Annotated in this window: 44 protein-coding genes and 1 tRNA gene (1 of these 45 only partly in view); 11 read left to right on the forward strand and 34 right to left on the reverse strand. The window is 69.7% G+C overall.

The window, feature by feature from the left end; all coding sequences use genetic code 11:
* A protein-coding gene (locus AC5P1B_RS23135) for a cob(I)yrinic acid a,c-diamide adenosyltransferase (protein ID WP_493889342.1) crosses the window boundary here: on the forward strand, window positions 1-282 show its 3' end. It extends 306 nt beyond the left edge of the window; 282 of the gene's 588 nt are visible here — the last part of the coding sequence; its start codon lies beyond the left edge, outside the window; its stop codon occupies window positions 280-282.
* Window positions 283-546: 264 nt separating this feature from the next.
* Here AC5P1B_RS23135 and AC5P1B_RS23140 read toward each other — a convergent pair whose 3' ends face one another.
* Window positions 547-1155, reverse strand: a complete 609-nt coding sequence (locus AC5P1B_RS23140) for a hypothetical protein (RefSeq protein WP_493889343.1) — start codon at window positions 1153-1155, stop codon at window positions 547-549.
* A gap of 274 nt (window positions 1156-1429) precedes the next feature.
* On the opposite strand from AC5P1B_RS23140, the gene AC5P1B_RS23145 reads away from it, so the two are divergent.
* The 3 genes from AC5P1B_RS23145 to AC5P1B_RS23155 all read left to right on the forward strand — a co-directional run bounded on the left by AC5P1B_RS23145 (window position 1430) and on the right by AC5P1B_RS23155 (window position 5457).
* Complete coding sequence (locus AC5P1B_RS23145; protein WP_493889345.1) at window positions 1430-2632, forward strand: sensor histidine kinase; 1203 nt, start codon at window positions 1430-1432, stop codon at window positions 2630-2632.
* Complete coding sequence (locus AC5P1B_RS23150; RefSeq protein WP_493889347.1) at window positions 2629-3366, forward strand: response regulator; 738 nt, start codon at window positions 2629-2631, stop codon at window positions 3364-3366. Before AC5P1B_RS23145 ends, AC5P1B_RS23150 begins: the two co-directional genes overlap by 4 nt.
* Before the next feature lie 243 nt (window positions 3367-3609).
* Complete coding sequence (locus AC5P1B_RS23155; RefSeq protein WP_493889349.1) at window positions 3610-5457, forward strand: glycoside hydrolase family 18 chitinase; 1848 nt, start codon at window positions 3610-3612, stop codon at window positions 5455-5457.
* A gap of 378 nt (window positions 5458-5835) precedes the next feature.
* Here AC5P1B_RS23155 and AC5P1B_RS23160 read toward each other — a convergent pair whose 3' ends face one another.
* The 25 genes from AC5P1B_RS23160 to AC5P1B_RS23280 all read right to left on the reverse strand — a co-directional run bounded on the left by AC5P1B_RS23160 (window position 5836) and on the right by AC5P1B_RS23280 (window position 33243).
* Window positions 5836-6321 (reverse strand): DUF2550 domain-containing protein, encoded by a 486-nt coding sequence (locus AC5P1B_RS23160; protein WP_493889351.1) that lies wholly within the window; start codon window positions 6319-6321, stop codon window positions 5836-5838.
* Between the two features lie 118 nt (window positions 6322-6439).
* Window positions 6440-6817, reverse strand: coding sequence for a F0F1 ATP synthase subunit epsilon (locus AC5P1B_RS23165; RefSeq protein ID WP_493889352.1), 378 nt, complete (start codon window positions 6815-6817; stop codon window positions 6440-6442).
* Between the two features lie 110 nt (window positions 6818-6927).
* Window positions 6928-8382 (reverse strand): F0F1 ATP synthase subunit beta, encoded by a 1455-nt coding sequence (atpD, locus tag AC5P1B_RS23170; protein ID WP_493889354.1) that lies wholly within the window; start codon window positions 8380-8382, stop codon window positions 6928-6930.
* Window positions 8383-8385: 3 nt separating this feature from the next.
* Entirely contained in the window at window positions 8386-9312 is a 927-nt protein-coding gene (locus AC5P1B_RS23175; protein WP_493889356.1) for a F0F1 ATP synthase subunit gamma, read from the reverse strand.
* Window positions 9313-9314: 2 nt separating this feature from the next.
* Window positions 9315-10886, reverse strand: coding sequence for a F0F1 ATP synthase subunit alpha (atpA, locus tag AC5P1B_RS23180; RefSeq protein WP_493889358.1), 1572 nt, complete (start codon window positions 10884-10886; stop codon window positions 9315-9317).
* A gap of 120 nt (window positions 10887-11006) precedes the next feature.
* Window positions 11007-11831, reverse strand: coding sequence for a F0F1 ATP synthase subunit delta (locus AC5P1B_RS23185; RefSeq protein WP_493889359.1), 825 nt, complete (start codon window positions 11829-11831; stop codon window positions 11007-11009).
* Window positions 11828-12379: a F0F1 ATP synthase subunit B gene (locus AC5P1B_RS23190; protein ID WP_493889361.1), complete on the reverse strand. Its 552-nt coding sequence runs from the start codon at window positions 12377-12379 to the stop codon at window positions 11828-11830. Before AC5P1B_RS23190 ends, AC5P1B_RS23185 begins: the two co-directional genes overlap by 4 nt.
* A 41-nt stretch (window positions 12380-12420) precedes the next feature.
* On the reverse strand, window positions 12421-12672 hold the full coding sequence (locus AC5P1B_RS23195; RefSeq protein WP_493889363.1) for an ATP synthase subunit c family protein: 252 nt from the start codon (window positions 12670-12672) through the stop codon (window positions 12421-12423).
* Between the two features lie 78 nt (window positions 12673-12750).
* Window positions 12751-13560 carry a F0F1 ATP synthase subunit A gene (gene atpB / locus AC5P1B_RS23200; RefSeq protein WP_493889365.1) on the reverse strand — a complete coding sequence of 270 codons (810 nt, stop codon included), beginning with the start codon at window positions 13558-13560 and terminating at the stop codon, window positions 12751-12753.
* A gap of 267 nt (window positions 13561-13827) precedes the next feature.
* Window positions 13828-14265 (reverse strand): Cg1360 family ATP-synthase-associated protein, encoded by a 438-nt coding sequence (locus AC5P1B_RS23205; RefSeq protein ID WP_493889367.1) that lies wholly within the window; start codon window positions 14263-14265, stop codon window positions 13828-13830.
* Window positions 14266-14552: 287 nt separating this feature from the next.
* Complete coding sequence (locus tag AC5P1B_RS23210) at window positions 14553-15911, reverse strand: MraY family glycosyltransferase (RefSeq protein WP_493889368.1); 1359 nt, start codon at window positions 15909-15911, stop codon at window positions 14553-14555.
* A 137-nt stretch (window positions 15912-16048) separates the two neighbouring features.
* The gene (gene glyA, locus AC5P1B_RS23215) at window positions 16049-17317 is read right to left on the reverse strand and encodes a serine hydroxymethyltransferase (RefSeq protein WP_493889370.1); all 1269 of its coding nucleotides are present in this window, start codon (window positions 17315-17317) and stop codon (window positions 16049-16051) included.
* A 235-nt stretch (window positions 17318-17552) separates the two neighbouring features.
* Window positions 17553-18227 carry an arsenate reductase/protein-tyrosine-phosphatase family protein gene (locus AC5P1B_RS23220; RefSeq protein WP_493889371.1) on the reverse strand — a complete coding sequence of 225 codons (675 nt, stop codon included), beginning with the start codon at window positions 18225-18227 and terminating at the stop codon, window positions 17553-17555.
* Window positions 18224-18871 carry an L-threonylcarbamoyladenylate synthase gene (locus tag AC5P1B_RS23225; protein ID WP_493889372.1) on the reverse strand — a complete coding sequence of 216 codons (648 nt, stop codon included), beginning with the start codon at window positions 18869-18871 and terminating at the stop codon, window positions 18224-18226. Before AC5P1B_RS23225 ends, AC5P1B_RS23220 begins: the two co-directional genes overlap by 4 nt.
* 83 nt (window positions 18872-18954) lie before the next feature.
* Entirely contained in the window at window positions 18955-19836 is an 882-nt protein-coding gene (gene prmC / locus AC5P1B_RS23230) for a peptide chain release factor N(5)-glutamine methyltransferase (RefSeq protein WP_493889373.1), read from the reverse strand.
* A gap of 8 nt (window positions 19837-19844) precedes the next feature.
* A complete protein-coding gene (prfA, locus tag AC5P1B_RS23235) occupies window positions 19845-20924 on the reverse strand; it encodes a peptide chain release factor 1 (protein ID WP_493889375.1) in 1080 nt (359 codons plus the stop codon).
* Window positions 20925-21075: 151 nt separating this feature from the next.
* Window positions 21076-21297 (reverse strand): 50S ribosomal protein L31, encoded by a 222-nt coding sequence (gene rpmE / locus AC5P1B_RS23240; RefSeq protein WP_493889376.1) that lies wholly within the window; start codon window positions 21295-21297, stop codon window positions 21076-21078.
* A gap of 441 nt (window positions 21298-21738) precedes the next feature.
* The gene (locus tag AC5P1B_RS23245) at window positions 21739-22854 is read right to left on the reverse strand and encodes an LCP family protein (RefSeq protein ID WP_493889377.1); all 1116 of its coding nucleotides are present in this window, start codon (window positions 22852-22854) and stop codon (window positions 21739-21741) included.
* Window positions 22855-23366: 512 nt separating this feature from the next.
* Entirely contained in the window at window positions 23367-25502 is a 2136-nt protein-coding gene (gene rho / locus AC5P1B_RS23250) for a transcription termination factor Rho (protein ID WP_493889379.1), read from the reverse strand.
* 405 nt (window positions 25503-25907) lie between these two features.
* Window positions 25908-26822 (reverse strand): homoserine kinase, encoded by a 915-nt coding sequence (thrB, locus tag AC5P1B_RS23255; RefSeq protein ID WP_493889381.1) that lies wholly within the window; start codon window positions 26820-26822, stop codon window positions 25908-25910.
* 393 nt (window positions 26823-27215) lie between these two features.
* Entirely contained in the window at window positions 27216-28313 is a 1098-nt protein-coding gene (thrC, locus tag AC5P1B_RS23260; RefSeq protein WP_493889383.1) for a threonine synthase, read from the reverse strand.
* Between the two features lie 8 nt (window positions 28314-28321).
* Window positions 28322-29614, reverse strand: coding sequence for a homoserine dehydrogenase (locus AC5P1B_RS23265; protein WP_493889385.1), 1293 nt, complete (start codon window positions 29612-29614; stop codon window positions 28322-28324).
* A gap of 354 nt (window positions 29615-29968) precedes the next feature.
* Entirely contained in the window at window positions 29969-31360 is a 1392-nt protein-coding gene (gene lysA, locus AC5P1B_RS23270) for a diaminopimelate decarboxylase (RefSeq protein WP_493889387.1), read from the reverse strand.
* A 24-nt stretch (window positions 31361-31384) separates the two neighbouring features.
* The gene (gene nrtL, locus AC5P1B_RS23275; RefSeq protein ID WP_493889389.1) at window positions 31385-32545 is read right to left on the reverse strand and encodes an ArgS-related anticodon-binding protein NrtL; all 1161 of its coding nucleotides are present in this window, start codon (window positions 32543-32545) and stop codon (window positions 31385-31387) included.
* Window positions 32546-32772: 227 nt separating this feature from the next.
* Window positions 32773-33243: a response regulator gene (locus AC5P1B_RS23280; RefSeq protein ID WP_493889391.1), complete on the reverse strand. Its 471-nt coding sequence runs from the start codon at window positions 33241-33243 to the stop codon at window positions 32773-32775.
* Between the two features lie 402 nt (window positions 33244-33645).
* On the opposite strand from AC5P1B_RS23280, the gene AC5P1B_RS23285 reads away from it, so the two are divergent.
* Both AC5P1B_RS23285 and AC5P1B_RS23290 read left to right on the forward strand, forming a co-directional pair.
* Window positions 33646-33717 (forward strand) — tRNA-Arg (locus AC5P1B_RS23285).
* 501 nt (window positions 33718-34218) lie between these two features.
* A complete protein-coding gene (locus AC5P1B_RS23290; protein WP_493889392.1) occupies window positions 34219-34719 on the forward strand; it encodes a very short patch repair endonuclease in 501 nt (166 codons plus the stop codon).
* Between the two features lie 40 nt (window positions 34720-34759).
* Here the strand turns inward: AC5P1B_RS23290 and AC5P1B_RS23295 are convergent, their stop codons facing one another.
* The 3 genes from AC5P1B_RS23295 to AC5P1B_RS23305 are packed head-to-tail and all read right to left on the reverse strand — an operon-like array spanning window position 34760 to window position 38854.
* A complete protein-coding gene (locus AC5P1B_RS23295) occupies window positions 34760-35617 on the reverse strand; it encodes a protein NO VEIN domain-containing protein (RefSeq protein WP_493889394.1) in 858 nt (285 codons plus the stop codon).
* Window positions 35601-37445, reverse strand: coding sequence for a DEAD/DEAH box helicase (locus AC5P1B_RS23300; RefSeq protein WP_493889395.1), 1845 nt, complete (start codon window positions 37443-37445; stop codon window positions 35601-35603). The genes AC5P1B_RS23295 and AC5P1B_RS23300 overlap by 17 nt, the downstream gene beginning before the upstream one ends.
* A complete protein-coding gene (locus AC5P1B_RS23305) occupies window positions 37445-38854 on the reverse strand; it encodes a transcriptional regulator (protein WP_493889396.1) in 1410 nt (469 codons plus the stop codon). The genes AC5P1B_RS23300 and AC5P1B_RS23305 overlap by 1 nt, the downstream gene beginning before the upstream one ends.
* Before the next feature lie 121 nt (window positions 38855-38975).
* Here AC5P1B_RS23305 and AC5P1B_RS23310 point away from each other — a divergent pair, with 121 nt between their 5' ends.
* The 3 genes from AC5P1B_RS23310 to AC5P1B_RS23320 all read left to right on the forward strand — a co-directional run bounded on the left by AC5P1B_RS23310 (window position 38976) and on the right by AC5P1B_RS23320 (window position 42445).
* Window positions 38976-39659, forward strand: a complete 684-nt coding sequence (locus tag AC5P1B_RS23310) for a KpnI family restriction enzyme N-terminal domain-containing protein (protein WP_493889397.1) — start codon at window positions 38976-38978, stop codon at window positions 39657-39659.
* 239 nt (window positions 39660-39898) lie between these two features.
* On the forward strand, window positions 39899-41239 hold the full coding sequence (locus AC5P1B_RS23315) for a DNA cytosine methyltransferase (RefSeq protein WP_493889399.1): 1341 nt from the start codon (window positions 39899-39901) through the stop codon (window positions 41237-41239).
* Between the two features lie 801 nt (window positions 41240-42040).
* Window positions 42041-42445 (forward strand): hypothetical protein, encoded by a 405-nt coding sequence (locus tag AC5P1B_RS23320; protein ID WP_493889400.1) that lies wholly within the window; start codon window positions 42041-42043, stop codon window positions 42443-42445.
* A 203-nt stretch (window positions 42446-42648) separates the two neighbouring features.
* On the opposite strand, the gene AC5P1B_RS23325 is transcribed toward AC5P1B_RS23320, so the two are convergent.
* Window positions 42649-43524, reverse strand: coding sequence for a nuclease-related domain-containing protein (locus AC5P1B_RS23325; protein WP_493889401.1), 876 nt, complete (start codon window positions 43522-43524; stop codon window positions 42649-42651).
* Window positions 43525-43752: 228 nt separating this feature from the next.
* Entirely contained in the window at window positions 43753-44412 is a 660-nt protein-coding gene (locus AC5P1B_RS23330) for an excalibur calcium-binding domain-containing protein (protein WP_493889402.1), read from the reverse strand.
* Window positions 44413-44586: 174 nt separating this feature from the next.
* On the opposite strand from AC5P1B_RS23330, the gene AC5P1B_RS23335 reads away from it, so the two are divergent.
* The gene (locus AC5P1B_RS23335; protein ID WP_493889403.1) at window positions 44587-45816 is read left to right on the forward strand and encodes a serine hydrolase domain-containing protein; all 1230 of its coding nucleotides are present in this window, start codon (window positions 44587-44589) and stop codon (window positions 45814-45816) included.
* 301 nt (window positions 45817-46117) lie between these two features.
* On the opposite strand, the gene AC5P1B_RS23340 is transcribed toward AC5P1B_RS23335, so the two are convergent.
* Window positions 46118-46774: a TetR family transcriptional regulator gene (locus tag AC5P1B_RS23340; RefSeq protein ID WP_493889404.1), complete on the reverse strand. Its 657-nt coding sequence runs from the start codon at window positions 46772-46774 to the stop codon at window positions 46118-46120.
* 163 nt (window positions 46775-46937) lie between these two features.
* On the opposite strand from AC5P1B_RS23340, the gene AC5P1B_RS23345 reads away from it, so the two are divergent.
* Window positions 46938-49184 carry an MMPL family transporter gene (locus AC5P1B_RS23345; RefSeq protein WP_493889405.1) on the forward strand — a complete coding sequence of 749 codons (2247 nt, stop codon included), beginning with the start codon at window positions 46938-46940 and terminating at the stop codon, window positions 49182-49184.
* Window positions 49185-49377: 193 nt separating this feature from the next.
* Here AC5P1B_RS23345 and AC5P1B_RS23350 read toward each other — a convergent pair whose 3' ends face one another.
* Both AC5P1B_RS23350 and AC5P1B_RS23355 read right to left on the reverse strand, forming a co-directional pair.
* Window positions 49378-49593 (reverse strand): DUF5988 family protein, encoded by a 216-nt coding sequence (locus AC5P1B_RS23350; protein ID WP_493889406.1) that lies wholly within the window; start codon window positions 49591-49593, stop codon window positions 49378-49380.
* Window positions 49594-49788: 195 nt separating this feature from the next.
* Window positions 49789-55082: SDR family NAD(P)-dependent oxidoreductase (locus AC5P1B_RS23355; protein ID WP_493889408.1), on the reverse strand; the 5294-nt coding region annotated here is incomplete at its 5' end.

A 55082-nucleotide genomic window follows, 5' to 3' on the forward strand; every position in this document is an offset into this window, starting at 1 on the left:
TGCGACCACTATCTGGAGCAGCTGGACAAGCTCCGGAGCTTCATCCTGCCGGGCGGCACGCCGGGCGCGGCGCTGCTGCACCAGGCGTGCACCATCGTCCGCCGCGCCGAGCGCTCCACCTGGGCCGCGCTGGAGGCACACGGCTCCAGCGAGGCGGACGGCTCCATGAACGCCCTCACGGCGACGTATCTCAACCGGCTCTCCGACCTGCTGTTCATCCTCGCCAGGGTGGCCAACAAGGAGACCGGCGACGTGCTCTGGGTGCCGGGCGGCGAACGCTGACCAGCAGCCCCACGGTCACCACCACGTTCACGGCGCGGGTCTGACAGGGTCTGACGGGGGACGCGGTCGGGAGAGACCGAGAACCGGGCGCCACGGCGCCAGGCCGGGGAGCCAGGGGGTGACACCCCGGCCCCCTGGTCCGCCAGGGGTTTCCGGCGGAGGTGCCCCGGCAGGGGCGCGGGGAACCGCGCGACCAGCCACGACACACCCGCAGCCCGCGACGCACGGACAGGGACTCCCCCGGCGCGACCCGCCGGTCCCGGCCTAACGCGGCGGCGCCTCCACGTCGTGCCGCTCATGCGCCACGACCTCGTCCCGCTCCCGCGCGCTTTCCGCTCCCGCAGGGGCCTTTTTCGGCCAGATCGTGGCCGCGACGGCGATGGCCAGCGAGATGCCGGTGACCAAGCCCAGCGACGAGAACCAGTCCCGCAGCGCCGCTGTCCGGTCCGCGTCGCCGACGTACCAGATGGCGCCCTGGAGCAGCGCCGCGGCGACGGCAGCGGCCAGGACCGTACGTCCGGCCAGCCGCCACTCGTGGATGACGCGCGCCTTCCCGTACCGGGGCGGCTTGGCGGGGCGCGGGCCACCGGCGAAGCGGTACGCGAAGTGCCTGTCCGCCCACTGGACCGTGTAGTGGCCGAAGCCGACGGAGAAGCCGATATAGACGGCGGCGAGCCCGTGCTTGGTGTCGGCGGTCGCGCCCTGCCGCAGGTCGATGGCGGTCACGATCAGCAGGACCAGCTCAAGCACCGGCTCGCACAGCAGCACGGCGGCTCCCGCGCGCGGCCGTTTCAGCGGGTAGCGGAGGGCCAGGCCGCCGGCGAGCAGGACCCAGAAGCCCACCTCGGCGATCACGATCATGGTCACGATCACGGCATCTCTTCCCGCTTCCCAGTCCGTCGGTCTTGCCGCGGTCCGCTGGTCTTGCCGCGGTCCATCGGTCTTGCCGCGCCGGTCTTCGCCACCGGCCGTGAGCCGGCGCCCTGCCCCCGTCGGCGCCTTGGTCACTCCAGCCTCAGCCAGGCGCCGCCCGCGCGCGTCGTCGCAGGTGACGAACCGGAACTGCATCCTTCGGTGTACCGCGCCACCGCCCACGCCCGACCGGGAGCGGACGCCCCGCTCCCCCACCGCATGCTGTGATGGACCCATGCCACGCCTTCCCCTGGTCCGCCCGCATCAGGACGATGTGCTGATCAGCGTCTCCGGGCTGGTCGGCGGGGTGGTCCTGTGGCTGCTCGGCCTGCACAACAGCCCGCCCGCGTTCGGCCTGCCGTCCTGGCTGTCGCTGGTCGCGCTGGCCGTCATGTCCGGGGCGGAGCTGCTGCGCCGTACGGCACCGCAGACCGGCCTGGCGATCGGCACCCTCGCCCTGGGCCTGGACCTGTGCACCGGCACGCTCGTCGCGACCGTGCTGATGTTCACGGACCTGATCTACGCGGCGGTGCTGTACGGCTCCCCCGCCGCGGCCCGCCGCATCCCCCGCGACTGCTACCTGATCACGGCGCTCGTCACCGTCGGCACCCTGGTCGGCTTCCGCGACCCGGAGGCCCTGCTGCTCGGGTTCGCCACGGCGATGATCACCATCGTCCCGGCGTGGACAGCCGCGATCATCCGCAACCACAGGGAAGCCGCCGCGGCCGCGCGCCTGGAGGCCGAACGCACCGCGCTGCTCGCCGAGCTCGACCGCAGGGAAGCCATCGCGGGCGAACGCGCCCGGATGGCGCGCGAGCTGCACGACATGGTCGCCGGGCATCTGTCCGCCATCGCCATCCACTCGACGGCGGCGCAGTCACTGGCCGACCCGGAGGCGACGGAGAAGGCGCTCGGGGTGATACGGGAGAACAGCGTGCAGGGGCTGGCCGAAATGCGCCGCCTCATCGGGCTGCTGAGGGACGCGAGCGGCGAATCCGAACCCACGGCGGCGCCCACGCTCGACGGCCTGGACGCCCTCGTCAGCCGGGCCGGACGCACCGGCCGGCAGAACGGGCTGAGCTTCGTACTGAGCGATGAGCGCGCCGAGACCGACGCTCCCATGCCCGCGCCCGTCGGGCTGGCCGCGTACCGCATCGTCCAGGAGGCGCTGACGAACGCCCTGAAGCACGCCGGACCCGGCGAGGTCAGGGTGCGGCTGACGCGGGAGGCTCCGGGGCCGCTGTGTGTCCGGGTGACCAGCCCGCTCGGCGAGCGGGGCGGCCCGCGGGCACCCGGCTCCGGCGCCGGGCTCATCGGCATGCGGGAGCGGGTGGCCCTGCTCGGCGGGGAGTTCACCGCGGGCCCGGAGGCCGTGGGACAGGAGAAGGTCTGGCAGGTACGGGCCGTATTGCCCGTCGAGGAGGAGACAGCACGATGACTCACGCAGCAGGCCGACGTCCCACCAGCCCGGCGCCGGAGGCTCCCGGGCCCGATGCCGCGCCCGCCACCACGGTCAGGGTCCTGGTCGCCGAGGACCAGTCCTCCGTACGCGCCGGACTGGTGCTCATCCTGCGCTCCGCCCCCGACATCGAGGTGGTCGGCGAGGCCGCCGACGGTGAGCAGGCGGTGGCGATGGCGCGCGAGCTGCGCCCCGATCTCGTTCTGATGGATGTGCAGATGCCCCGCCTCGACGGGGTGTCGGCGACCGCCCAGGTCGTGGCCGAGGGGCTGGCCGACGTCCTCGTGCTCACCACGTTCGACCTCGATGACTACGTCTTCGGCGCGCTGCGCGCCGGGGCCGCCGGTTTCCTGCTCAAGGACAGTGACGCGGGTGAACTGCTGGCGGCCGTCAGGACGGTGGCGCGCGGTGAGGGGCTGATCGCGCCCGCGGTGACCCGGCGGCTGATCGAGGAGTTCGGCCGGGGCAGGCCCGCCAGGGGCGCGCACGCCCCCGACCAGTCGGTGCTCGATGTGATGACCCGCCGCGAACGCGAGGTGTTCGGCTGCCTCGGGGAGGGCCTGTCCAACGCGGAGATCGCCGACCGCCTCGCGATGGCGGAGGCCACGGTGAAGACACATGTCAGCCGGTTGCTGGGGAAGCTGGAGCTGCGCAGCCGGGTGCAGGCGGCGGTGCTGGCGCAGGAGTTGGACGCCACGGCCCCACCGCGGTAAGGGGCGCCCTTACCGGCACGGACCTCCACGGTGAGGGGCGGGCGGCCGGCCTCCCCGGTGGTTGATCGTTGTTTCACTTTGGTCCAGACCTCTTGACTCAATGGTCCAGACCTTCTTACGCTCCCTTCACATCTTTAGTGAGCGAGTCATGACAATGACGCTTACTGGGCGGCGCACGTTTCGCGAAGAACTCAACCCCCCGAACTCCGGACCCGCTGTCCGGACCGAGTTCCAGGAGCCCCTGTGAGAAGAAGGATCGTCAGACGCATCAGACTGACCCGGCACAGAACAACCGCGGCTCTCGTCGCACTGCTCCTCCCGCTCGCCGCGCTCGTCGGCCTGGCCACTCCCGCCCAGGCCGCCGAGTCCGCCACCGCCACGTACGCCAAGACCTCCGACTGGGGCAACGGCTTCGAAGGCAAGTGGACCGTCAAGAACACCGGCACCACCACCCTCAGCAGCTGGACCGTCGAGTGGGACTTCCCCTCCGGTACGACCGTCACCTCCCACTGGGACGCGTCCGTCACCAGCGCGAGCGGCCACTACACCGCCAAGAACCTCAGCTGGAACGGCAGCCTCGCGCCCGGCGCGAGCGTCACCTTCGGCTTCAACGGGACCGGCGGCGGCGCTCCCACCGGCTGCAAGCTCAACGGCGGAGCGTGTGACGGCGGTTCGCAGCCCGGCGACACCCCGCCGAGCGCCCCCGGCACCCCGACCGCGAGCGACATCACCGACACCTCCGTGAAGCTCAGCTGGACGGCCGCCACCGACGACAAGGGCGTCAAGAACTACGACGTCCTGCGCGGCGGCACCAAGGTCGGCACGGTCACCGGCACCAGCTACACCGACACCGGCCTGAAGGCCGGCACCGACTACGCGTACACCGTCGTGGCCCGCGACACCGCCGACCAGGTCGGTCCGGCCAGCGGCCCGCGCACGGTACGCACCACCGGCGGCGGCGGCGAGCCGCCCGTCGGTGACAAGAAGAAGCTCGGCTACTTCACCAACTGGGGCGTCTACCAGCGCAACTACCACGTCAAGAACCTGGTGACCTCCGGCTCCGCCGCCAAGCTCACCCACATCAACTACGCCTTCGGCAACGTCCAGGGCGGCAAGTGCACCATCGGCGACGCGTACGCCGACTACGACAAGGCGTACACCGCCGACCAGAGCGTCGACGGCAAGGCCGACACCTGGGACCAGCCGCTGCGCGGCAACTTCAACCAGCTCCGCAAGCTCAAGCAGCAGTACCCGAACATCAAGATCATCTGGTCGTTCGGCGGCTGGACCTGGTCCGGCGGCTTCACCGACGCGGTCAAGAACCCCGCCGCCTTCGCCGACTCCTGCCACAAGCTGGTCGAGGACCCGCGCTGGGCCGATGTCTTCGACGGCATCGACCTGGACTGGGAATACCCCAACGCCTGCGGCCTGACCTGCGACAGCAGCGGTCCCGGGGCGTTCACGGAGATGATGAAGGCGATGCGCGCCCGCTTCGGCTCCGACAACCTGGTCACCGCGGCGATCACCGCTGACGGCTCGAAGGGCGGCAAGCTGGACCTCGCCGACTACGGCGGCGCCGCCCAGTACAGCGACTGGTACAACGTCATGACGTACGACTTCTTCGGCGCCTGGGAGGCCAAGGGCCCGACCGCCCCGCACTCCCCGCTGTACGGCTACAACGGCATTCCCATCCAGGGCTTCAACTCCGACGCCGCCATCCAGAAACTCAAGGGCAAGGGCGTACCGGCAAGCAAGCTGCTGCTCGGCATCGGCTTCTACGGCCGGGGCTGGACGGGCGTGACCCAGAAGGAGCCGGGTGGCACCGCGACGGGCGCGGCACCGGGCAAGTACGAGGCGGGCATCGAGGACTACAAGGACCTCAAGGACCGCTGCCCGGCCAACGGCACGGTCGCCGGAACCGCGTACGCCCACTGCGGCACCCAGTGGTGGAGCTACGACACCCCGGCCACCATCGCCGGGAAGATGTCGTACGTGAAGGACCAGAGCCTCGGCGGCTCGTTCTTCTGGGAATTCAGCGGCGACACCAGCAACGGCGAACTGATGACGGCCATCGACAGCGGCCTGCGCTAGCGCCTGGGCGGCGGGCCCCACGTCTCCACCGGCCCGGCCCGCCGCCGGTCCTCTTTCTCCCCACGAGGACGAGGACCGGGAACCGAAACCCGAGGACCGGACAGTCGGCACCGCCCGCCGACTGCCCGGTCCTCTCGCCTGTGCCCTCACCGGGCGGGGCCGGAGTGCCTGTGCGGGCCGGCTTCCTGCCGCCCGTTCCCGAATCGTCCTCAATCGCCGGACGGGCTGGATTTACCAGCCCGTCCGGCGATTGAGGACACCGCTCACCCGTCCGCAGCCGCAGGACACCCTCAGTCCAAGAAAGCCCTCCGCCTAGGCCACATTCCCCCTCCCCCAGACTCCGTCTGGAAGGTGCCCCCAACCAACGAGCGCCCCTACTTAAGCCACATTGACTCGTTGGCCCGGGGGCGCGGCTTCCAGCCAGGCCAGGAAGCCCGTCAGGGCGTCCTCGCTCATGGCCAGCTCGTGGCGGACGCCCTGATGGGTACACGTCAGAACCACCGCGTCCGACAGCAGCGCCAGCTCCTCCTCGCCCTGGGGAGTGCGGCGCGCGATCACCTCGATCGCCGCGCGCTCAAGGAGCCGGCGCGGGCGCGGCGCGTAAGAGAAGACGCGGAACCACTCCACCCGGTCACCGTTGTAGCGGGCGACCCCGTACACCCAGCCCTTGCCGCTCGGCTCGGCCGCACCGCCGCCTGCCACGGCTTCGGCTTCGGCGTCCACCGGCACGGGCACATCCCACCGCAGGCTGCAGTCGAAGGTCCCTCCAGACCGCTGGATCAACCGTCTCCGCAGCCCGAACACGAAGAGCCCCAGCAGCACGAGCACGACGACCGCGCCGCTCACAAGCAGAGCGAGGACCATCTTCACCGACCTCCTCGCGTCATCCGGATACCCCGCACCTGCATCGCCTCAGCCGCGGACCGCTGGAGCAGGCTCCAGCGGGGTCCGCGGCTGAGGATCGTACGTATCAGTGACCGGCTCAGTGCGCGCCCGTCACCGCACGCAGCCGGACATCGGCGCGCCGCTCGGCGGCGTCGTCCGCCTCCGCCTTGGCCCGCTCCAGCGCCCGCTCCGCGCGCTGAACATCGATCTCATCAGACAGCTCAACGATCTCAGCGAGAAGGGAGAGCTTGTCATCGGCGAACGAGATGAAACCGCCGTGCACCGCGGCGATCACCGTCCCGCCGTCCTTCGTACGGATGGTCACCGGACCGGACTCCAGCACGCCGAGAAGCGGCTGGTGGCCGGGCATGACGCCGATGTCACCCGATGTGGTGCGCGCGATGACCAAGGAGGCCTCGCCGGACCAGACACTCCGGTCCGCCGCGACCAGCTCGACGTGCAGCTCAGCAGCCAACGTGGCTCCTCGGGTCGTCACCCGGCCGTTATGCCGGGTGTTGGGTCAAATTCTAGTGGGCGTAACGAGAGGGGCGGGACACACCCGCCCCTCTCAGCTGAGCGGCGCCGTCAGGCGACACCCAGCTCCTTGGCCTTGGCCTTGAGGTCGTCCAGGCCACCACACATGAAGAACGCCTGCTCGGGGAAGTGGTCGAACTCACCGTCGGCGATCGAGTTGAACGCCGAGATGGACTCGTCCAGCGAGACGTCCGAGCCGTCGAGACCGGTGAACTGCTTCGCCGCGTGGGTGTTCTGCGACAGGAAGCGCTCGATACGACGGGCGCGGTGGACGGTGAGCTTGTCCTCCTCGCCCAGCTCGTCGATACCGAGGATCGCGATGATGTCCTGCAGGTCCTTGTACTTCTGCAGAATCCGCCGGACGCGGGAGGCGCAGTCGTAGTGCTCCTGCGTGATGTACCGCGGGTCCAGGATGCGGGACGTCGAGTCCAGCGGGTCGACCGCCGGGTAGATGCCCTTCTCCGAGATCGGCCGGGAGAGCACCGTCGTCGCGTCGAGGTGCGCGAAGGTGGTCGCCGGGGCGGGGTCGGTCAGGTCGTCCGCGGGGACGTAGATCGCCTGCATCGAGGTGATCGAGTGACCACGGGTCGAGGTGATGCGCTCCTGGAGGAGGCCCATCTCGTCCGCGAGGTTCGGCTGGTAACCCACCGCGGACGGCATGCGGCCGAGCAGCGTGGAGACCTCGGAACCGGCCTGGGTGAAGCGGAAGATGTTGTCGATGAAGAACAGCACGTCCTGCTTCTGCACATCGCGGAAGTACTCCGCCATGGTCAGACCGGCCAGCGCGACCCGCAGACGGGTGCCCGGCGGCTCGTCCATCTGGCCGAAGACCAGCGCGGTCTTCTCCAGGACGCCCGACTCGGTCATCTCGTCGATGAGGTCGTTGCCCTCACGGGTGCGCTCGCCGACACCGGCGAACACGGAAACGCCCTCGTGCAGCTTCGCCACACGCATGATCATTTCCTGGATGAGGACGGTCTTGCCGACGCCCGCACCACCGAACAGACCGATCTTGCCGCCCTTGACGTACGGGGTCAGCAGGTCGACGACCTTCAGGCCGGTCTCGAACATCTCGGTCTTCGACTCAAGCTGGTCGAAGGCCGGGGCCTTGCGGTGGATCGGCCAGCGCTCGGTGACCTGGGCATTGGCCTCCGAGTCGTTGAGGATCTCGCCAAGGGTGTTGAACACCTTGCCCTTGGTGATGTCCCCGACGGGCACCGTGATGCCGTTGCCGGTGTTGGTGACGGCGGCCTGGCGGACCAGACCGTCGGTCGGCTGCATCGAGATGGCGCGGACCAGGCCCTCGCCCAGGTGCTGCGCGACCTCAAGGGTCAGCTTCTTGAGCTTCCCGTCCTCCGCCGGATCGGCGACCTCGACGGTCAGCGCGTTGTAGATCTCCGGCATCGCGTCGACGGGGAACTCCACGTCGACGACCGGGCCGATGACCCGCGAGACGCGGCCCGTGGCCACGCCGGCAGGAGCGGTCGGCTCAACAGTGGTGGTCATATGTCAGTCACTCCCCGCGGTCGCGTCGGCCAGAGCACTCGCGCCACCGACGATCTCGCTGATTTCCTGGGTGATGTCGGCCTGGCGGGCCGCGTTCGCAAGCCGCGTGAGCGACTTGATCAGATCTTCCGCGTTGTCGGTCGCCGACTTCATCGCGCGGCGGGTGGCGGCGTGCTTGGAAGCAGCCGACTGCAGCAGCGCGTTGAAAATGCGGCTTTCGACGTACCGCGGCAGCAAAGCGTCAAGGACGTCCTCCGCCGACGGTTCGAAGTCGAAGAGCGGAAGGATCTCGTCCTTGGCCGCGCCCGACTTCTCCGCGTGCTCGTTCGCCTCTTCGAGGCTCAGCGGAAGCAGCCGCTTGTCGACCGGCGTCTGCGTCATCATCGACACGAACTCGGTGAAGATGATGTGCAGCTCATCCACGCCACCCTCAGCCGTGTCCTTGACGACGGCTTCGATCAGCGGGGCCGCGACCTTCTTGGCGTCGGCGTACGTCGGGTTGTCGGTGAAGCCTGTCCAGGACTCGACGACCTCGCGCTCGCGGAATCCGTAGTAGGCCACACCCTTACGCCCGACGATGTACGGCCGGACCTCCTTGCCCTCCGCGGTGAGCCGCTCAGTGAGCTGCCCGGCCGCCTTGATGGCGTTGGAGGAGTAGCCGCCGGCCAGTCCGCGGTCGCTCGTGATGAGCAGTACCGCGGCCCGGGTCGGCCGGTCCACCTCGGTGGTCAGCGGATGCTTGGTGTTGGAGCCCGTGGCCACCGCTGTCACCGCGCGAGTGAGCTCATTCGCGTACGGCGATGAGGCGTCGACCTGCCGCTGCGCCTTGACGATGCGCGACGCGGAGATCATCTCCATCGCCTTGGTGATCTTCTTGGTGGCCGTGACGGACTTGATGCGGCGCTTATATACCCGTACCTGCGCGCCCATGCTCAGCCCTCACCCAGCAGCTTGCCGTCCGAGGTCTCGAACTGCTGCTTGAAGGTGGCGATGGCCTCGGCGATCGCCTGCAGGGTGTCGTCCGACATCTTGCCGCCCTCGCGGATCGACGTCATCAGCTCCTTGCGCTCACGGTGCAGGTAGTCGAGCAGCTCGCGCTCGAACCGGCGGATGTCCTCGACCGGCACCTCGTCCATCTTGCCGGACGTACCGGCCCAGATGGAGACGACCTGGTCCTCGGTGGAGTACGGGGCGTACTGGCCCTGCTTCAGCAGCTCGACCATGCGCTTACCGCGCTCCAGCGACGCCTTGGAGGCCGCGTCCAGGTCGGAACCGAAGGCGGCGAACGCCTCCAGCTCGCGGTACTGGGCGAGGTCCACGCGGAGTCGGCCGGAGACCTGCCGCATGGCCTTGTGCTGGGCGGAGCCACCGACACGGGAGACCGAGATACCGACGTTCAGCGCCGGGCGCTGGCCCGCGTTGAACAGGTCGGACTCCAGGAAGCACTGGCCGTCGGTGATGGAGATGACGTTGGTCGGAATGAACGCCGACACGTCGTTCGCCTTGGTCTCGACGATCGGCAGACCGGTCATCGAACCGGCACCGAGGTCGTCGGAGAGCTTGGCGCAACGCTCCAGCAGCCGCGAGTGCAGGTAGAAGACGTCACCCGGGTAGGCCTCACGGCCCGGCGGGCGGCGCAGCAGCAGGGACACGGCGCGGTAGGCGTCGGCCTGCTTCGAGAGGTCATCGAAGACGATGAGGACGTGCTTGCCCTGGTACATCCAGTGCTGGCCGATGGCCGAGCCGGTGTACGGGGCGAGGTACTTGAAGCCGGCCGGGTCGGAAGCCGGAGCCGCGACGATCGTCGTGTACTCCAGCGCGCCCGCCTCCTCCAGCGCGCCGCGCACGCCGGCGATGGTGGAGCCCTTCTGGCCGATCGCGACGTAGATGCAGCGGACCTGCTTCTTCGGGTCGCCGGAACGCCAGTTGTCGCGCTGGTTGATGATCGTGTCGACGGCCAGGGCGGTCTTGCCCGTCTGGCGGTCGCCGATGATCAGCTGACGCTGGCCACGGCCGATCGGGGTCATCGCGTCGACGGCCTTGAGGCCGGTCTGCATCGGCTCGTGCACCGACTTACGGACCATGACGCCCGGGGCCTGCAGCTCCAGCGCGCGCCGGCCATCGGTCTCGATCTCGCCGAGGCCGTCGATCGGGGCGCCGAGCGGGTCGACAACGCGACCCAGGTAGCCCTCGCCAACAGCGACGGAGAGCACCTCACCGGTGCGCGTCACCGGCTGGCCCTCCTCGATGCCGCTGAACTCGCCGAGGACGACCGCACCGATCTCGCGCTCCTCAAGGTTGAGGGCGAGGCCAAGGGTGCCGTCTTCGAACTTCAGCAGCTCGTTCGCCATGGCCGAGGGCAGACCCTCGACCTTCGCGATGCCGTCGCCGGCAACGCTGACCGTCCCGACCTCCTCGCGCGAGGCCGCGTCCGGCGTGTACGCCTGGACAAAGTTCTCCAGTGCGTCCCGGATCTCCTCCGGCCGGATCGTGAGCTCCGCCATCTGGGTTCCCTGCTCTCCTTGTTGGGCCCGAAGTGTTTCTGGGGGTCTGGGGGCTACCCCCCAGAGGACTCAGTCGGCCCAACTCGGGCCGCTAGCAATGCTTGTTGAGTTGGTGGCTGGTCAGCCGGCCATGCGCCGGGTCGCCTCATCGAGACGGTCGGCGATGCTCCCGTTGATGACCTCGTCGCCGATGCGCACCGTGACCCCGCCGAGGACGCTGGGGTCCACATCGAGGTTCAGGTGCACCGCACGTCCGTACACCCTGCCCAGCGCGGCGCCCAGGCGCTGCTTCTGCTGGTCGGTGAGCGGAACCGCGGAGGTCACCACGGCGACCACCCGGCTGCGACGGTCCGCAGCCAGCTTGGAGAGGGCGTCGAGCCCTGCTTCCAGGCTACGTCCCCGCGGCTGGGTGACAAGGCGGGTCAGCAGCCGCTCGGTGACGGGGTTGACCCGGCCCCCGAGCAGCGTACGGAGCAGTTCCGCCTTGGCCGGTCCGGCGCCCGCGTGCGCGCCCTTCGCGGTGAGAGCGGACCGCAGCTCCGTGGAGGAGGAGACGATCCGGCCGAACCGGAACACCTCGTCTTCCACGTCGTCCAGCGCCCCGCCGCGCTGAGCGGCGATGAGGTCGGCGCCGGACGCCAGCTCCTCGACCGCGTCAGCGAGGTCACGCGAGCGCGACCAGCGGGAGCGGACCATGCCCGCGACCAGGTCGAGGGCTTCGCCGCCCAGCTGTCCGCCGAGCAGCCGGCGGGCCAGCTCGGCCTTGGCCTCACCGGACTGCGCCGGGTCGGTCAGGGCCCTGCGCAGCGACACCTCGCGGTCGAGCAGCGAGGTGACAGCGGCCAGCTCCTCGGCGAGCGCCGCCGCGTCGACGGACGTGCTGTCCGTCAGCGCGTCGAGCCGCTCCCGTGCGGAGGCCAGCGCGTCGCGGCTCGCCCCATTCATCGGGCCGCCTCGGTCTTCGCCGCGCCGTCCTCAAGGCCGTCGAGGAAGCGGTCGATGGTGCGGCTCTGCCGGGCGCTGTCCTCAAGGGACTCGCCGACGAGCTTGCCGGCCAGGTCGGTGGCGAGCTTGCCCACGTCCTGGCGCAGCGCGAGCGCGGCCTGCTTGCGGTCGGCCTCGATCTGGGCGTGACCAGCGGCGATGATCTCTTCGCGCTGCCGCTGACCCTCCGCGCGCATCTCAGCGATGAGCGTGGCGCCCTGCTCCTGCGCCTCCTGGCGCAGCCGCGCGGCCTCGTGGCGAGCGTCCGCGAGCTGAGCACGGTAGTCCTCAAGGACCTGCTGCGCCTCGGCCTGGGTGGCCTCGGCCTTCTCCATGCCGCCTTCGATCGCCGCACGGCGCTCGTCCAGAACCTTGTTGATGTTCGGGAGGAGCTTCTTGGCGAGGAAGAGGAAGACGATCGCGAAGGCGATCAGGCCGATGACGAGCTCTGGAATCGGCGGTACGAGGGGGTTCTGCTCCTCGGCAGCCAGCTGTGCCAGGGCGATCACATCAGTGCCTTTCGTCGATAAAAGGTGTCAGTAAGTGGAGATCACTTACCGAACACGAACGGCATGACGATGCCGATCAGGGCGAGCGCCTCACAGAAGGCGAAGCCCATGATCTGGTTGGCGCGGATCAGGCCGGCGGCCTCGGGCTGCCGGGCGAGGGCCTGGGTGCCGTTACCGAAGATGATGCCGACGCCGACGCCGGGGCCGATGGCCGCAAGGCCGTAGCCGATGGAGCCGAGCGAGCCGGTAACGCCCTTGTCAGCGGCGATGTTGACCATTTCGAGAGCGGACATGCCGGTTCTTCCTTCTCTTTCACGGACCGGTGGGGGTTGGCCACCGGACGTCTAGTGGACTCGGGGGAGGCGGGGTGCTCAGTGGTGCTCGGCGAGCGCACCCTGCACGTAGGTGCAGGCCAGGAGGACGAAGACATACGCCTGGACGGCCTGGATGAAGAGCTCGAATGCGGTCATCAGGATCGTCATCACGAACGAGACGCCGGCGTAAGCGATGCCGATGCCGTTGAGCAGGTACCAGCTGGCGATCGTGAACATCACGATCAGCAGGTGGCCCGCGAACATGTTCGCGAAGAGCCGGACCGCGTGCGTGAACGGCCGCACGAGCACGTTCGAGAAGAATTCCAGCACGACGATCAGCGGCAGGATCGCGCCGAGTGACTTGTCGTAGCCCGTGATGTTCTTCATTCCGCCGACGAAACCGTGCTTGCTGAACGTCAGGTACATCCACAGGACGTAGACGATCAGGGCCAGGGCGGCCGGGAAGGCGATGATCGACGTCACCGGGAACTGGGCCACCGGGACAATGGACCAGAGGTTCATCAGCCAGACGAAGAAGAACAGCGCGACCATGAAGGGGACGTACTTCTCGCCCTCCTTCTTGCCGAGAGCCTCATAGACGATGCCCTTGCGGACGAAGTCGTAGCCCGCCTCGCCCACCATCTGCAGCTTGCCCGGCACGACCTTGGCCTTGCCGAAAGCGAGCCAGAAGAAGCCGACGACGATGACCGTGCTCAGCACGGCGAGCAGCATCGCCTTGTTGACCTCAAGGCCACCGACAGTGAAGAGGGGCTTGAAAACAAAGGAGTGGAGGCCCGGGCTCGGGAAGCCGCACCCATCGAAGATGTGGCAATCGGTCTCGAAGGCGAGCGTCTTGTCAGAACTCACCGCGAGCTCCTTCAGCGTGGCGCATGGGTACGGCAACCTCGTTGTGTCGGCGCGGCACACGGCCGCGGAACGGCACTGGACTGGTCTTGCGGATTAGGGGGCGGCTGGTCGGCACGAGGCCGAGGCGGCGGGTCACTGGCATCAGCCGCAATGGCTGCCGGTTCCGTCCCGTCGAATGCGGGAGTTCAGCCGCCTGCGCCAGCTGTGCCGCAGTTGGCACCGGACGATAGCAGGCGCTCACGCGCACATTTATCCCGCCCCTACGTGTCACGTCGCGGACCCGGCGGTCTCAGCCTTCGAGCCCTCGGGAGCTGCGGGGTCGACGTAGAAGATCTTGGCTTTCATGTGCGCGCGTGCCTGCGCGGCGATCCATACGACGGTCGTGGCGATCAAGGTGGCAGCGAACGCTTTCGGATGGAAGAGCGTCGTGTCCTTGAACACCCCGACGAAGATCACCAGCAGCAGAAGCTGAGCGACATAGAGCATGAGCCCCATGGCCTGGAAAAGCTGCGGGAGCGACTTGGCGGTCCACTGAAGGACGCCGAGGCCGATACCCATGAAGAGAATCACCAGTACCGTGCCGAACGCGGCGCCGATCGCTCCTTTGCCACCCGCGAACGCCGTGCTCGCCGCGATGGCGAGCACGCCTGCGGCAGCGGTGGGTCCAGCGGTATGGAGAAGGATGCGGGCGTCATTCGAGGGCATGGCGGCAGCTCCGTCAGGCGAGGGGGCGGGGTGTCGTCATGGACGAGCGTAGACCCGGGCGAAGGATGATCTGAGACCAAGGGACCCGCACTGCGGGGCCTTTGGGTTCTGTGCACCGGGTTTAGTGAACGGTATCACAAACTATTTGATGAGGTCTTTACCTACAAAGTGTGCCGCCCGTCACACGGAAGAGTTACACGCCTCCGGTATAGCTACCCCACCGGCCACTCGACTGATATAGGAGCGTCTGCCCGGAATCACGCCCGTTCGTACCGCCCGAACGGACGTCAGCGGTGTGTGGAGATCTTCCGGTGGCTCGGCAGCCGGGAACGGTCGCCGATGGCCGTGGCCCCCTGGATGCCGGCGGGCACCGGCTGCCGCTCGGCGCCCTCGATACCGCTCTCGGCCGCCTCCGCCAGTTCCTGGGCCTCCGGTGTGTCCAGCGACGTGGTGCCCAGGGCGTGTGCGCCCCGGCGCCGGTCCCTGCGGTAGCGCGGCGGGACCAGGCTCTCCGCCCAGCTCGGCGCGTGCGGGGTGAAGCGCGGCAGCAGGAGCAGGACCAGGCCGACCGCGCTCAGCGCGACGATCGCGAGCACGATCCAGACGCTGGCGGAGTTCACCGAGTACGCCACGGCGCCGAAGGCGATCAGACCGGACCAGAAGTACATGATCAGAACGGCCCGGCTGTGCGAGTGGCCGATCTCCAGCAGCCGGTGGTGGAGATGGCCCCGGTCGGCGGCGAACGGCGACTGGCCGTTCCAGGTGCGCCGCACGATCGCCAGCACCAGGTCGGCGACCGGCACCGCGATGACGGTCAGCGGCAGCAGCAGCGGGATGTAGACCGGGACCGTCGCGTGCACGGCGGCCCGCTCGGAACCGGCGAAGTTGGCGAGCAGGTCGGGGTCGACCTGGCCGGTGATCGAGATCGCGCCCGCCGCCATCACCAGGCCGATGAGCATCGACCCCGAGTCGCCCATGAAGATCCGCGCCGGGTGCATGTTGTGCGGCAGGAAGCCCAGGCACATGCCCATCAGGATCACGGCGAACAGCGTCGCCGGGGCCGCCGCCTCCACCCCGTATCCGAACCACATCCGGTACGCGTACATGAAGAACGCGGTGGCGGCGATGCACACCATGCCGGAGGCCAAACCGTCCAGCCCGTCAACGAAGTTGACGGCGTTGATGGTGATGACGACCAGGGCCACCGTCAGCAGCGTGCCCTGCATGGGAGTGAGCGAGACGGTGCCGACACCGGGCACCGGAATCCACAGGATCGTGAGCCCTTGAAGCACCATCACACCGGCGGCGATCATCTGGCCGCCCAGCTTGATCAGCGCGTCCACGCCCCACTTGTCGTCCAGCACGCCGAGCAGCCAGATCAGTCCCGCGCCGGAGAGGAGCGCGCGCGGCTCGTTGGACACCTCGAAGACGTCCTTGAGATTGGTGAGGTGAGCGGCGACCAGCAGTCCCGCGCAGAGCCCGCCGAACATCGCGATCCCGCCGAGCCTCGGCGTCGGCTCGCGGTGCACGTCGCGGGCCCGGATCTCCGGCATGGCACCTGCCGCGATCGCGAACTTCCGCACCGGCCCGGTCAGCAGATAAGTGACCGCGGCCGTGACGCACAGCGTCAGCAGGTATTCACGCACGGGCTGCCCCAGAGGTTTCGCTGGCCATCACAGCCCCACACCTTATGCGCGTCCGCCCTGGATCTGTGAACTCTCCTGAAGACGTCCCCGTCCTCCTTACGGTTCCCACCGGCCCCGATCGCCGCCCTGAACGGTCCTCACACCGGGTAGGGGGGAAAGTTCCCGGCCAGTTCGGCGACCTCGGCACGGGCCACGCCGTCCTCCCGCAGCCCCGTACCGATCAGCGCCCCGACCCGCCTCATCTCCGCCTCCCCCATGCCCTGGGTGGTCAGCGCCGCGGTACCGAGGCGGATGCCCTTGAGGTACCCGGCGGGCTGACTGGACAGGGGCAGGGCGCAGGTGTCCACGACGATCCCCGCGGCCGCCAGGCGGCCCCGCGCCGAGCGCCCGTCGAGGCCGAGGCCGGTGACATCGGCGCTGATCAGGTGGGTGTCGGTGCCTCCGGTGGTGATGTCGAGCCCCTCCGCTGTCAGCGCGTCGGCGAGCACGCGCGCGTTGGCCACCACCTGATGGGCGTAGGCGGTGAAGGCGGGCGTCGCCGCCTCGGCGAACGCGACGGCCTTCGCCGCCACCGTGTGCATCTGCGCGCCGCCCTGGCTGAAGGGGAACACCGCCCTGTCGATGCGCTCGGCGAGACCCGCGCCGCACAAGATCAAGCCACCGCGCGGGCCGCGCAGCACCTTGTGCGTGGTGGCGCACACCACATCCGCGTACGGCACGGGACTGGGCGCCGCTCCCCCGGCGATCAGCCCGATCGGGTGAGCCGCGTCGGCGATGAGGTAGGCACCCGTCTCATCGGCGATCTCCCGGAACGCCGCGTAGTCCGGATGGCGGGGGTAGGAGATGGAGCCGCACACGATGGCTTTCGGGCGGTGCGCCAGCGCCAGCGCGCGGACCTGCTCGTAGTCGATGAGGCCGGTGACGCGGTCGATGCCGTAGCCCACGAAGTCGAACCAGCGGCCGGAGAAGTTCGCCGGGGAGCCATGGGTGAGGTGCCCGCCGTGCGGCAGGGCCATCGCCAGCACCGTGTCGCCGGGGCGCAGCAGCGCGGCGTACGCGGCGAGGACGGCGGAGGAGCCGGAGTGCGGCTGGACGTTGGCGTGCTCGGCGCCGAACAGGGCCTTGGCACGGTCGATGGCGACGCGCTCGGCGAGGTCGACCAGTTCGCAGCCGCCGTGGTAGCGGGCGCCCGGGTAGCCCTCGGCGTACTTGTTGGCGAGCGGGGAGCCGAGCGCGGCGAGGACGGCGCGGGAGGTGAAGTTCTCGGCGGCGATCAGCTGGAGGCCGCCTGACTGGCGCTCCAGTTCACCGAGCAGGATTCCGGCGAGTTCGGGGTCGGCTCGGCGCAGCGCGTCGAAGTCCGTACCCCAGTGCGTGTGGGGCTGTGGTGTGGCGATGACCGACATGGCGCTGACTCCGGGCCTAGAGGAGACGGGAGACCGCTCGGGGGCGTATGCCCAATGTAGGACCGGCGGGCCCGCAGCGCCCGGTGTACGGCGCCGCTGGGGCGCCCGGAGGTCGCTGGGACGCCGGACGGGCCGCTGGAGCGCCGATCGGGACGGTCAGGGCGCCCGGGCACGTCGCCCGGCGGACGAGCACCTCTGCGAGTCCCCTGCGGGCCCGCCACGGGCCTGGCCGGGCTCATGCCCGGGTCGGGACCCCCGTCAGCGCCGTGACCACCGGGTCGAGCGCCTGGTTGATCTCGTCGCCGATGCTGCGGAAGAAGGTGATCGGCGCGCCGTACGGGTCGTGCACCTCGTCGGCTTCCTCATTGGGCGCCAGCAGCCAGCCGCGCAGCGCGGCGGCCGCCCGGACCAGTGAGCGGGCGCGCTCGACGACGCCGCCCACCTGCTCCGGGTCGGGCAGGGTCGCGGGGTCTATGGCCCGCACCAGCCGGGTGAACTCCTTCAGCGTGAAAGTACGCAGCCCCGCCGAGTGGCCCATGGAGATGACCTGGGCGCGGTGGTCGCGGGTCGCGGTGAGGACGAGGTCGGCACGGATGACGTGCTCGTCGAGCAGTTCCCTGCCGGTGAAGCCCATCGGGTCGGCGCCCAGGTCGGTGAGGACCGTGGCGGCGTGCGCCTCCATGGGCGCGCCCTCATGGCCCCAGGTGCCCGCGCTCTCCACGACGAGCCCGCCGATGCCGGGGTCACCGAGCCGGTGCGCCAGGGCATGCCGGTTCAGCCGCTCGGTGATCGGCGAGCGGCAGACGTTACCGGTGCTGACGTGGAGGATGCGAAAGGTCCCGGCGCCGTGGTCGGCGCCGTGGCGCGTGACGTCACCGTCCGCTATGCCACGCCGTTGGGGGGCCGTCAATTGGCCACCTCAAGATCGGGTACGACCTCGCGCAGCTCGTCCGCGCTGAGCGCGCCCGCGCGCAGCAGCACCGGGACCTTGCCGGTGACGTCGACGATGGAGGAGGCGACGGCGGACGGGGTGGGCCCGGCGTCGAGGTAGACGGAGACGGAGTCGCCGAGCATGTCCTGGGCCGCGTCGCAGTCCTGCGGAGACGGGTGGCCCGTGAGGTTGGCGCTGGTCACGGCCATCGGGCCGAACTCGGTCAGCAGCTCGATCGCCACCGGGTGCAGCGGCATCCGTACGGCGACGGTGCCACGGGTCTCCCCCAGGTCCCAGGTCAGCGACGGCTGGTGCTTGGCGACGAGGGTGAGCGCGCCGGGCCAGAACGCGTCGACCAGCTCCCACGCCTGCTCGGAGAAGTCGGTGACCAGGCCGTGCAGGGTGTTCGGGGAGCCGACGAGGACGGGCGAGGGCATGCCGCGGCCACGGCCTTTGGCGTCCAGCAGATCGCCGACCGCCTCCGCGTTGAAGGCGTCCGCACCGATCCCGTACACGGTGTCGGTGGGCAGCACGACCAGTTCACCGCGACGGATCGCGGACGCGGCCTCACGCAGGCCGGTCTTGCGGTCGGTCGCGTCACCGCAGTCGTATCGCCGAGCCATCTAACGGACCTCCTCGTAACGGACCAATGTCTGCCGCGCTGCTGTGCGCCACGCCGCGGCCGCGCTGTGCGGGCGGGCCGTCGTCATGGCATGGCCCTGCGCGCTGTGGCGAACCGGGGGCGGTTGTTCAGATCCGGGTGGTCGGCGGCGTCCGCCCAGCCGCGTTCCTCCGTGAAGATCCACGGGACCTGGCCGCCCTGGGTGTCGGCGTGCTCGATGACGACGACGCCACCGGGCCGCAGCAGCCGGTGGGCGGTGCGCTCGATGCCGCGGATCGTGTCCAGGCCGTCCTCGCCGGAGAACAACGCGAGCGACGGGTCGTGATCGCGGGCCTCCGGCGCGACATACTCCCATTCGGTGAGCGGGACGTACGGCGGGTTGCTGATGACCAGGTCGACCTGGCCGTCGAGCTCGGGGAGCGCGGTCAGCGCGTCGCCGTGGTGGAGAACGACGCGAGACCCTTCCATGTTCTTGCGGGCCCACAGCAGGGCGCCCTCGTCCAGCTCCACGGCGTGGACGCGCGAGCGCGGGACCTCCTGGGCCAGCGCGAGGGCGATGGCCCCCGAGCCGGTGCACAGGTCCACGATCAGCGGCTCGACGACATCCATCGCGCGCACCGCGTCTATGGCCCAGCCGACGACGGACTCGGTCTCGGGCCGCGGCACGAAGACGCCGGGGCCCACCTGGAGTTCCAGGTAGCGGAAGAAGGCGCGCCCCGTGATGTGCTGGAGCGGCTCGCGGGCCTCGCGGCGGGCGACCGCCTCCCAGTAACGGGCGTCGAAGTCCACGTCGGGGACGCCGTGCAGCTCGCCCCGCTTCACACCGTGCACGAACGCGGCGAGTTCCTCCGCGTCGAAGCGCGGCGAGGGCACGCCCGCGTCGGCCAGCCGCTGGGTGGCCTGTGCCACCTCAGCGAGCAGCACGGATCGGGGGTTCGGGGGTCGCCCCCCGGGAGACTGCTGCACGGGCCCTCCTACTGGGCGGCGGCCAGCTTGGCCGCGGAGTCGGCGTCGACGCACGCCTGGATGACCGCGTCCAGTTCACCGTCGAGCACCTGGTCCAAGTTGTACGCCTTGAAGCCGACACGGTGGTCGGAGATCCGGTTTTCCGGGTAGTTGTACGTGCGGATGCGCTCGGACCGGTCCACGGTACGGACCTGGCTGCGGCGCGCGTCGGACGCCTCGCGCTCAGCCTCCTCCTGGGCCGCGGCCAGCAGCCGCGAGCGCAGGATACGCAGCGCCTGCTCCTTGTTCTGGAGCTGGCTCTTCTCGTTCTGGCAGGAGACCACGATGCCGGTGGGCAGGTGGGTGATCCGTACGGCGGAGTCGGTGGTGTTGACGGACTGCCCGCCGGGACCCGACGAGCGGTAGACGTCGATACGCAGGTCATTGGGGCCGATCTCGACCTCGACCTCCTCGGCCTCCGGGGTGACCAGGACACCGGCCGCCGAGGTGTGGATGCGGCCCTGCGACTCGGTGGCGGGCACCCGCTGCACGCGGTGCACCCCGCCCTCGTACTTCATCCGGGCCCAGACGCCCTGGCCCGGCTCGGTCGCACCGCCGCCGCCCTTGGTCTTCACGGCGACCTGGACGTCCTTGTAGCCGCCGAGGTCGGACTCGTTGGCCTCGATGATCTCCGTCTTCCAGCCGACGCGCTCGGCGTAGCGCAGATACATCCGCAGCAGGTCACCAGCGAACAGCGCGGACTCCTCGCCGCCCTCACCGGCCTTGACCTCAAGGATGACGTCCTTGTCGTCGCTGGGGTCGCGGGGCACGAGCAGCAGCCGCAGCTTCTCGGTGAGCTCCTCGCGGCGCTGCTCCTGCTCCTTGACCTCGTCGGCGAAGTCCGGGTCGTCGGCGGCGAGTTCACGGGCCGCCCCGATGTCGTCGCCGCACCGCTTCCAGTCGCGGTAGGTGGCGATGATGGGGGTCAGCTCCGCGTAGCGCTTGTTCAGCCGCATCGCCTCACGCTGGTCGGCGTGGACCGCGGGGTCGGCGAGCCGCTTTTCGAGGTCGGCGTGTTCGCCGATCAGTTCCTCGACCGCCTCGAACATCGGGACTCGTTTCTACGCAGGGGCTGGATCGCGAAGGGGGCTGGGTGCCGGCTGTCGGCGCCGGGGCAGCCGGGAATGGCCGCTACGACAGAGCGCCGGTTCTCGGCCACCCCGGAGATGGGGCGGCCGGGAACCGGCGCCGTGCGGGTCGCTACTTCTTGGACCCGGCGTTCTTGCCGAAGCGGGCCTCGAAGCGGGCCACGCGGCCACCGGTGTCGAGGATCTTCTGCTTGCCCGTGTAGAACGGGTGGCACTCGGAGCAGACGTCGGCACGGATGCTGCCGTCGGCCACGGTGCTACGGGTGGTGAACGACGCGCCACAGGTGCAGCTGACCTGGGTCTCGACGTAATTCGGGTGGATGTCGCGCTTCAAGGGGTTCTCCTACGGTTCGGGAGGGCACCGGGTCGTCCTGCCCCTTCCACTGCCCGATGGCGGGTGGGAAGGGATGACTGCCTGACGTGAACCGGGGCCGACGTACCAGTTTGCCAGTACTGGCCGTATCTCCCAAAACGGGGGGCCGGGCCCAGATATTCCCCGGCCCCGCGGCTTGCCATTTCCCGGCCCCGTAGCCGGCCGTCCGGGCACCTGTCCGACGGCCCCGTGGGGCCGTGGCCGGGGCCCGCCGCCCGGACGCGCCACACCCCAGCGGGACGCCCGGAGGAAGCAACCCCGCCACAGCGCGGGGATGCGCCCCACCAGGGGTGCGGGAAACCGCGCGACCAGCCACGACGCACTCGCACCCGCGCTCCCCGACGCAGACCCAGGGGCTCCCGCCGGCCTCTCCCCCGCACGATCCGCCGGACACGGCCACCGCTAGCCGACGACGCCCCCGGCGTCCGTCTCGTCACCCGCGGAGCCCTTGGTCGCCGACTTGGGGATCGGCTTGTCCGCGAGCAGCGCCTTCCACATCTGGTCGGCCTTCTTCTTCATGGGCAGGACGCGGTTGGGGTCGTTGGGGTCGTACTGGACCGGCAGCGTCTCCATGCGCATGTCGTCGGACTCGATGCCCTTCAGGCCGCGCGCGAAGTCGAGCAGCTTGTCCACCGAGGCCAGGTCGGAGTCGGTGGTCAGCGCCTTCGTGGAGGTGTCGGCCAGGTCGTAGAGCTTCTTCGGGCTGCTGAAGACCCCCACGCTCTTGATCTGGTCGAGCAGGGCCTTGATGAACGCCTGCTGGAGCTTGATGCGCCCCAGGTCGCTGCCGTCGCCGACGCCGTGCCGCGTCCGCACCAGGCCCAGGGACTGCTCACCGTTCAGGGTGTGGTCGCCCGGCTCCAGGTCGAGGTGGCTGTCCTTGTCATGTATCGGCTCGGTGGTGGTGAGGTCCACGCCGCCGAGCCCGTCGATGAGCTTCTTGAAGCCGGAGAAGTCGACCTCAAGGTAGTGGTCCATGCGGATTCCGGTCATCGACTCGACCGTCTTGACCGCGCAGGCCGGGCCGCCGACCTCGTACGCGGTATTGAACATGGCGCTCTTCGCCGCCGGAGTCGGCTTGTCGTCCTTCGTGCACGCGGGCCGCTCGATGAGCGTGTCGCGGGGGACGCTGACGACGCTGGCCTTCTTCCGGCCCTTGTAGACGTGCACGATCATCGCGGTGTCGGAGCGGGCGGCGCCCTCGTCACGGCCGTATTTGCCGTTCTTCCCGGCGCGGGAGTCGGAGCCGAGGACGAGGATGTCCATCGACCCGTTGTCGATGTCCTCGGGGCGGTCGGTGCCGAGCTGCGCGTTGATGTCGACGCCGGTGAGATTGCCGTTGAGCTTGTAGTAGACGTAGCCGAGGCCACCTCCGCCGAGCAGCACAACGGCCGCGGCTATCCACGCGGTGATGACCAGCGCGCGATGGCGCTTGCTGGGCGCCTTTCGGCGCCGCCCCGTCCCCTTTCGGCCACGTCGGCGCGTCGCCGCCGGGACGCTCTTGCTCTCGTCAGCCATGCGCTCCTCAGTCCTCGATCGTGCTGCTACCCCCTGCCGTCATGGTCAGGCGCGGCCTGTCGTGACTAGTCAGACGACAGCTCGGCCGTCAGGGTTGCATAGGGAACGCACACGGACTTCGGAACCGAAACTGGCCGGTTTCTCCCCCTGCAAACGCGGCAAACCCTCCCGACCTGCACTTTCGACCACCTCGGCGGCCTCAGCCGACTCGACTGGCACAGCGACTCGTTGTGTTTCAGATCTCAACAAGCCCGCCCGGTTTCCCGTGAGCGCCCCGCCATCGACCCGTACGCCGGGAACGTGATCCGTACGCCGGGTATGTGACCCGTACGCCACGTACATGACCCGTATGCCGGATACGTCACCGCGACCGTCACCGCGACGCCCGCCAGGAAGGCGCGAGGGGCGCGAGAGACGGGCGAGAACGCGCGGGGGCCCCTTCCCCGCCGGGTTCGGCGTGGAAGGGGCCCCTGGTCGCTCTACGGCGCTGTCACGCGCCGCCGGCCGGCCGGTTAGTCGCCACCGTTGCCCGAGCTGGGCGTGGTCTTGGCGATCTGCATCAGGAACTCGGCGTTGGACTTGGTCTGCTTCATCTTGTCCAGCAGAAGCTCGATGGCCTGCTGCGAGTCCAGCGCGTGCAGCACCCGGCGGAGCTTCCAGACGATGCTCAGCTCTTCGGCGTTCAGGAGGATCTCCTCCTTACGCGTGCTGGAGGGGTCCACGTCCACGGCCGGGAAGATCCGCTTGTCGGCGAGCTTCCGGTCGAGCTTGAGCTCCATGTTGCCGGTGCCCTTGAACTCCTCGAAGATCACCTCGTCCATCCGCGAGCCGGTCTCGACCAGCGCGGTGGCCAGGATGGTCAGCGAGCCGCCGTCCTCGATGTTGCGCGCGGCACCGAAGAAGCGCTTCGGCGGGTACAGCGCGGTCGAGTCGACACCACCGGACAGGATGCGCCCGGACGCGGGAGCCGCCAGGTTGTACGCACGGCCCAGACGGGTGATGGAGTCCAGCAGGACGACCACGTCGTGACCCAGCTCGACGAGACGCTTGGCGCGCTCGATGGCCAGCTCGGCGACGGTGGTGTGGTCCTCGGCCGGGCGGTCGAAGGTCGAGGAGATGACCTCGCCCTTGACCGACCGCTGCATGTCGGTGACCTCTTCCGGACGCTCGTCGACCAGGACGACCATCAGGTGGCACTCGGGGCTGTTGTGCGTGATCGCGTTCGCGATCGCCTGCATGATCATGGTCTTGCCGGTCTTCGGCGGAGCCACGATCAGACCGCGCTGGCCCTTGCCGATCGGCGACACGAGGTCGATGATCCGCGTGGTCAGAATGCCCGGGTCGGTCTCAAGGCGCAGCCGGTCCTGCGGGTAGAGCGGCGTCAGCTTGTTGAACTCCGAGCGCCCGCGCCCGGATTCCGGCGCCATGCCGTTGACCGAGTCCAGCCGGACCAGGGCGTTGAACTTCTCGCGCCGCTCACCGTCACGCGGCTGCCGGACGGCACCGGTGACGTGGTCACCCTTGCGCAGCCCGTTCTTACGGACCTGGGCGAGGGAGACGTAGACGTCGTTCGGGCCCGGAAGGTAACCGGAGGTGCGGATGAACGCGTAGTTGTCGAGGATGTCGAGAATGCCCGCGACGGGGATCAGGACGTCGTCCTCGGCGACCTGCGGCTCGTTGCCGAAGTCCTCGCGGCCACGGCGCCCGCGCCGGTCCCGGTAACGGCCCCGGCGGCCGCGGCGGCCGCCCTCGAAGTCGTCACCGTCGTCCTCGGGCCGCTGGCCGGCGCCACCGCGGTTGTCGCGCTGCTGGCGGCCTCCGCCCTGGCCACCGTCGTCGTTCTTGCCACGACGGTCGCTGCGCTCGCCACGGTCGCCGCGCTCGCTGCGGTCTCCGCGCTCCGCACGGTCACCGCGGTCTGCACGGTCACCGCGGTCTGCACGGTCACCGCGGTCACCGCGCTCCGCACGGTCGCCGCGGTCGCGCTGGCTGCCACGCTCCCGACGATCGCCCTTCTGGCCGCGCTCGCCCTTGGCGGGCTTGCCCTCGCCGCCCTCGACGGTGCCGACAGCGGCCTCGCCCTTGGCGTCGGTCTTCGCCTCCGTTCGGGGCTCGGCCTGCGCCTCGGCGGGGGCCTCAGCGCCCTCCGGGCTGCCGGCCTGCGCTGTCGCGCGGCGCCGACGGCGCTCGCCGGCGGGCGGCTCGTCGCTGGCGGGCTGGCCGGGGATGTCGATCTGCTGCTGAGCCGGGGCCTTCTCGGCCGGGCTCTCAGCCTGCTTGTCGGCGCTGTCGCCCGTACGTGCCTTGGAGGTCGCGCGGCGCTTCGGCTTCGCCGGGGCCTCGGCCGCCGGGGCGGCCTCAGCCGCCTTGGCGGTCTTGGCGGTGCCGGAGCTCGCCTGCTTTTCCTTGATGACCTCGATCAACTGGCTCTTACGCATCCGTGCGGTGCCCTTGATGCCGAGGCTGGAGGCGAGCTGCTGCAGCTCCGCCAGGACCATGGCGTCAAGGCCGGTGCCGGAACGGCGCCGCCTGGGGGCACTGGCAGTGGCACCGGTGGCAGGCGCGGCGGGAGCGTCCGTGGCGGGCGCGGAGGCATTGCCGACGGGATTGTCGGCGGTCACGCCCATCAGATCGGTGGTGTCGCTCACGAAGGGTCCTTCCCTGGAGCGGGCGTCGGCCTGTTGGCTCGGCGACCGGTTGTGCTGTCCGGCTGGTCCGAATCACAAGGACCTGACCGGGGCGGTGGTCCGCCCGTAAGGCGGAAAGATCGGTGCTGGTTCCGGCGCGCGGAAGAGATGTCTCACTCAGATCCGCCACGCCGATTCCGGAGCGTGCTCGACACTGCTCAGGCAGGCTGCTCAGGCAGTTGGGGAGGCTCCCGGAAGAAGGGTGGTCCCGGATGGGGACGGTGAGCACTGCGCCTTCGCATCAGGCCAAAAGGCCGCAGGTGCAGACTTGAGGTTAACACTACCCGGTCCAACAAACATTCCCCCTCTCAGAGACCGGCAATCGCTTATCCGCCGGACCCGGGCTATTCCCCCGGCCCCGGCTTCTCAGGCGAGCGGCAAGACGCTCGCGCCCCCGGCGTCGAGAGCCAGCCGGTTGGCCGCCCACCCCTCACCCGCCAGTCGTGCGACCTTGTCGGCCGCACCGCTTTCGACCAGCGCGAGCACCGTGGGGCCCGCGCCGGAGATGACCGCGGGGACGCCGTCCGCGCGCAGTCGGCCCACCAGAGCCACGCTCTCGGGCATCGCCGGAGCCCGGTACTCCTGGTGGAGCCGGTCCTCGGTCGCCGTGAGCAGCAGCTCGGGGCGCCTGGTCAGCGCCTCTACGAGCAGCGCGGCACGGGCCGCGTTGGCAGCCGCGTCCACGTGCGGGACGGTGCGCGGCAGCAGCCCCCGCGCGGTCTCCGTCGCCACCGCGCGCGACGGCACGAAGACCACCGGAACGATGGAATCCGAGGGATTCATCCGGATCGCCCGCGCGGCGCCCGAATCCATCCACGACAGCGTGAAACCGCCGAGAAGGCAAGCGGCGACATTGTCGGGATGGCCCTCGATCTCGGTGGCGAGCTCCACGAGCGCGCCGTCGTCGAGTTTCTCCGCGCCGCCTATCGTCACCGCCCTGGCGGCGACGATTCCCGCGCAGATGGCGGCGGCGGAGGACCCGAGCCCCCGGCCGTGCGGAATGCGGTTCGCGCACACCAGCTCAAGCCCGCGTGGCTGGCCGCCGAGCAGGTCGAAGGTGGTGCGCAGGGACCGGACGAGCAGATGGCTCTCATCGCGCGGCACGGTGTCCGCGCCCTCCCCCGCGATGTCGATGTGCAGTCCGGAATCGGCGACCCGGACGACGACGTCGTCATACAGGCCCAGGGCCAGGCCAAGGGCGTCAAAGCCGGGGCCGAGATTGGCGCTGGTGGCGGGGACGCGCACCCGGACGGCGGCGGCACGGAACGCTGGACCGGCCATCGCTCGATGACTCTCCTTGTGTGACTGCGGCTGCAAGAGACGACTGTGTGACGACGACTGCGTGACTGCGGTGGTGTGACTGCGTGACTGCGATTATCGAAGAAGTACGGAACACCGCAGGGCCGATGACGGCAACGCCGCGCAGAGCTGACTGTTCTGCGGCGGGGCGGATTCAGTACAGCCTATCGAAGGAAGGTTCTGTGGCGACATAGGGCGCACGGGAGGCGCACGATGCGTGTCGCGCTCCTGCCCGACGCCCACTACCGCCTGCTCGTGCAGTTCGCAGGCTCCTTCCCCGTGCTCCCTTTATCGCGGCTGCGCGGCGTAAAGCCAAGGGAATTCACGAGTGTTTCCCGGCGGCGTCACCCACCCCACCCCCGTGCGCACCAGCTGTTACGCCAGCCCCAGCCGTTCCGCCGCGACATCCGCGTCCACCGGGACCGTGACCGGCTGCGGCGCGCCCGCCACCGCCCAGTCCGGGTCCTTGAGCCCGTTGCCGGTGACCGTGCACACGATGCGCTGCCCCGGGTCGACCTTGCCCTGCTCGACCGCCTTGAGCAGCCCGGCGACGCTCGCCGCCGAGGCGGGCTCGACGAAGACGCCTTCCTGGGAGGCGAGCAGCCGGTAGGCGGCAAGGATCTGACGGTCGGTCACCTCGTCGATAAAGCCACCGGACTGGTCACGGGCCCGCTCGGCCTGCTCCCACGAGGCCGGGTTGCCGATGCGGATGGCGGTGGCGATGGTGTGCGGGTCCTTCACCGGCGCGCCGCGCACGATGGGCGCGGAGCCGGACGCCTGGAAGCCCCACATGCGCGGCGTACGGGAGGCGGGAGCGCCGCCGGCGACCGGAACCGCGTACTCCTGATAGCCCTTCCAGTACGCGGTGATGTTGCCCGCGTTGCCGACCGGAAGCACATGGATGTCGGGGGCGTCACCGAGCATGTCCACGACCTCGAAGGCAGCGGTCTTCTGGCCCTCGATCCGCACCGGATTGACCGAATTGACCAGCGCCACCGGGTACTTCTCGGACAACCCGCGCGCCAGCGTGAGGCAGTCGTCGAAGTTCCCGTCGACCTGGAGGATGCTCGCTCCGTGCACCAGCGCCTGGCCCATCTTGCCCAGCGCGATCTTGCCCTGCGGCACGAGAACGGCGCACACCATGCCCGCACGCACCGCGTATGCGGCGGCCGACGCCGAGGTGTTGCCCGTAGAGGCGCAGATGACGGCCTTCGCGCCCGCCTCCTTGGCCTTGCTGATGGCCATCGTCATGCCGCGGTCCTTGAAGGACCCGGTGGGGTTGGCGCCCTCGACCTTGAGATGTACCTCACAGCCCGTGCGCTCGGAGAGCACCTGCGCGGGCACCAGCGGCGTACCGCCCTCGCGGAGCGTGATGACGGGAGTGGTGTCGCTGACCGGCAGCCGGTCGCGGTATTCCTCGATGACACCACGCCACTGACGGGTGCCCTGTCGAGCGCTGATGTTTGCGGACATTACTGTCGTTACTCCCCTTCGACCCGCATGATGCTCGCGACACCGCGCACGGTGTCGAGCTGCCGCAGCGACTCCACTGTCGCTGAGAGCGCCGCGTCCAGCGCGCGGTGCGTGACCACGACCAGCGACGCCTCGCCGTCCTTGCCCTGCTGGCGGACGGTGTCGATGGAGACGCCGTGCTCGGCGAAGACCGTGGCGACCTGCGCGAGGACGCCCGGCTTGTCGGCGACGTCGAGACTGATGTGGTAGCGCGTGACCACGTCACCCATGGGGCTGACGGGCAGCCGCGTGTACGCGGACTCACCTGGGCCCTTGGTGTCCGCCAGCTTATTACGGCAGGCGGCCACAAGATCACCGAGGACCGCCGACGCGGTCGGCGCCCCGCCCGCGCCCGGACCGTAGAACATCAGCTGACCCGCCGCCTCCGCTTCCACGAAGACCGCGTTGTACGCCTCGCGCACGGAGGCGAGGGGATGGGTCAGCGGGATCATCGCCGGGTGCACCCTCGCGGTCACCGACCGGCCGTCGCCCGCCCGCTCACAGATCGCGAGGAGCTTCACGGTGCAGCCCATGCGCTTTGCGGAAGCGATGTCGGCCGACGTCACCTCGGTCAGGCCCTCACGGTGCACGTCGTCCAGCCGCACCCGGGTGTGGAAGGCGATCCCCGCCAGAATCGCGGCCTTCGCGGCCGCGTCGAACCCCTCGACATCGGCGGTCGGGTCGGCCTCCGCGTAACCGAGCGCGGTCGCCTCGTCCAGCGCCTCGGAATACCCGGCTCCGCTGGAGTCCATCTTGTCGAGGATGAAGTTCGTGGTGCCGTTGACGATCCCGAGGACCCGGTTCACCTTGTCGCCCGCCAGCGACTCGCGCAGCGGCCGTACGAGCGGGATGGCACCGGCCACGGCCGCCTCGTAGTAGAGGTCGGCACCCTGCTCCTCGGCGACGGCGTGCAGCGCGGCACCGTCCTCGGCGAGCAGCGCCTTGTTCGCCGAGACGACGCTGGCGCCATGCTCAAAAGCGGTGGTGATCAGGGCACGGGCCGGCTCGATACCACCGATGACCTCGATGACCACGTCGATGTCGCCGCGTTTGACGAGCGCCGTGGCGTCGGTGGTGATCAGCTCGGCGGGCACGCCCTCGCGTACCCGCCCCGGGCGGCGAACGGCGATCCCGGCAAGCTCGACCGGGGCCCCGATCCGCGCCGTGAGGTCGTCCGCGTGCGTCGTCATGATGCGCGCCACCTCGGAGCCGACCACTCCACAGCCCAGCAGCGCCACCTTCAGCGGACGCGTACGCATCATCCGACCTCGTTTCTCTGCATCTACCGCATGTACGTCGTGCACCAGTCTCACTCACCGGACGGCAGTTTCTATCCCCCGTCCAGTATCCGAGATGTCTATTTCGCCAGGCGACACACGGTGTCCACGGAAATCTCAGGACACCGCGCACCCGCCCTCCCACCCCGAATCCAGGCCCCACAACCCGGCGTCAGCACACCGCCGATCCCCCTCGACCGGCACCGGACCACACCGGCCCACTCCACACCCAAGGCGATCAAACTCACGTCGGGCTGAGTGCGCGCGGGACGTGGCCAGCCACGATCGCCCCCGCACCGGCCGACCCCACCCCGCAGCCGGGCATCAGGACGGGCGGCATCAGCCGACGTCGAGCCGCAGCAGATCCTCGTCCGTCTCCCGCCGGACGATCACCCGCGCGTGCCCGTCGTTGACCGCGACGACCGGCGGCCGCAGCGCGTGGTTGTAGTTGCTGGCCATCGAACGGCAGTACGCGCCGGTCGCGGGCACCGCGAGCAGGTCACCGGGGGCGAGGTCGGCGGGCAGGAAGGCGTCCCGTACGACGATGTCGCCGGACTCGCAGTGCTTGCCGACGACCCGGACCAGCATCGGCTCGGCCTCGGATGACCGGGAAACCAGTGCGACGGAGTACTCGGCGTCGTAGAGAGCCGTACGGATGTTGTCGGACATGCCGCCATCGACACTCACGTACGTCCGCAGCCCTTCCAGCTCCTTGACCGTGCCGACCTCGTACAGCGTGAACGCCGTAGGCCCGACGATGGCCCGCCCCGGCTCGACCGAGATGCGCGGCACAGCGAGCCCCGCAGAAGCGCACTCACGCGTGACGATCTGAGCGAGCGAGGCCGCGATCTCGTGCGGCTCGCACGGGTCGTCCTCGGAGGTGTACGCGATGCCGAGACCGCCACCCAGGTCGATCTCCGGCAGCTCCACCCCGTGCTCGTCCCGGATCTCGGCGAGCAGCTGCACGACGCGCCGGGCCGACACCTCGAAGCCCGCCATGTCGAAGATCTGCGAGCCGATGTGCGAGTGAATCCCGACCAGCTCAAGCGCGTCCAGCTTCAGGGCCCGCCGCACCGCCTCGGCGGCCTGCCCGCCAGCCAGCGCGATCCCGAACTTCTGGTCCTCGTGCGCCGTCGCGATGAACTCGTGCGTGTGCGCCTCGACGCCGACCGTCACGCGGATCTGCACGCGCTGCCGCTTACCGAGCCGCTCCGCGATGTGCGCCACCCGGACGATCTCCTGGAACGAATCGAGAACGATCCGCCCCACGCCCACCTCGATGGCGCGCTTGAGCTCCTCGGCGCTCTTGTTGTTGCCGTGCAGCGCGATGCGCTCGGGCGGCATCCCCGCCGCGAGCGCGGTGGCCAGCTCGCCGGGCGAGCACACGTCGAGGTTCAGCCCCTCCTCGTGCAGCCAGCGCACAATGGCACGCGAGAGAAACGCCTTCCCGGCGTAGAAGACATCCGCTTCGCCACCGAAGGCGTCGTGCCAGGCGCGGCAGCGCGCCCGGAAGTCGGTCTCGTCGAGGAAGTACGCGGGGGTCCCGAACTCCTCCGCCAGCTCTCTGACGTCCAGGCCGCCCACTGTGACCGGCCCCGCGTCGGTACGGGCGACGGAACGCGCCCACACCTTGGGATCGAGCGCGTTGAGATCGGCGGGCGGTGCGTGGTAGTGGCCTTCGGGCAGCACGTCAGCGTGGCGGGGCCCTGCGGGGTGGGCGGATCGGCTCATGGGTCTCTGGTCTCCTACAGCTACTCAGAGGTGTTCGGGTGCGGAGATGCCGAGCAGGGTCAGGCCGTTGGCGAGCACCGTTCCCGTGGCCTCGGCGAGGGCCAGACGGGCACGGTGAACGGCCAAGGGTTTCTCCCCGCCCATGGGCAGCAGCGGACACGCGTCACGCCAGCGGAAGAAGGCGTCAGCGGTGACCTCAAGCTGCCGCGCGACCCGATCGGGCGCCCGGCGCGTGGCGGCGGCCTCCACCACCCGCGGAAAGTCAGCGAGCGCCGCGAGCAGGGCAACGGCCTGATCATCACGGCAGGCACCGCTCGGCCCGCCGCGGTCGGGAGCGCTCACCGGACCTATCCCCAGATCACGGGCGTTACGCAGCAGAGCACGCACCCGGGCATGGGCGTACCGCACCCGGAACAACGGATTGCTCTCACGCTGCGCCAGCACCTCGGCCGCGGCACAGCGCGGCGCGTCATGCGCGGCAGCCCGCAGCAGCGCCCACCGCGCCCCGTCCACACCGAGCCGCTCCTCAAGCTCCGCACTACTGAACCCGGTCTCCCGTACGAGCAGAAGCTCCCAGTCCCCGTGCGCGGCACGAGTCTCAGCACCGGCGACAGTACGAGGCGCGGCATCGGTGACAGCACCAGGCGCAGGGACGTCTGCCTCTCTGGCGTCTTCTCTGGCGTCGGCACCGCAGGCGGCGGCCATGCGCACCACGGCCTGAGCGACCACGCGGGCGCGCGGCCGCCCCTGGTGCAGGAGCCGCACCCGGACCCCGGCGAGCCCTTCCCCATGCCCGTACGCACGCCCGCGCGCGAGCACCTCGGACACCAGGTGCTCAAGCGCGTCGGCAGCGAGCGTGATGTTGAGAAACCCCGGCCCGGCGACCTCCACCCGAGCGATCCCCGGCTCCCGCTCAAGCCGCCGCCGCAGCACCTCGGCGACATCCCGCCCCGACTGCCCGGCGGCCCCGGCGAGCCGCAGCGCGACATTGGAAGCGAAATCCCCACACCCAGCGCGCGGCGGCCCCTGCACAACCGCCCGCCCCGAGCCCGCCACGGCGCACCCCGCCCGACCGGGCGCCTCGCCCAGCTCCAACAACGACGTCGCGGGAACACGCAGCTCACCGGCCTGGACGGCACAACGCACGACATCAAGCACGGTGCGGGAGAGCTGGGCGGGTGTCACGGACTAAGCGTATGGGTAGAGGGGGGTGTGTTCGCGAACGGGTTTCACAGGGCGAGCCGACCCACCGCCGACCGAGGCCGAACGGTCACAAGCCGCACGCAGGAACAGGCCCGCACAGAGACACAGGGAGGAAGAAGGAACCGGAAGCAATCAGGTGGGAACGAGTCTGCGCCGACGAACAGGAACGGTCGACGAACAGGAACGGTCGACCAGGCACTCCGGGGAGCTCATCCGCCGGGTCGGACGACCGGTTCAACCCCTTCGGCGGAGTCCGACCCCGGGCCGCCCTCCTCGTCACCGTCATCGCCGGCCGCAGGCCCTGCCGCCTGCCGGACCAGCTGCCGCACGATCCGTACCAGCTCCGTGGGCTCGAACGGTTTCGCCAGGAAGGCATCGACCCCGGCGGAGTGACCGGAATCCACTTCCGTTTGTGTGCAAGCGCTGACGATCGCGACGGGAAGATGCCGCGTACGCACGTCGTCGCGCAGCCGCGCGGCGGTACGCAACCCGTCGAGACGGGGCATCACCACATCAAGGGTCACCACATCCGGCTGGACACGATGCACGATCTCCAGGCACTCGACACCATCAGCCGCGGTCACGACCTCGAAGCCCTCTAGCTCAAGGTTGACCCTGATCAGCTGCCGGATGACCTTGTTGTCGTCGACGACAAGGACCCGGCCCGACAAGCCAGGCACAACTCGAAGGGTAGGCGGGCACCTCCAGCCGCGTCCGGGTTTTGCCCACTTCCGCCACGTGCGGGGGACCTTTCACCAACACCGCCCAGGAACCCCCACGATGCGCTATGGCCCCCGCCCCACCTCGGCCCCCACGTTCCGGATCTCCCTCCCTGCCCCCTGACCCCGCTCTCCGCACCACCTCCCGCGCCCACCCGCCCCAGCCCGCAAGCCCACGACGACCACCCCCATACCCCGCCCACTAAGGACCCCTGACTCCCCCTTGAGCGCACCCTCCCTTCCCCCCGCGCCACCGTTCGCCAACCGCCACCAGCGACCAGCCCGGCCCCACCGAAAAGTGTTCATGGCCACCCCCGCTGAGCTGGTAGGGTTCTACCCGTCGCCACGAAAGACGGCAGACACGCCCCCGTAGCTCAGGGGATAGAGCAACGGCCTCCGGAGCCGTGTGCGCAGGTTCGAATCCTGCCGGGGGCACTCGCCTGAAGTCAGCAAAAATCCAGCGCTGACCAGGGCGGATGCCGACATGGAAGAGCGGGGCCCAGTCTTACTGGGTCCCGCTTTGTACTAGGTGTCTCTTACTGCCCGCGGCACATATCCGACACAGTCGGCAGGCCGGGTCAGCCCGCACACGAGGACTGCGAATGCAGTCCACAGCCACCGAGTACCGTGCGACGACTCTCCCACAGCCGCTACGTTTCCCGCCGCCGTACGCCAACCGATCAGCGAAGCCGTCGACCTACGCTTATTGGTGGCAACTCTCCACGCTGGTTCTCGATCTGCCGGACCGGCGCGAGTTCCCACCATTAATTGGTTTCTCAGATGAAGGTCTGAGAGCAACTCGGCGTTACATCATGTGCTGTGAAGTTGACGAGTGTCTCGGACCAGCGGGCATTTGCGGGTCCCTGGGCAAGGTCCATCGCTGGGCCACGGCAGATTGCGGCCCTCTATCAAGGCCGCCCTTACACTGGCGGTCCGATGGCCAAGCAGCTTCCTGATCCAGATGCCACGCCCTGGGCGCCCCCTGTGGGGTCCTGGGCGTCGTCTGCTGCCAACCGCCGCAGCATGCTCGGCAACCGCAATCGCGACACTTCGCCGGAACGTGCCCTGCGCTCCCTGGTCCACGCCGCCGGACTGCGGTACCGGGTCGCTGCGAAGCCGCTTCCGCGGATGCGCCGTACCGCAGACCTCGTGTTCCGTCCGACTCGCGTCGCCGTGTTCGTCGACGGCTGCTTCTGGCACGGCTGCCCGGAGCACTTCGTACCGCCGAAGACGAACCCTGAATACTGGCGCGAGAAGATCGGGCGCAATGTCCAGCGCGACCGTGATACGGACGCACGCCTCATGGAGGCGGGGTGGCTGGTCCTGCGCTTCTGGGAGCATGAATCGGCGGAGACATGCTCCCATGCCGTCTGCGAAGCGGTCGTGTCACGCCGCGAAGCCGCAGCCAAGCACGCCGGCCTGGGGCAGCCCGAATGAGTCGGGCGTTCTGCTGCCCGGATTTACACCGCGAGGGGCGTTAACCAGGCCACCCCGTCATGCCGTTGAGCAGCTCTGAGGCGTTATCCGCCAGCACCGGGGCGATACGCGGGATACCCGGTACTGGCACATCGGGAGGTACATCGAGGCGGCATGACTCCCAGCGCCCGTGGTCACTGCGGTCGGCCGGGACCTGGGCTGCGATCCAGCCTCTCGGCACCGTCGCGACCGCCTTCAGCTCCAGTTCGGGCGTGAGGCGGATTCCCACCAGCTCCCACGCCGGGTCGCGCAGCATGGTCTCGTACTCGTTGCGCGAGATGTAGACGGTGAGGCGGCCGCGGCGCAGTGTCGACTTCGCTTCCAGGTGGGCGTCGCACCGCGAAGCATGGACGGAGATGTCGTAGCCGTAGCCGTCGGTCCACGCTGCGACGTGCTCTACCTGGGCCTCAGCTGACGCCGCCAGCAGGTTGACGAGGGCAAGCTCGCCTGCCGTTCCGATCCGCGAGCGCTCACTCGTGTCCACTTTGCCCCACACTGCATTCAGCTGTGCGTACGCTTCATGCTCGCTGAGGCCGAGGGCCTCAGCCGCACGGCGGGCGTCATCGGGGAGTTCGTCCGGTCCACGGACGAGGAGGTCGGCGTCCGGGAGCCACGGCGCTCCGCTGTGGGCCAGCGCGGAGTCGAAGACCCGGCGGTGCGCGGGGGTGCCGCTGCGCAAGTCGTCCAGGAGCCCGGTCTCACGCATCCACGCGTACGCCGCGTCGTACTGGGTCGGCGTTATGTCGCTGTACTCGCTATGCGTGGTGAACAGCGCGCGGACACGAGCGGCGCCGCTGGCGGGGAGCCTCTCCAGCCAGCGGACCGCTGCGCGCAGGACCGGCTCAGGCGGTACGGGCACGGAGGTGGCCCATCAGAGCCTGGAGGTCGCGCTGGTCAAGGCCGCCGCCGATGGCAGGCTCCTCGTCGAGGTCTGCGAGCTGCTGGACTGCGGGGTCGTCGAGGATGCGCCCCATAAACTGGAGCTTGTCGCTGAGCCGCTGGTCAACGATCCCGTCGATCGTGCCCTCCGAAGCGAGCACTGTAATCCTGGTCTCCGTCTGAGGGGCGAGACCGAGGCGGTGGATGCGGTCGAGGCTTTGGAGGAAACGGCCGGCTGTGAAGTCCCGGTCGACGTAGACAGCATCGTGGCAGTGGTGGTGCAGACTGATGCCCTCGCCGAGGGTGGCGGGATTGGACAGCAGCACCATGCAGTCGGGATCGCTGCGGAAGCGCTCGATCTGGGCCTCGCGGTCGAGGTCTTCAATGCCTCCGTGGACCATGGCCGGCGAGAACTCGCCGAGGATGCGGTCCAGCGTGTTCAGGCTCCGGATGAACGTCGACCAGACGAGCGTCTTGCGTCCCCGGGCGGCGTTCGCGGCAACGATAGCGAGGACTTCCTGGTACTTCGGGGACAGCTCGTAGCTGGGGAGGTCCCGCATGAGCTCGAACAGCGGGGTCCCCTCCGGGACTGGGAGCGGTGGCACCCGGTAGGAGAGCGGCTCGTGCCGCGTGGTGCCGACGGACAGGAGCGCCGGGCTGGTTGCGGCCATCAGCATGTAGACGATGATCTTTCCAAAGGCCTGGAAGTCTCCCTCGGAGCCGGCAGCCCGAGCAGAGAACCGGCCGATGAGCGCCTCGTACACCTCCTGGTGCAGCGGAGGCATGGGGACCGGGCGCAAAGTCGTGGTCACCGGGGGCAGTTCGAGCTCCCCCTTGGTCGTGCGTGTGAACAGCGGCCGCAGGACTTGGCTGGCCTTGGCGAGATCGCCGCCGGCCACGGCCTGGATCACCCGCTGCCGACCGTGCCCAGGCCATACGAAGCCGAAGAGGTTCTCCAAGTCCTTGACGCCGTTGGGCGCTGGCGTCCCGGTCAGGATGAGCCGGTGGCGGCTGCGCGGCCCCAGCGCGAGGCAGGCCGCGCCGTACGTGCCGTCAGCGCCGAGCTTCATCCGGTGGGCCTCGTCGAGCAGCAGCATAGACGGCCGAGCGGTCAGCCACTGGCCTAGCTCGTTCACAGCCCCTTCCGAGCGCAGGCGCTCGTAGTTCACGATGAGCGCGTCCGCTGCCGGATCGGCGTCCCGCGAGAACACGTCCATGCGCAGCGGCTCATCCAAGCACTCCTGGTTCTCGTACTGCCAGGACTCGTAGCAGGACTTCGGACCGACGATCAGCAGCCGCTCCAGCCCTTCGCTGCGCCGCAGGGCGTGGAAGACCGCCAGGCCGACACGGGTCTTGCCAGCGCCGGGGACGGAAAAGTTCGCTCCGTGCCGCAGGAACAGGAGCTTCGCGATGTCCCTGCGCTGGAAGCCGGTCAGGTCCGCCGTCCAGCCCGGGCCGAGCAGGCCTTCGACATACCCGGCGTCCACTTCTCCATCGGAGTCGGTAGCCGGGTCGAGCCGCTCAGCCACTGCCTGCGCGTCCATGGCCGAGTCCGTGGCGAGCGCAGCCAGCTGGGGGTCCCATGCAACGCTGTCCGCTCGGGGCCAAGCCGCGAGCACCGCAAGATTGGTTAGGAGCTCGTCGATCTCGACCTCGGCCGTCCCGGGCGATCGCTGCACACTGCTGCCGAACCGCAGCGCGAGACGCCGCAACTCACCCTCGTACCCGCTACCGGCTCTGAGCCGGGCCTTGGTCACGCTGTCCCCGAACTCGATGGACAGGCTTGGCCCGGTTCCTGCCGCCGCCATCAGTGCTCCCGTGCGGCATCGAGCAGCCAGGCGACGCCGTCGCCCGGGGAGCTGAACGTGCGCTCGGCCTGCTTCGCCAGTCGTGCGAGACTGGCACGGAGGGTGAGGAGGGCGTCGTCGAAGGCGTCGTCGTCAAGGGCGCGCTTGGCTTTGGCTTCCGCGAACTCGCGCGCGCACTGGTTGACGTAGTCGGCGGCATCCGTGAGGCGCTCTGGGACTGCGACCTGCCGCTTCTGCAGTTGGGCGTTCTGCCCGGCCATCTTGACCGCCACGTCGAATGTCGCGCGCGCCGACTTGGTAAGCGCATCCGCCTCGGCGACAGCTGCGGCTTCCAGTTTGTCCCCGGCTTGCGCGGCTGCCTTGGCCTGGAGCAGGGCGTCCGTGAGCGCACGGGTGGTCTTGACCGCAGCGGTGGCGCCGGGGACTGCTACACCGGGGAGTCCCGGGATCGACACGGCAGCGGACTGCTGGAGCTCCGGCCTCAGCTCGTCAGGCAGCCGTTCATCCAGGTAGCGGCTGTGGAAGTCTGCGTCGGCGAGGCGTACCGACGTCTTGGGGTAGTTCAGCACGACCATAGCCAGGCGCGACTCCTTCAGCTGCTCGGCAGCATCCGGGTCGGTCTTGCGCAGCGTGGTGTAGTCGCGCTGCAGCTCGCGCAGCTTCTCCTGCTGCTCCTCGAAGTCCGCTAGGCGCAGTCCGATGCCGCTGCCGGTGCCGCTGCGGTCGATCGCGTCCCTGATCAACTGGTATACCCAGCGGTCCTGGCGAAGAGTGCGGGTCTTGATGTTGAAGTCCCGCGCCACGTCCTCCTCGCGCCCACCAGACGAGAGCTTGTCCTCGATGGCGATGAGCCGGTTGATGTACGAGTACTCGCGGCGCTTGTCCCGGCGCAGCTGGAGGGCCAGCTCGACGTCGTTGATGTCGCGGCGGGAGGTGTCCGCGGGGAGCACGCCGACACGAATATCCTTGATCCCGATGTCCTTGAGCGCGGCGCAGCGAGTGTTGCCGTCGACGAGGATGCCGTCCGGGCTGATAATGCCCGGCTCCTTCTGCCCGAAGTCGTCTAGCTCGTCCTGAAGTGCCGTGTAATCCGGGTCGGTTTGGTTCGGGTTCGACGGGCTGCAGCGCAGCAAGTCGTGTAGGTACCCCTGCGCCGCCTCGCTCCACGGCTCCTCGTCCAGGGTCTGGTTGCGGTCCGGGTCCAGGGTGCGCTGCGCGCGGATGCGGTGCGTGTCCGGATTGAAGTAGAGCATGTCGACCGGCATGGAAATCACGTGCAGGTGCTTCTGCTCGCCGCGCCACTCCACCGTGATCTTGGCACCATTCTCGTCCACGGCCTGCTTCAACCGCTCCTCCACCAAAGATCGAATCCTCTCGCCCTCGGGCGGAACGCCGAACTTCACAGCCATAGCCTGAGCCTCCAAAAGACCGGACCTAACCCACTCGCCCTGAATCATTGCAGGGCCCGCTGACAGCGGAGGTCCTGATCACCGATAATCGGCCTCTCAAGTATCGGAGAACGGAGCAGACGTGTCTCTTCCCGCCTGGAACGAGATCGAGGCCGGAACCATGGTCCGCGGAGCACTCTGGCTCGTCCAAAAGATCGGTGAAGGGAACACGTTCACCAAGGAGCAGCTCCGCGAAGCCTTCCCCGGCGTCTCCCAGGCCGATCGGCGTATCCGCGATCTCCGCGATTACGGCTGGGTCATACTCACGAACACCGAAGACGCGACGCTGATGGCCGAAGACCAGCGGTTCGTCAGCGCCGGAGTCCCGGTCTGGGACCCTGCGGCCCGTCGGGCCGCAGCGCCGCAGAAGGCGATCACGGCCAAAGAGAAGCAGGCCGTCATGACCCGTGATCACTACATGTGCACGGTCTGCGGCATCTCCGGTGGCGAGCCGTACGTCGACGACTCCAATCAGACCGCGGTACTCTCCGTCACCCGGCGTGAGACAGTCCTCCCTGATGGGCGCAAGAGCATTCTTCTAGTTACGGAGTGCAAGCGCTGCCGCTCAGGCTCCGACGGCAGCCCCGCCCGCGCCGACGAGGCTCTCATCAGTGTCAGAGCGCTCGACCCCGGAGACCAGAAGCGGCTTCTCCGGTGGATCGAGCGGGGCCGTCGCGGCTCTACGCCACTGGAGCGGGCCTGGAACACCTACCGCCGCCTGCCCGCAGACGCCCGGGACGAGGTCCGGTCCGCGCTCGAAGAGTGACCCTCCGCCGCTCCAACAGGGCATACGAGGCGGAGCGCGTCAGAGGTTGCCCGAGATGCGCCGTAGACTTCACCATCTCATCCGGCTCACCGCACCAATCGGCCGCCGCTCCCCCGAGGCCTCCGGCTATCGTGCTGCCACGGGGGCCACGTGCAGCCGGATGCCTGGTGATGTCTACGGGCCAGCAGAACACTGCTGCCCTTGCGCTGGCCACGCCTGCGTGTCCGGAAGGAGATCGAATGTCGGCATCGGAGCGCGAGCAGCGACTCGACGTCGTCGAGATCTGCGCCGGCGCGGGCGGCCAGTCCCTCGGGCTGCATCGCGCCGGTTTCACCCACCGGCTCGCGGTCGAGCTCGACGCCCAGGCCGCTAAGACTTTGGAAAACAACCTTCGCAGGGTCCTCAAGGAGGACGGTGTAGATGCGCCTGCCGATCTTGTACAGGTCGGAGATGTAGCAGATCCAAAAATCTGGAACCCGGACGAGCACAAGGATGTCGCGCTCCTGGCCGGAGGCGTGCCCTGCCCCCCCTTCAGTATCGCGGGCAAGCAGCTCGGGACCAGCGACGAGCGCGACCTCTTCGCTTGGGCTATCGTCGAGCTGTGCAGCAGGATGGAGCCGAAGGCTCTCCTGCTTGAAAACGTCCGCGGCCTCAGCGCGAACCGGTTCTCCGGATACCGGCAGGTCGTCCTCGACAAGCTCCACGAACTCGGCTACATCGCCGCGTGGCAGCTGCTCCATGCCTCGGACTTCGGGGTGCCCCAGTTGCGTCCGCGGTTCGTACTCGTCGCACTCCGCCCTGAATACGCGGAGTACTTCGAGTGGCCCCAGAAGAATTCAACCCAAGCACCTAGCGTCGGCGAGGTGCTCGCCGACCTGATGGGGGCGAACGGCTGGGAACCCGAGCAAGTCAAGGCGTGGGCAGCCAAGGCGAACGACATCGCCCCCACCATCGTCGGCGGCTCCAAGAAGCACGGTGGCGCGGATCTCGGCCCGACCCGCGCGAAGCGGGCCTGGGCGGCGCTCGGGGTCGACGCCATGGGCGTAAGGAACGAGGCGCCTGAGCCGGGATGGCGACCCGCAGAGGGTGTCCCCGGGCCGAAGCTCACGACCGAGATGGTTGCGAGAATCCAGGGTTGGTACGGCAAGGAGTTCTCCGACTGGGAGTTCCTCGGCCGCAAGACCTCGGTCTACCGGCAGATCGGCAACGCGTTCCCGCCCCCCGTCGCCAAGGCATTGGGGGAAGCCATCAGGGACGCGCTCCTCCAGAGAGGCGAGCCGCGGCCTCTCGTCGAGACCTCCAGTGCCGTGCACGACCCGGTATACAGACTGCTGCGCGGAAGCACCAGGCCCCTGACGGTCGAGCAGATTATCGCGAAGCTCGGCAAGGTCGGCGTTGCGATGGAGCAGCCCGAGGTTGAACGCCATCTGAACCACCTCGGGCACGACTTCGAATTGCAGATGACCGAGCGCAAGACCGGCGGTCCCGCCTACAGCCTGGGAGAGTTCAAAGCTTTCGTCGGCCAGAATGACCACCAGCGCCACGACTTGTTCTCCCAGCACCGGGCCAAGATCAGCTGACAACTCGGCATCAGCAGGCAGTCCCGTCCGACGCACTTCCCCTGCATCCGTTGTCGCGGACCAGCTCGTCCAACTCCGCGATCTCTTCAGGGGCTCTCGCATACTTCTCGAGTTGGCCCGGACCAGGTTCTTCGCCTCGACGATAGTCCTGCGAGCAGCCATCAGCTTGCTGTTGACGTCCCTGGCGGCATCTGCGAGTGCTCTTTTGCGCGACTCCAGTACGCTTCGGCGCCCGCGGACGAACTCGAGACCGACCTGGTACGGCACCTACAGGCGGCCAGACCTGCTCAAGCGCTGAAAGATCTTCCTCCCGGGATACCGCCGTGCACTCGTACAGGCTGAGAAGCACGTTGGTGTCGAGCACGATCAGCGCATCTGTGAAGAAAGCACCGCGTGCTTCGTCTTCCGCTGAGGGCGCGGGCTGAAGCCAGGCCTGGAACCGCTGGAGCAGCGCTGGATCGCTCATTTTCCCCTCCCCCCTAAAAACTTGCCGCACCTTATCTGCCTGATCATCCGGGCATAGACTATTCACTCGCTGAAGGTCCGCAGAAGCCTCTGCTAACGGTTCAGAGAAGCATACGACCGAGGCTGCGAAGCCGGACGGCTGTCGGAGGCCGCTGACCCGGCGGGCCCTGGCCGCTCATCGGGCGCGGGACGATCAGCGGAGCGTGGGGAACGCACTCAGGATTCCGAGTGCGGTTCGGCGGGAGACCGGGCAGCCGCAGGAAGCGCTGAGCGCGGCACTGAGTGCCGTGGACATCGCCGTGCGCCAGCGCAATCGCGTATGCGAGGGGCTACTGGTTGCTGGAACTGGGTCAGGCGCAGCTGGCCAATGAACAGGACGAGGACTCGCTGGTCTCGTATCAGCGCGCTGCCGTCCTGCATCTGTGGTCGGGGGACCGCTCACGGGAGGCGCTCGCGTGGAACGGCACCGGAGAGGTGTACCGGCGCCTGGGCCACTTCGAGGATGCCGTGGCTTTTCACCGACGCGCTGCCACGGTCCACCGCGAGCTGGGGGACCGCTGGCAGTTGGCGATCGCGCTGCGCGGCCTTGCCGCAGCGTTGGACGGCGAGGCCGACCAGTCGGTGCCGTTGGCTCGGCAGCACAGGCAGGAGGCGCTCCGCCTTCTCGAAGGACTCGACGAAAGCCGGGCGAGAAGGCTGCATACGGCCGTCAGCCAGGCGCTGGAGGGTTCCGAACGCTGACCGGGAGCGTGAAACGCTCGCCCTGAACGGTGGCTGTGCCGGCGGTCCGGGCTTCGCGTCGGCTGTTCGGTACGCCGGTGCGCAGGAGCCGCCCGGCCTGTGATTCGTCACGGTGGTAGGGAGAGGCTGGTGCAGGTGCGGCCTGTGGGTGCGGGGCAGGAGTCGTGTGCTTTCAATCGAGCCGCTTCCTGGTCGGCAATGCGTCACTGCTCCGGGGACTGCTTCCCCGTGGGCAGCCACAGGCTCCGGTCGCGAGCCATCGTGTAGATGCGTTCGGCGGTGCTCGCGGAGAGGATGGGCGGGAGTGACGACAGCGCGCCCGCCGCCGTGGCGCCGTCGATCAATCGGAGCGGGGGTGCAGCGGATCTGATCGTCATGCTGGCCGCTCCGACTACGGCCAGTACGGGCTGCGCCTCGACGGCGAAGCCGCAGGCGCGGCTGAGTATGCGGCTTGTTCGCCTCGCTTCGTAAAGGCTGTTCCTGACGTGCTCGTTACGCTGACCGTTGACCATGGCCACGCGGTCCCCCAGCCATATACGTCCGCCCCTGTGGTGTTTGGTGTTGATGGTGAAGACACCTGGCGGGCCGATCGCTATGTGGTCGATGTCCGATCCGCTCGGCAGCTCTACGGAGTGCAGGACGTACCAGCCTTGAGAACGCAGCCGGTTCAGGCTCTTGCCGGTGATGAGCTCACCAGCCAGGCCGATTTCCCACCACTTCAGTTCCCCGTTGAGTCCGAACCAGCGCTTGAGGAGACGCAGCCAGGGCTTTGGCTCGGCGCTCTCGATGAGTCGCCTCAGCTGGGCTCCTGGCTCATTGGTGGAGAGGTCGGCTTCCGGGGCGATGACGTCCTGGTCGGCGGCGGTGGGAGGTCCAGGGCCTCGTTGTGCCGACGCCGTGGGCATCGGCGGGATCGGCGGGATCGGCGGAGCCGCTGCGGCATCCGGTGGCGGCAGGAGGTAGGGAGTCAGTGCGGCGAGGGCGGCGTCTCTGTAGCGCTCGTCGACGATCTCGGTCCTGCCGGTCTTGCAGTCGTACCACGCCACCGCCACCGTGTCCGCGCCTGTTGCCCGGTTCACGTACACGCGGTCGTGTCCGTAGCGACGCCAGCGTTGAGTACGTAAGTCGTCCACGGAGTCCCCCGGTCGGCCGGCCCAGCTTCGTGTTCAGCGGAGCACGGGGCGTCAGGGACAACAAGGTCACTTTCGGTCGGGCGGCCCCCTTCGGGGCGCTGCGTTGGGGAGGCGGCACCCGCTATCGCACCCCTCCGGCGCCGTCGTCGTCCAGCCGGGGAGGTCTGTGCGGACTCACGGGTAGTACGGCTCGCAGGCCTCGCCGTCATCGTCCCGGTCCAGGTGTGGGGCGTACCCGGGCTCGCCCTCGTCGATGGGGGTGTCCGTCGCCTCGCTCGCCTCCGCGCAGTTCTTGTACGGCAGCGATGGCTCGTTCTCATCCGGCGGTGCGGAGTTCACCGCCCTGATGTCCGCGCTCACGATCACTCCCCCACGCACCGTGTACGTGCCCTCGAAGAACTGGTGGCTGCCGTCCGTCTGCAAGGCGTCCAGTTCCACCGTGACCTTGTCGCCCTCCGTGCCCGTGATGTGGACCGTGTCCCGCTCGGTGTCCGCGAAGCCCGCTACGAAGGCGTCGTAGGAGCCGCCCAGTCGCTTGCCGCCGAGGTCCCACGCCCGGTCGTAGTCGCGGGCGTTGATCGCGTCGAAGTACGCCCGCACCGTTGCCTCGGCGCCGGCGGTTGCGGGCGGCGCCTTGGGCGCGCGGGTCGTCGATGGCGGGGTCTCGGTGGCGGTGGGAGGGGGTGCCGTGACCGTCGTCGTGTGCGGGGCCGGGGTGCTGGCCGCTGGAGGTCGCCTCTCGCGGTCCGGGGAGTCGGAGTCCGAGCCGTTGCACGCTGCCGCCCCTGTCAGAGCGAGGAGGACTACGGAGCCTGCTGCGAGAGTGCGGCGCATGGCCATCACCCGCCTGTGCGAGGGGTACTCACTTCCAGCGTGCGCCTGTTCGGGGTGCTGCGCCAGGTGGGGCGGGTGAGTCGGAGGAGACGCATGCGCCTACCACAGTGATCACTTAGGCTGCCCTCACTAAGGGTCTCCTAACGGGGTTCAAGGATGATCGAGAGGGACAGCATGTTGGCTTCTTCCGCGCGGGTTCGTCGCGCGTTGATCGGTCTCACCGTCACCACGGTCGCGGGTGCGGTCGCGCTTGCCGGGCCCGCGGTCGCTCAGCCTGGTGTCAGTGCGGCACCGGCGCAGGTGGGGCGTGGGGCGCATCAGCCGACGCAGGACGCGCTGGACGGGCTGGTGAAGAGCGGGATGCCGGGCGTCGCGGGTGAGGCTCGGACCGCTGATGGCAAGTGGTTCGGGTCGGCGGGGTATGCCGATACGAGCACCAAGCACAAGCGGACTTCCGCTGATCACTTCAGGGCGGGCAGCATCACCAAGACCTTCATGTCCACCGTTCTTCTCCAGCTGGAGGCGGAGGGCAAGCTGGGCCTTGACGACTCTGTGGAGAAGTGGCTGCCCGGCGTCGTCAAGGGCGAGGGGTACGACGCGAGCAAGATCAGCATTCGGCAGATACTCAACCACACCAGCGGGATACACGACAGCGTGGAGACCCCGGAGTGGAACGAGACGATGAACGGGCCGGGCTTCCTGAAGCACCGGTTCGACGTCAAGAAGCCGCAGGAGATCATCGCGATGGCGCTGAAGTACCAGCCGTACTTCAAGCCCGGCGGCGGCTGGCACTACTCCAACACCAACTACGTGCTCGCCGGGATGGTCATCGAGAAGGTCACCGGCGACACGTACGCGCACGAGGCCGAGAAGCGGATCATCAAGCCGCTGGGCCTGCGCGGGACGTCCTTCCCCGGCACCAAGACGACTCTTCCGGCGCCGCACCCCGTCGGCTATTCCAAGCTGTACGCGGCGAACCCCGGGCCCGAGGTGTACGACGCCACCGAGTACAGCCCGACCTGGTCGGGTGCCACCGGCGAGATGATCAGCACGAGCGGCGACCTCAACCGCTACTTCAGCGCGCTGACGCGCGGAAGGCTGCTCCCGAAGCAGCAGATGAAGGAAATGTTCACGACGGTGGAGACCGGTCAGCACTACCGGTACGGGCTCGGTCTGATCGCTCGCGACCTGTCCTGCGGGGTCACCGTCTGGGGGCACGACGGCATCGTCTGGGGCTCGTTGACCAGTGCGGCCGTCACCAGGGACGGTTCGCACGCCCTCACATTCAACCTCAACGGTGACTGGCTGCAGGACGGCGCCCCGTACGAGAAGATGTTCGACGCCGAGTTCTGCTCGGCGGACGCCGCCCGTGGCGCGGTGAGCGGGAGCGGCACCGGGCGCTGAGTTCCGCCTCCCGGCCGACTATGTTGTTGATCGTGGTTGCTGTTCTTGCCGCCTCGTGGCTCGGGTTTTACCGTCCGGGGTCCGGTGGTTCGTTGGCCGGTGGCCGGTCAGCCGCTGGCCGCTCGCTTCGGCTTCGGCGGCCCGCGCGTATCGCCCCGTACGCGCGTACGCGCATGAGTGAGGGCGGGGCCCGGTGGCTCGGGGGAAGCTCACGGGGCCCCGCCCGGCTTGTGTGGCCGATGACGGCCAGGTGGGGTGGGGGCGCGCTTTCGCTGTCGGCGGCTTCAGCGGCCGCTGACGGCTAGGACTGGCCCACCTCCTGGGGGGTGGTCACGGAGCCGCCTACCGCCGCCAGGCCGCCCAACGCCACGTGGGCCGCCCGGCTGAGGGCATCGCGCAGCTCCTTCGCCGTGACGTCGCGCGCCAGGCAGATCAGGGCCGTGTTCACCAGGGCTCCGACCAGCGCGCCGACCGCTGCCGAAGCCTCCGGCTCCGCCAGTTCGTCCGAGTACACCTCCAACAGGGCCGCGGTCATCTGGCGTTGTGCTTCGAACAGCCAGTGCAGCGCCCTGGCCTGGAGGGCGGGCGAGGACAGGATCAGCCGGACGCGCAGCGAGGAGAGCTCGCCGGTGAGGTCTTCGGCCGCGTCCGGTGACACGACGGTCTCCAGGGCGCGCAGCAGGAGGTCGGCGACCCGCTCTGCGGGGCGGCGCTCGGAGATGACCCCGACCAGCATGTCGACTCGCTGCTGACTGTCCGCGAAGAGGACGTCTTCCTTGCCCGGGAAGTAGCTGAAGAACGTCCGCGTCGAGACGTCGGCCGCCGCGGCGATCTCCGCGACCGTCGTCTCCTCGTACCCCTTCAGGTCCACCAGCCGGACGGCGGCCTCGATGAGCGCGCGTCGCGTCCGCAGCTTCTTGCGCTCTCTCAGCCCCCCGGGCTCCGCCGTATCGATCATGCGGCAAGCCTACCCCAGAATCAGCACGCCATGCATTTTTGCACGCCTTGCAATTTTTTCGAGGCTGAGCTTTTATCAAAACATGGAGCGCCTACTGGATTCTCTTGGCCGAACATGTGCTCTACGCCCCTGGCGTACGATCTCCGCCTGGCTCCTCGCGGCCGTGGCGCTACTGGCCGTCGGGCAGGCCGCCGGCGGGACGTTCGTCAACGACTTCCGGGTGCCGGGCGCGGAGTCCCAGGAAGCCACCGATGCGGCCCGCGACCACTTCCCCTCCTTCGGGGCCGTCGACTCCCAGATCGTCTGGCAGGCCCGCGACGGCGAGCTGGACAGCCCCGAGCGCTCGGCCGCCGTCGAGCGGATGCTCAGCGACATCAGGGACCAGCCGGACGTCAGCAAGGTCGACAAGCCGTTGCCGAGTGAGAACGGCAAGGTCGCCACCACGAGCGTCAGTTACGACAAGGAGCTCGGCGACCTCAGCAAGTCGCACTACGAACGACTGGACGAGGCCGCCGAGGGCGCACGGGGCGCCGGACTCGACGTCGAGTTCCGAGGGATGGTCATCGACCTGGGCACGGAGCCCACCACGGGCGCCGCCGAACTCGTCGGCGTCGGCGCGGCGTTGATCGTTCTCATCATCGCCTTCGGGTCACTGGTCGCCGCGGGCCTGCCGCTGGTCGTGGCCGCCGTCGGCATCGCCGCCGGTACGGCTCTGGTGCTGCTGGTCGGCGCGGTCATCGACATCCCCACCTCGGCACCGATCATCGCCGTGATGCTCGGACTCGGCGCGGGCATCGACTACGCGCTGTTCATCCTGAGCCGGTTCCGCGCGAACCTCGCCGACGGCGACAGCCCCACCGCCGCGGCCGGGCACGCCTCCGCCGTCGCGGGGCACGCGGTGGTGTTCGCCGGCGGCACGGTGGTCGTCGCCATCCTCGGCCTGAGCTTCGCCGGCATCCCGTTCGTCGGCGCCATGGGCATCGCCGGGGCGATCACCGTCGCCGTGATGATGGTGGCGGCGCTGACGCTGCTGCCCGCGCTGCTCGGCCTCCTCGGCCACCGGGTGAACGCGCTCCCGCTGCCCAAACTGCGCCGCCGCGCCGCGCGGAAACCGGCCGCCGAGCCGACCGAAGGACCCGCCGCCCGCTGGGGCGCCCACGTGCACCGGCACCGGCTGATCTACGCGGTCTCGACGACCGCGCTACTCGTCACGCTCACGGCGCCGCTCCTCTCGCTGCGCCTGGGCAACCCCGACGACGGCATCCAGCCCGCCGATCTGACGCAGCGTCAGGCGTACGACATCATCGCCGACAACTTCGGCCCCGGCTGGAACGCTCCGCTGATCATCACCGTCACCGACGCCGACAAGGACGGTGCCGCCCGGCTCGCCGACGCTCTGAAGGACGACCCCGAGGTCGAACAGGCCACGCCGCCCGACCGCAGCGAGGACGGGGCGGCCTCGCTGCTGACCGTCGTGCCCCGGCACGCCCCGCAGGACAAGGAGGTCAGCGACCTCGTCCACCGCATCCGCGACGACATCGCCCCTGAGGCGCTCGCGGACTCAGGCGGGCGCGCGCTCGTCGGCGGCTCAACGGCGCTCCAGATCGACATGGCGGACGTGGTCGGCGCGCGGCTGCCGTGGGTGGTCCTGGCGGTGGTCGGCGCGGGGACACTGCTGCTGGTCGGCATGTTCCGGGCTCCGGTCATCGCCTTGAAGGCCGCGGTGATGACGCTGCTGTCCATCGGCGTCTCCTTCGGCGTGATCACCGCGATGTTCCAGTGGGGCTGGGGCCTGGAGCTGATCGGGGTGGACAAGACCGTGCCGATCATGTCCGCGGTGCCGATGCTGCTGTTCGCCGTGCTGTTCGGGCTGTCGATGGACTACGAGGTCTTCCTGCTGTCCGCGATCCGCGAGGCGTACGAGCGTGACAAGGACCCGCGCCGGGCGGTGATCGCCGGATTGTCGTCGACGGCGGGGGTCATCACCGCCGCCGCGATCATCATGGCCTGCGTCTTCTTGAGCTTCGTCTCCGTTCCCGAGACGCTGATCAAGATCATCGGCATCGGGCTGGCGACTGCCGTGATCATCGACGCCACGGTGATCCGCATGATGCTCGTCCCCGCCGTGATGGGCTTGCTCGGTGACGTCGCGTGGTGGCGGCCTGGTGCGGGCGGAGGTGGGACTGGGGTGAGTTCCGATGCTGGGGTGAGTTCCGATGCCAGTGCTGGTGCTGCTGTGAGGGCTGGTGCAGGTTTGGGAGCTGGAGCGGGGGCTGATGCGGGCGCGGGCGCGGGTGATCGTGCCGGTGCTGGTGACGGTTCCGGGGACCCCGGAGCTGCCCCTCGTCCGTCGGGGCGAACCGACTCCGGGTCCGGTGCCGGGAGCGAGCGTCGGCCCGGGGCGGGCTGAGGCTACGGCTACGGATTCTCATCGCCGGGCGGGCTGAGAAGTGCTCCAGCACCGTACGCGGTGGGTCCAGGGGCACGCCCCTGCCCGGCGGGGGCGCGCCTGTACGTGGCGGAGGCGCGCCCCTCTGTGGCGGGTTCACCCGGCGTCCGCCGGGCTCCCCGCCTCATGCGCTACTCGGGCTACTCGGGTTGGGCTACTCGGCCACGTACGTACGGCCTTCCCACGTGAAGACCCGCAGGACGCTTCCCTCTCGGTTGACCGTCTCCTTGGTGGCACGGAAGTGCTCGTAGCAGTTGCCCATGGGGAGCTTCAGGCGCGACTCCTCGGCGTCGACATGCCGCATCCGGGCCTCTTCCTCCATGTGGGCGGGGCCGCCGCGCAACAGCGCGTTCGGGGTGGGACTGGGCATGGTGTGCACCTCTTTCGGCTCGCTTGATCGGTGTTCGGCTTGCTTGCTTGGTGATGTGGCTCCGGCTAGGCCGCGCGTGCAGGTGGTGGGATTCGCGCGCGAGGCGACGGGCGGCGCCGCTCGCTGTTCCTCGCACGGTGGTGGGTGTGGCGCTGACGGGGCCCGAATCGGTCGGGCCCCGTCCGTGTCCGGTGCTCAGCCGCCCGTCACGCCGCGCACGATCGCTTCGACCGGCATGCGCAGCCAGTAACTGCCGCGCTGGAAGGGGTAGGTGGGCAGTTCTACGAGTCGGCCGCCCGTGCCGCCGTACACCTGGCGCCAGTCGACGGGCACGCCACGCGCGTGCAGCCGCGCGAGGGTGGCCAGCAGTCCGGCGCGGGTACCCGCCGGGTCCAGCGCGCGCAGCGCCTCTTCCGCCGGTCCGCCCGGTGTCCCGGCAGCCGCCCCGTCGTCTGCCGTGGCCGTGGCCGTGGCCGTCGCCATCGCCGTCGTCACCGCCGCCGCGTTCGTTGACGCGTTCGAGGTTCCGGCCGTCGGCGCGTTCGAGGTGACGGCCGTCGGCGCTTCGGTGTCCGGGGCGGTTGCCTCGGTCGGCTTTGTCGCGGTCGCTGTCTCGTCCCGCGTCGGTACGGGGATGCCCTCCCCCGTACCGAGTACGACGAGCCCGCCGGTACGGGCCGGACGGGCCAGTTCCTTGGCTGCCCAACCGTCCGCCCAGTGTTCCGCGGTGTGCAGGGCGTCCGGCGTCACCGGACGGCCGGTGAGGGCCGACAGCACCGGGATCGTGGGGGGGCGCAGATCCAGCCGGGACAGCAGATCGCGCAGCCCGGGGCCGTTGCTGTCTCCCTCAGCGCCACCGTCACCGCCACCGCCGTCGGTGCGAGCGAGCGTCAGCAGCAGTTCCGCCGCGTCCTCGGTCGTCAGGACCTCCGCGGCATGGGCGGCCGCCAGCACGCCGGAACCCGCGCCGACGACCGCCGCGGGCGGCACACCCCAGCCATGCAGCAGGGTGAACAACGCTGAGCCGATGGCGAACGACGCCGCGTGCGCGGTCGTCGCCGACGGCGGCCACGCGTCCTCGCCGCTGCCGCTGTCCAGGGCCCAGGAGCGCGCCGAGTACTCCAGCCGGGTGTCGAGATGAGCGCAGGCGGCGTCCAGGGCGTCGGCGAAGGCCGGGTACGCGTCGTACAGCTCGCGGACCGTTCCCGTGCCCGCCCCCGCTCCCGTGCCGGGTGAGACGGCGGGGAAGGCGAAGACGGCCTGGCCGTCAGCGGCCGGGGCGACACCCTTGATGACGCTGCCGTCGGTCAGCCTGCCGTGGGGTGACCACGCCGGTGCCCGCACCGCCGTCCTCGACGCCTCCTCCCGCGCAGGCTCCGAAGCCCCGCTTTCCGGTACGCCCGCCAGTTCGGCGAGGCCGTCCAGCAGGCCCTGCCGTCCTTCGGCGAGCACGACGGCCCGGTGTTCGAACACCGCCCGGGACGTGGCCAGCGACCAGCCGATGTCCGTCGGGTCCAGCTCCGGTCGTCGCGCGACGAACTCCCGCAGCCGCCGCGCCTGTTCGCGCAATGCCCGGTCGGACCGGCCTGACACCGGAAACGCGACCGTCCCAGCAGCAGCACCTGTACCGGTTCCGGCTTCCGCTCCCGTTACGGTGCCCGTTCCTGGTGTCGTTCGTGCCGACCCCGGACCCGACCCCGGGGCCGGGTCCGGGTCCGGGTCCGGGTCCGGGTCCGGGTCCGGTGCCTGTTCCAGGATGACGTGGACCTTTGTGCCGCTGGCGCCGAACGAGGAGACACCGGCCCGGCGCGGCTCGCCGGTCTCCGGCCATGGGGCCGTCTCCGACAGCAGCCGGACGGTGCCCGCCGACTGGTCGATGTGCGGCGACGGCTCCTCGGAGTGGAGCGTCTTCGGCAGCAGGCCGTGGCGCATGGCGAGTACCGTCTTGATGACGCCGATGACCCCGGAGGCGGCTTGCGGGTGACCCGTGTTGGACTTGTACGAGCCGAGCCACAGCGGCCGCCGCGGGTCCCGGCCCTCCCCGTACGTGGCGAGGAGTGCCTGGGCCTCGATGGGGTCGCCCAGTGGGGTGCCGGTGCCGTGGCCTTCGACGGCGTCGACCTGGCGGGCGGAGAGGCCGGCGTTGGCGAGGGCCTGCCGGATCACGCGCTGCTGGGAGGAGCCGTTGGGGGCGCCGAGGCCGTTGCTGACTCCGTTGTGGTTGACCGCTGAGCCCCGGATGACGGCCAGGACGCGGTGACCGTTGGCGCGTGCCGTGGACAGCCGCTCGACGAGCAGCATGCCCGCGCCCTCGCCCCAGCCGGTGCCGTCCGCCGCCGCCGAGAACGACTTGCAGCGGCCGTCGGGGGCCGCGCCGACGCCCATGTCGGGCGAGACGGCGGGGTTGGCGAGCACCGAGGCGCCACCGGCCAGGGCCATGACGCACTCACCCTGGCGTACGGCCTGCGCGGCGAGGTGCAGGGCGACGGACGACGAGGAGCAGCCGGTGTCGATGGTCAGGACGGGGCCCTCGAAGCCGAAGGTATAGGCGATCCTGCCGGTGGCGACGGCCGGGGAGATGCCGCCGCTGAGGTACGAACGCGCGTCCTCGGGCACCTCCTGGAGCCCGGTCCAGTAGCCCTGGGAGAAGGTGCCCGCGAAGACGCCCACCCGGCTGCCGCGCAGGGTGTGCGGGGACACCCCGGCGCGCTCGAACGCCTCCCACGACATCTCCAGCAGCACCCTGTGCTGCGGGTCCATGGCGATGGCCTCGGGCTCGCTGATGTTGAAGAACTCGGCGTCGAACGAGGCGGCTTCGGCGAGAAAGCCGCCTTGCCGCACGTAGCGCATGCCGGGAACGTCGAGCCCGGCGCCTTCCAGCGCGTCCACGTCCCAGCCCCGGTCGGTGGGCAGGTCGCCGACCGCGTCCTGCTCGTCGGCGACCAGCCGCCACAGCTGTTCGGGGGTCTCCACTCCCCCAGGCATGCGGCAGGCCATCCCTACGATGACCACCGGGTCTTCGGCGACGAGCGGGCCGTCCATGTCGCCTGTCGCCTTCGCGTGCGCCCGCGCGCCTTCCGCCGCCGGAACCGCAGCCGCAGTCGCCAGAGCCGGAGCGTGCGCGTCACCGCCCGCCGCGCCGGACTGCGCGGGTCCGCCGACGGCGGCTCCGTCCGCGCCGCCCGGAGCTGCGCTCAGGTCAGCGTTGGCGGCTCCGTCAGCGCCCATCAGCTGGCTCCGTAGCTCCTGTGCGAGTGCCGTCGGTGTCGGGTGGTCGAAGACGACCGTGGCGGGCAGGCTCAGACCCGTCGCCGCGCCGACGCGGTTACGGAGTTCCACCGAGGTGAGCGAGTCGAAGCCCAGTTCGCGGAAGGGCCTGCCGGGCTCGACGCTGTCCGGTGTCGCGTGCCCGAGTACGGCGGCGACGTGGCCCCGTACCAGCTCAAGGACGATCCGGTCACGGTCAGCCGCCGGGGCGGCGGTCAGGGTCCGGGCGAAGGAGTCCGCCCCGTCGGTGGCCGTCTCCTCGTGTTTCCCGGCCGTGCCGGGCTTGTCGGCGTTCAGCAGGCGCTGGATGTCGGACAGCTCGCGCAGCTGCGGGCGTGGGCGGCCGGCGATGCCGCCGCCGCGCGCCGCGATCTCGTCCCACTCGATGAGCGCCATCGCCACGCACGTCTCATCGTGGTCGAGGATGCGCCGCAGCGCGCGCAGGGCGAGGTCCGGTTCGATCTCCGAGCCGCCCCTGCGGCGCAGCTGCTCCGCCGCCGCCCCGGAGGCGATGCCGCCACCCGCCCAGTGTCCCCAGGCCACCGAGGTGGCGGTCAGCCCCTGGGCGCGGCGGTGCCTGGCCAGGGCGTCGAGGTAGGCGTTACCGGGGGCGTAGTTGCCCTGCCCCGGCACGCCGAAGGTCCCGGCGAAGGAGGAGAAGAGCAGGAACGCCGACAGGTCCGCTTCGCGGGTCAGCTCGTGCAGGTTGGCCGCGCCCCGCATCTTGACCCGCAGCACCCGGTCGAGCTGCTCGGGGGTGAGGGAGTCGAGGACCGCGTCGTCGAGTACGGCGGCGGTGTGCACGACGGTGCCGAGCGGCCGTTCGGCGGGGATGCCGTCGAGCAGCCGCGCCAGTTCCGTACGGTCGGAGATGTCGCAGGCCGTGATGGTGACTCCGGCGCCCAGCGCGGTGAGTTCGGCCTCCAGGTCGGCGGCGCCCGGGGCCGCCGGGCCCCGGCGGCTGACGAGCAGCAGGTGCTCCGCTCCGTTCCCGGCCAGCCAGCGGGCGACGTGCCCGCCGAGTGCCCCGGTGCCGCCGGTGATCAGCACGGTGCCTTTCGGCGCCCACGCGCGCGGCTCGGGCGGCTCGCTCCACGGGGCGCGCACCAGCCGGTTCGCGAAGACCCCGGCGGGGCGCACCGCCACCTGGTCCTCGTCGTCGAGCCCGGCGAGGACGTCGGCGAGCCGCTTCCGCGCGCGCTGGTCGGCGCTCTGCGGAAGGTCGATGAGCCCGCCCCACCGCTCGGGGATCTCTTCGCCCGCCACCCGCCCGATGCCCCAGATCTGGGCCTGTGCGGGGCTGGTCAGCGGATCGGAGGGCCCGGTGGAGACGGCGCCGCGCGTGGCGCACCACAGCGGTGCGCAGATCGCGGCGTCGCCGAGGGCCTGGAGCAGCGTCCTGGTGGCACCGAAACCGCGCGGCGTGGCCGAGTACCGCGCGTGCGGCTCCTCGTCCAGCGGGAGCAGGGACAGCACCCCGGCGAGGTCGGTGACGCCGTCGCACACCCTGCGCAGGGTCGCGGCGAGCGCGTCGCGGTCGACGCCCTCAGCATCGGGGTCCAGGTCCAGCCGTACGAGCCCGGCGCCGCGCTCCGTCAGGGCCTGGGCGGCGGCCGTGGCCCAGGGGTCGGCCGAGCCCGCTGTCGGCACCACGAGCAGCCAGCTGCCGGAGAGGGCGCCCGCGGAGTGGGACACGGGGCGCCACGCCGTCTTGTAGCGCCAGGAGTCGATCACGCTCTCCTCGCGCTGCCCACGCCGCCAGGCGGACAGCGCGGGGACCAGGGCCTGGAGCGGTGCGTCGTCGAGGCCGAGGGTGTCGGCGAGTTCGCGCAGGTCCTCGCGCTCGACCGCCGCCCAGAACCGCTCTTCGGCCTCGTCGCCAGGCCGCCCACCACCGGGCGACGGCGCCGCGAGGTCGCGGGCGGGCGCTTCGAGCCAGTAGCGCTCGCGTTGGAAGGCGTACGTCGGCAGATCGACGACCCGCGCGCCTGGGAACTCCGGCGCCCAGTCGATCCGTACACCCTTCACGTGCGCCTCGGCGAGCGACGTCAAGAACCGGCCCAGACCGCCGTCGTCGCGCCGCAGCGAACCGACCGTCGTGACCGGGGCGGCAGGATCGGCGGTCTCCTGGACGCTCATCGACAACACCGGATGCGCACTGCACTCCACGAACACGCCGAGACCGTCCGCGATCAACCGCTCCACCGTCGGCCCGAACCGCA

The sequence above is a fragment of the Streptomyces sp. A01 genome, from assembly GCF_059026195.1.

Bases quoted from the DNA above. Each gene is read 5' to 3' on its own strand.
- AC5P1B_RS23145 (WP_493889345.1), top strand. From the start codon at position 1,430: ATGCCACGCCTTCCCCTGGTCCGCCCGCATCAGGACGATGTGCTGATC.
- AC5P1B_RS23150 (WP_493889347.1), top strand. From the start codon at position 2,629: ATGACTCACGCAGCAGGCCGACGTCCCACCAGCCCGGCGCCGGAGGCT.
- AC5P1B_RS23160 (WP_493889351.1), bottom strand. From the start codon at position 6,321: ATGGTCCTCGCTCTGCTTGTGAGCGGCGCGGTCGTCGTGCTCGTGCTG.
- atpD (WP_493889354.1), bottom strand. From the start codon at position 8,382: ATGACCACCACTGTTGAGCCGACCGCTCCTGCCGGCGTGGCCACGGGC.
- AC5P1B_RS23175 (WP_493889356.1), bottom strand. From the start codon at position 9,312: ATGGGCGCGCAGGTACGGGTATATAAGCGCCGCATCAAGTCCGTCACG.
- atpA (WP_493889358.1), bottom strand. From the start codon at position 10,886: ATGGCGGAGCTCACGATCCGGCCGGAGGAGATCCGGGACGCACTGGAG.
- AC5P1B_RS23185 (WP_493889359.1), bottom strand. From the start codon at position 11,831: ATGAATGGGGCGAGCCGCGACGCGCTGGCCTCCGCACGGGAGCGGCTC.
- AC5P1B_RS23195 (WP_493889363.1), bottom strand. From the start codon at position 12,672: ATGTCCGCTCTCGAAATGGTCAACATCGCCGCTGACAAGGGCGTTACC.
- AC5P1B_RS23205 (WP_493889367.1), bottom strand. From the start codon at position 14,265: ATGCCCTCGAATGACGCCCGCATCCTTCTCCATACCGCTGGACCCACC.
- glyA (WP_493889370.1), bottom strand. From the start codon at position 17,317: ATGTCGGTCATCGCCACACCACAGCCCCACACGCACTGGGGTACGGAC.
- AC5P1B_RS23225 (WP_493889372.1), bottom strand. From the start codon at position 18,871: ATGGCTCGGCGATACGACTGCGGTGACGCGACCGACCGCAAGACCGGC.
- prfA (WP_493889375.1), bottom strand. From the start codon at position 20,924: ATGTTCGAGGCGGTCGAGGAACTGATCGGCGAACACGCCGACCTCGAA.
- AC5P1B_RS23245 (WP_493889377.1), bottom strand. From the start codon at position 22,854: ATGGCTGACGAGAGCAAGAGCGTCCCGGCGGCGACGCGCCGACGTGGC.
- thrB (WP_493889381.1), bottom strand. From the start codon at position 26,822: ATGGCCGGTCCAGCGTTCCGTGCCGCCGCCGTCCGGGTGCGCGTCCCC.
- thrC (WP_493889383.1), bottom strand. From the start codon at position 28,313: ATGTCCGCAAACATCAGCGCTCGACAGGGCACCCGTCAGTGGCGTGGT.
- AC5P1B_RS23265 (WP_493889385.1), bottom strand. From the start codon at position 29,614: ATGATGCGTACGCGTCCGCTGAAGGTGGCGCTGCTGGGCTGTGGAGTG.
- lysA (WP_493889387.1), bottom strand. From the start codon at position 31,360: ATGAGCCGATCCGCCCACCCCGCAGGGCCCCGCCACGCTGACGTGCTG.
- AC5P1B_RS23290 (WP_493889392.1), top strand. From the start codon at position 34,219: ATGGCCAAGCAGCTTCCTGATCCAGATGCCACGCCCTGGGCGCCCCCT.
- AC5P1B_RS23300 (WP_493889395.1), bottom strand. From the start codon at position 37,445: ATGGCGGCGGCAGGAACCGGGCCAAGCCTGTCCATCGAGTTCGGGGAC.
- AC5P1B_RS23305 (WP_493889396.1), bottom strand. From the start codon at position 38,854: ATGGCTGTGAAGTTCGGCGTTCCGCCCGAGGGCGAGAGGATTCGATCT.
- AC5P1B_RS23315 (WP_493889399.1), top strand. From the start codon at position 39,899: ATGTCGGCATCGGAGCGCGAGCAGCGACTCGACGTCGTCGAGATCTGC.
- AC5P1B_RS23330 (WP_493889402.1), bottom strand. From the start codon at position 44,412: ATGCGCCGCACTCTCGCAGCAGGCTCCGTAGTCCTCCTCGCTCTGACA.
- AC5P1B_RS23335 (WP_493889403.1), top strand. From the start codon at position 44,587: ATGTTGGCTTCTTCCGCGCGGGTTCGTCGCGCGTTGATCGGTCTCACC.
- AC5P1B_RS23340 (WP_493889404.1), bottom strand. From the start codon at position 46,774: ATGATCGATACGGCGGAGCCCGGGGGGCTGAGAGAGCGCAAGAAGCTG.
- AC5P1B_RS23350 (WP_493889406.1), bottom strand. From the start codon at position 49,593: ATGCCCAGTCCCACCCCGAACGCGCTGTTGCGCGGCGGCCCCGCCCAC.